52 protein-coding genes and 2 tRNA genes are annotated in these 56,841 nt (G+C 72.6%); 28 read left to right on the top strand and 26 right to left on the bottom strand.

Annotated elements, in window-relative coordinates; all coding sequences use genetic code 11:
- Positions 1-372 precede the first annotated feature (372 nt).
- Positions 373-2,079, bottom strand: a complete 1,707-nt coding sequence (locus tag ACIQTO_RS25220; protein ID WP_402392087.1) for an ABC transporter family substrate-binding protein — start codon at positions 2,077-2,079, stop codon at positions 373-375.
- 318 nt (positions 2,080-2,397) lie between these two features.
- Here ACIQTO_RS25220 and ACIQTO_RS25215 point away from each other — a divergent pair, with 318 nt between their 5' ends.
- The 5 genes from ACIQTO_RS25215 to ACIQTO_RS25195 all read left to right on the top strand — a co-directional run bounded on the left by ACIQTO_RS25215 (position 2,398) and on the right by ACIQTO_RS25195 (position 7,602).
- Entirely contained in the window at positions 2,398-3,378 is a 981-nt protein-coding gene (locus ACIQTO_RS25215; RefSeq protein ID WP_402392084.1) for an ABC transporter permease, read from the top strand.
- Positions 3,379-3,397: 19 nt separating this feature from the next.
- A complete protein-coding gene (locus ACIQTO_RS25210; protein ID WP_402392082.1) occupies positions 3,398-4,468 on the top strand; it encodes an ABC transporter permease in 1,071 nt (356 codons plus the stop codon).
- Entirely contained in the window at positions 4,465-6,573 is a 2,109-nt protein-coding gene (locus ACIQTO_RS25205) for a dipeptide ABC transporter ATP-binding protein (RefSeq protein ID WP_402392079.1), read from the top strand. The genes ACIQTO_RS25210 and ACIQTO_RS25205 overlap by 4 nt, the downstream gene beginning before the upstream one ends.
- 167 nt (positions 6,574-6,740) lie before the next feature.
- Positions 6,741-6,814, top strand: a tRNA-Lys gene (locus ACIQTO_RS25200).
- A 134-nt stretch (positions 6,815-6,948) separates the two neighbouring features.
- Positions 6,949-7,602 carry a GPP34 family phosphoprotein gene (locus ACIQTO_RS25195; protein ID WP_402392077.1) on the top strand — a complete coding sequence of 218 codons (654 nt, stop codon included), beginning with the start codon at positions 6,949-6,951 and terminating at the stop codon, positions 7,600-7,602.
- A gap of 63 nt (positions 7,603-7,665) precedes the next feature.
- Here the strand turns inward: ACIQTO_RS25195 and ACIQTO_RS25190 are convergent, their stop codons facing one another.
- Together ACIQTO_RS25190 and ACIQTO_RS25185 are read right to left on the bottom strand one after the other, a co-directional pair.
- Positions 7,666-8,511, bottom strand: a complete 846-nt coding sequence (locus tag ACIQTO_RS25190; protein ID WP_402392074.1) for an alpha/beta fold hydrolase — start codon at positions 8,509-8,511, stop codon at positions 7,666-7,668.
- Positions 8,512-8,606: 95 nt separating this feature from the next.
- On the bottom strand, positions 8,607-9,476 hold the full coding sequence (locus ACIQTO_RS25185) for a DUF998 domain-containing protein (RefSeq protein ID WP_402392071.1): 870 nt from the start codon (positions 9,474-9,476) through the stop codon (positions 8,607-8,609).
- A gap of 134 nt (positions 9,477-9,610) precedes the next feature.
- Here ACIQTO_RS25185 and ACIQTO_RS25180 point away from each other — a divergent pair.
- The 3 genes from ACIQTO_RS25180 to ACIQTO_RS25170 all read left to right on the top strand — a co-directional run bounded on the left by ACIQTO_RS25180 (position 9,611) and on the right by ACIQTO_RS25170 (position 13,680).
- Positions 9,611-9,684: transfer RNA gene (locus ACIQTO_RS25180), tRNA-Lys, on the top strand.
- A 277-nt stretch (positions 9,685-9,961) separates the two neighbouring features.
- Positions 9,962-12,442 (top strand): transglycosylase domain-containing protein, encoded by a 2,481-nt coding sequence (locus tag ACIQTO_RS25175; protein ID WP_402392068.1) that lies wholly within the window; start codon positions 9,962-9,964, stop codon positions 12,440-12,442.
- A 158-nt stretch (positions 12,443-12,600) separates the two neighbouring features.
- Positions 12,601-13,680 (top strand): EamA family transporter, encoded by a 1,080-nt coding sequence (locus ACIQTO_RS25170; RefSeq protein WP_402392065.1) that lies wholly within the window; start codon positions 12,601-12,603, stop codon positions 13,678-13,680.
- Positions 13,681-13,790: 110 nt separating this feature from the next.
- Here ACIQTO_RS25170 and lepB read toward each other — a convergent pair whose 3' ends face one another.
- Together lepB and ACIQTO_RS25160 are read right to left on the bottom strand one after the other, a co-directional pair.
- A complete protein-coding gene (gene lepB, locus ACIQTO_RS25165) occupies positions 13,791-14,399 on the bottom strand; it encodes a signal peptidase I (protein ID WP_402392062.1) in 609 nt (202 codons plus the stop codon).
- Between the two features lie 510 nt (positions 14,400-14,909).
- Positions 14,910-15,245: a chorismate mutase gene (locus tag ACIQTO_RS25160; protein WP_380575426.1), complete on the bottom strand. Its 336-nt coding sequence runs from the start codon at positions 15,243-15,245 to the stop codon at positions 14,910-14,912.
- 325 nt (positions 15,246-15,570) lie between these two features.
- On the opposite strand from ACIQTO_RS25160, the gene ACIQTO_RS25155 reads away from it, so the two are divergent.
- Both ACIQTO_RS25155 and ACIQTO_RS25150 read left to right on the top strand, forming a co-directional pair.
- Positions 15,571-15,996, top strand: a complete 426-nt coding sequence (locus ACIQTO_RS25155; protein ID WP_402392060.1) for an OsmC family peroxiredoxin — start codon at positions 15,571-15,573, stop codon at positions 15,994-15,996.
- A 596-nt stretch (positions 15,997-16,592) separates the two neighbouring features.
- Positions 16,593-18,704, top strand: coding sequence for a putative bifunctional diguanylate cyclase/phosphodiesterase (locus ACIQTO_RS25150; protein ID WP_402392057.1), 2,112 nt, complete (start codon positions 16,593-16,595; stop codon positions 18,702-18,704).
- A 295-nt stretch (positions 18,705-18,999) separates the two neighbouring features.
- Here ACIQTO_RS25150 and ACIQTO_RS25145 read toward each other — a convergent pair whose 3' ends face one another.
- On the bottom strand, positions 19,000-20,103 hold the full coding sequence (locus ACIQTO_RS25145; protein ID WP_402392054.1) for an LLM class flavin-dependent oxidoreductase: 1,104 nt from the start codon (positions 20,101-20,103) through the stop codon (positions 19,000-19,002).
- 493 nt (positions 20,104-20,596) lie between these two features.
- Between ACIQTO_RS25145 and ACIQTO_RS25140 the strand changes: the two genes are divergently transcribed.
- On the top strand, positions 20,597-21,193 hold the full coding sequence (locus ACIQTO_RS25140) for a DedA family protein (protein WP_402392052.1): 597 nt from the start codon (positions 20,597-20,599) through the stop codon (positions 21,191-21,193).
- 425 nt (positions 21,194-21,618) lie between these two features.
- On the top strand, positions 21,619-22,902 hold the full coding sequence (locus ACIQTO_RS25135) for a hypothetical protein (RefSeq protein ID WP_402392049.1): 1,284 nt from the start codon (positions 21,619-21,621) through the stop codon (positions 22,900-22,902).
- A gap of 67 nt (positions 22,903-22,969) precedes the next feature.
- On the opposite strand, the gene ACIQTO_RS25130 is transcribed toward ACIQTO_RS25135, so the two are convergent.
- From ACIQTO_RS25130 to ACIQTO_RS25120, 3 genes are read right to left on the bottom strand one after another with little or no spacing between them, the layout of a single operon-like run.
- Complete coding sequence (locus ACIQTO_RS25130) at positions 22,970-23,890, bottom strand: alpha/beta fold hydrolase (RefSeq protein WP_402392047.1); 921 nt, start codon at positions 23,888-23,890, stop codon at positions 22,970-22,972.
- Positions 23,887-24,981, bottom strand: a complete 1,095-nt coding sequence (locus ACIQTO_RS25125; protein WP_402392045.1) for a branched-chain amino acid ABC transporter permease — start codon at positions 24,979-24,981, stop codon at positions 23,887-23,889. Before ACIQTO_RS25125 ends, ACIQTO_RS25130 begins: the two co-directional genes overlap by 4 nt.
- A gap of 25 nt (positions 24,982-25,006) precedes the next feature.
- Positions 25,007-25,306: a hypothetical protein gene (locus ACIQTO_RS25120; protein ID WP_402392042.1), complete on the bottom strand. Its 300-nt coding sequence runs from the start codon at positions 25,304-25,306 to the stop codon at positions 25,007-25,009.
- Between the two features lie 367 nt (positions 25,307-25,673).
- On the opposite strand from ACIQTO_RS25120, the gene ACIQTO_RS25115 reads away from it, so the two are divergent.
- The 4 genes from ACIQTO_RS25115 to ACIQTO_RS25100 all read left to right on the top strand — a co-directional run bounded on the left by ACIQTO_RS25115 (position 25,674) and on the right by ACIQTO_RS25100 (position 31,845).
- Complete coding sequence (locus ACIQTO_RS25115) at positions 25,674-26,435, top strand: CoA transferase subunit A (protein ID WP_402392040.1); 762 nt, start codon at positions 25,674-25,676, stop codon at positions 26,433-26,435.
- 5 nt (positions 26,436-26,440) lie between these two features.
- Entirely contained in the window at positions 26,441-27,193 is a 753-nt protein-coding gene (locus ACIQTO_RS25110) for a 3-oxoacid CoA-transferase subunit B (protein WP_402392037.1), read from the top strand.
- 607 nt (positions 27,194-27,800) lie between these two features.
- Positions 27,801-29,828 carry a glycosyltransferase family 2 protein gene (locus tag ACIQTO_RS25105; RefSeq protein ID WP_402392034.1) on the top strand — a complete coding sequence of 676 codons (2,028 nt, stop codon included), beginning with the start codon at positions 27,801-27,803 and terminating at the stop codon, positions 29,826-29,828.
- An 85-nt stretch (positions 29,829-29,913) separates the two neighbouring features.
- Positions 29,914-31,845, top strand: a complete 1,932-nt coding sequence (locus ACIQTO_RS25100; RefSeq protein WP_402392031.1) for a galactose oxidase-like domain-containing protein — start codon at positions 29,914-29,916, stop codon at positions 31,843-31,845.
- A gap of 93 nt (positions 31,846-31,938) precedes the next feature.
- On the opposite strand, the gene ACIQTO_RS25095 is transcribed toward ACIQTO_RS25100, so the two are convergent.
- The 4 genes from ACIQTO_RS25095 to ACIQTO_RS25080 all read right to left on the bottom strand — a co-directional run bounded on the left by ACIQTO_RS25095 (position 31,939) and on the right by ACIQTO_RS25080 (position 36,105).
- Positions 31,939-32,856, bottom strand: coding sequence for a glycoside hydrolase family 6 protein (locus tag ACIQTO_RS25095; protein WP_402392027.1), 918 nt, complete (start codon positions 32,854-32,856; stop codon positions 31,939-31,941).
- 320 nt (positions 32,857-33,176) lie between these two features.
- Positions 33,177-33,854 (bottom strand): uracil-DNA glycosylase, encoded by a 678-nt coding sequence (locus ACIQTO_RS25090; RefSeq protein WP_402392166.1) that lies wholly within the window; start codon positions 33,852-33,854, stop codon positions 33,177-33,179.
- A gap of 196 nt (positions 33,855-34,050) precedes the next feature.
- Entirely contained in the window at positions 34,051-35,229 is a 1,179-nt protein-coding gene (locus tag ACIQTO_RS25085) for a low temperature requirement protein A (RefSeq protein WP_402392024.1), read from the bottom strand.
- A 96-nt stretch (positions 35,230-35,325) separates the two neighbouring features.
- Complete coding sequence (locus ACIQTO_RS25080; RefSeq protein ID WP_402392022.1) at positions 35,326-36,105, bottom strand: HAD-IIA family hydrolase; 780 nt, start codon at positions 36,103-36,105, stop codon at positions 35,326-35,328.
- Between the two features lie 418 nt (positions 36,106-36,523).
- On the opposite strand from ACIQTO_RS25080, the gene ACIQTO_RS25075 reads away from it, so the two are divergent.
- Both ACIQTO_RS25075 and ACIQTO_RS25070 read left to right on the top strand, forming a co-directional pair.
- Positions 36,524-37,543: a lytic polysaccharide monooxygenase gene (locus ACIQTO_RS25075; RefSeq protein WP_402392020.1), complete on the top strand. Its 1,020-nt coding sequence runs from the start codon at positions 36,524-36,526 to the stop codon at positions 37,541-37,543.
- A 138-nt stretch (positions 37,544-37,681) separates the two neighbouring features.
- Positions 37,682-38,785: a Gfo/Idh/MocA family oxidoreductase gene (locus tag ACIQTO_RS25070; protein WP_402392018.1), complete on the top strand. Its 1,104-nt coding sequence runs from the start codon at positions 37,682-37,684 to the stop codon at positions 38,783-38,785.
- A 103-nt stretch (positions 38,786-38,888) separates the two neighbouring features.
- Here the strand turns inward: ACIQTO_RS25070 and ACIQTO_RS25065 are convergent, their stop codons facing one another.
- Both ACIQTO_RS25065 and ACIQTO_RS25060 read right to left on the bottom strand, forming a co-directional pair.
- Positions 38,889-39,311 (bottom strand): type II toxin-antitoxin system VapC family toxin, encoded by a 423-nt coding sequence (locus ACIQTO_RS25065; protein ID WP_402392015.1) that lies wholly within the window; start codon positions 39,309-39,311, stop codon positions 38,889-38,891.
- Positions 39,304-39,588, bottom strand: coding sequence for a type II toxin-antitoxin system Phd/YefM family antitoxin (locus ACIQTO_RS25060; RefSeq protein ID WP_380575388.1), 285 nt, complete (start codon positions 39,586-39,588; stop codon positions 39,304-39,306). Before ACIQTO_RS25060 ends, ACIQTO_RS25065 begins: the two co-directional genes overlap by 8 nt.
- A 121-nt stretch (positions 39,589-39,709) precedes the next feature.
- On the opposite strand from ACIQTO_RS25060, the gene ACIQTO_RS25055 reads away from it, so the two are divergent.
- The 5 genes from ACIQTO_RS25055 to ACIQTO_RS25035 all read left to right on the top strand — a co-directional run bounded on the left by ACIQTO_RS25055 (position 39,710) and on the right by ACIQTO_RS25035 (position 43,281).
- Positions 39,710-40,129: a hypothetical protein gene (locus ACIQTO_RS25055; RefSeq protein ID WP_402392012.1), complete on the top strand. Its 420-nt coding sequence runs from the start codon at positions 39,710-39,712 to the stop codon at positions 40,127-40,129.
- 3 nt (positions 40,130-40,132) lie between these two features.
- Entirely contained in the window at positions 40,133-41,602 is a 1,470-nt protein-coding gene (locus ACIQTO_RS25050; protein ID WP_402392009.1) for a hypothetical protein, read from the top strand.
- 44 nt (positions 41,603-41,646) lie between these two features.
- Positions 41,647-42,120, top strand: coding sequence for a hypothetical protein (locus ACIQTO_RS25045; protein ID WP_402392007.1), 474 nt, complete (start codon positions 41,647-41,649; stop codon positions 42,118-42,120).
- Positions 42,121-42,199: 79 nt separating this feature from the next.
- A complete protein-coding gene (locus ACIQTO_RS25040) occupies positions 42,200-42,493 on the top strand; it encodes a DUF6412 domain-containing protein (RefSeq protein WP_402392004.1) in 294 nt (97 codons plus the stop codon).
- Between the two features lie 89 nt (positions 42,494-42,582).
- The gene (locus tag ACIQTO_RS25035) at positions 42,583-43,281 is read left to right on the top strand and encodes a YidC/Oxa1 family membrane protein insertase (protein ID WP_402392001.1); all 699 of its coding nucleotides are present in this window, start codon (positions 42,583-42,585) and stop codon (positions 43,279-43,281) included.
- Between the two features lie 56 nt (positions 43,282-43,337).
- Here the strand turns inward: ACIQTO_RS25035 and ACIQTO_RS25030 are convergent, their stop codons facing one another.
- The gene (locus ACIQTO_RS25030) at positions 43,338-43,892 is read right to left on the bottom strand and encodes a TetR/AcrR family transcriptional regulator (RefSeq protein WP_402391999.1); all 555 of its coding nucleotides are present in this window, start codon (positions 43,890-43,892) and stop codon (positions 43,338-43,340) included.
- 106 nt (positions 43,893-43,998) lie between these two features.
- Between ACIQTO_RS25030 and ACIQTO_RS25025 the strand changes: the two genes are divergently transcribed.
- From ACIQTO_RS25025 to ACIQTO_RS25015, 3 genes are all read left to right on the top strand, one after another.
- Positions 43,999-44,430, top strand: coding sequence for a DoxX family membrane protein (locus ACIQTO_RS25025; RefSeq protein WP_402391996.1), 432 nt, complete (start codon positions 43,999-44,001; stop codon positions 44,428-44,430).
- 161 nt (positions 44,431-44,591) lie between these two features.
- Positions 44,592-45,362, top strand: coding sequence for a CDP-alcohol phosphatidyltransferase family protein (locus tag ACIQTO_RS25020; protein WP_402391994.1), 771 nt, complete (start codon positions 44,592-44,594; stop codon positions 45,360-45,362).
- A 165-nt stretch (positions 45,363-45,527) separates the two neighbouring features.
- Positions 45,528-45,956 carry a hypothetical protein gene (locus tag ACIQTO_RS25015; RefSeq protein WP_402391991.1) on the top strand — a complete coding sequence of 143 codons (429 nt, stop codon included), beginning with the start codon at positions 45,528-45,530 and terminating at the stop codon, positions 45,954-45,956.
- Between the two features lie 57 nt (positions 45,957-46,013).
- Here ACIQTO_RS25015 and ACIQTO_RS25010 read toward each other — a convergent pair whose 3' ends face one another.
- Positions 46,014-46,202 carry a hypothetical protein gene (locus ACIQTO_RS25010; RefSeq protein ID WP_402391988.1) on the bottom strand — a complete coding sequence of 63 codons (189 nt, stop codon included), beginning with the start codon at positions 46,200-46,202 and terminating at the stop codon, positions 46,014-46,016.
- Positions 46,199-46,567 carry an ATP-binding protein gene (locus ACIQTO_RS25005; protein ID WP_402391985.1) on the bottom strand — a complete coding sequence of 123 codons (369 nt, stop codon included), beginning with the start codon at positions 46,565-46,567 and terminating at the stop codon, positions 46,199-46,201. The genes ACIQTO_RS25010 and ACIQTO_RS25005 overlap by 4 nt, the downstream gene beginning before the upstream one ends.
- A 314-nt stretch (positions 46,568-46,881) precedes the next feature.
- On the opposite strand from ACIQTO_RS25005, the gene ACIQTO_RS25000 reads away from it, so the two are divergent.
- Both ACIQTO_RS25000 and ACIQTO_RS24995 read left to right on the top strand, forming a co-directional pair.
- On the top strand, positions 46,882-47,694 hold the full coding sequence (locus tag ACIQTO_RS25000; protein ID WP_402391983.1) for a helix-turn-helix domain-containing protein: 813 nt from the start codon (positions 46,882-46,884) through the stop codon (positions 47,692-47,694).
- A 3-nt stretch (positions 47,695-47,697) separates the two neighbouring features.
- Positions 47,698-47,883 carry a DUF397 domain-containing protein gene (locus tag ACIQTO_RS24995; protein WP_402391981.1) on the top strand — a complete coding sequence of 62 codons (186 nt, stop codon included), beginning with the start codon at positions 47,698-47,700 and terminating at the stop codon, positions 47,881-47,883.
- 54 nt (positions 47,884-47,937) lie between these two features.
- On the opposite strand, the gene ACIQTO_RS24990 is transcribed toward ACIQTO_RS24995, so the two are convergent.
- The 8 genes from ACIQTO_RS24990 to ACIQTO_RS24955 all read right to left on the bottom strand — a co-directional run bounded on the left by ACIQTO_RS24990 (position 47,938) and on the right by ACIQTO_RS24955 (position 56,553).
- Complete coding sequence (locus ACIQTO_RS24990) at positions 47,938-48,711, bottom strand: ABC transporter permease (RefSeq protein WP_402391978.1); 774 nt, start codon at positions 48,709-48,711, stop codon at positions 47,938-47,940.
- A complete protein-coding gene (locus tag ACIQTO_RS24985; RefSeq protein WP_402391975.1) occupies positions 48,708-49,634 on the bottom strand; it encodes an ATP-binding cassette domain-containing protein in 927 nt (308 codons plus the stop codon). The genes ACIQTO_RS24990 and ACIQTO_RS24985 overlap by 4 nt, the downstream gene beginning before the upstream one ends.
- On the bottom strand, positions 49,634-50,473 hold the full coding sequence (locus ACIQTO_RS24980; protein WP_402391972.1) for a DUF4097 family beta strand repeat-containing protein: 840 nt from the start codon (positions 50,471-50,473) through the stop codon (positions 49,634-49,636). The genes ACIQTO_RS24985 and ACIQTO_RS24980 overlap by 1 nt, the downstream gene beginning before the upstream one ends.
- Before the next feature lie 119 nt (positions 50,474-50,592).
- Positions 50,593-51,165: a toxin-antitoxin system HicB family antitoxin gene (locus ACIQTO_RS24975; RefSeq protein ID WP_402391969.1), complete on the bottom strand. Its 573-nt coding sequence runs from the start codon at positions 51,163-51,165 to the stop codon at positions 50,593-50,595.
- Between the two features lie 212 nt (positions 51,166-51,377).
- Positions 51,378-52,397, bottom strand: coding sequence for an adenosine deaminase (locus ACIQTO_RS24970; protein WP_402392163.1), 1,020 nt, complete (start codon positions 52,395-52,397; stop codon positions 51,378-51,380).
- Positions 52,398-52,513: 116 nt separating this feature from the next.
- Positions 52,514-53,809, bottom strand: a complete 1,296-nt coding sequence (locus ACIQTO_RS24965) for a DUF445 domain-containing protein (RefSeq protein ID WP_402391967.1) — start codon at positions 53,807-53,809, stop codon at positions 52,514-52,516.
- A 135-nt stretch (positions 53,810-53,944) separates the two neighbouring features.
- The gene (locus tag ACIQTO_RS24960) at positions 53,945-55,249 is read right to left on the bottom strand and encodes a nucleotide sugar dehydrogenase (RefSeq protein WP_402391965.1); all 1,305 of its coding nucleotides are present in this window, start codon (positions 55,247-55,249) and stop codon (positions 53,945-53,947) included.
- Positions 55,246-56,553, bottom strand: coding sequence for a glycosyltransferase family 2 protein (locus ACIQTO_RS24955; protein ID WP_402391962.1), 1,308 nt, complete (start codon positions 56,551-56,553; stop codon positions 55,246-55,248). The genes ACIQTO_RS24960 and ACIQTO_RS24955 overlap by 4 nt, the downstream gene beginning before the upstream one ends.
- Positions 56,554-56,841 lie beyond the last annotated feature (288 nt).

Genomic DNA, 56,841 nt, shown 5'->3' with positions numbered 1-56,841 from the left:
GCGTCCGCGTGTCGCGCCGGCGCGTCACCTGGCCCGATGTTCCTTGCCGTCAGCGAGAGTTGACGGCCGGGTGCGCGAACCGGGTGACAGCACGACGGGTTTGCGGCGCGCCCGCGCCGGACGACCCGACCACCCGGACCGCCCCGCTAGATTCTTCCCCGGTTGGAAGCGCGTGGGTCCGGACGGACCCCACCGCACGGGTGGCCTGCGGGCATCGCGGAAGGTCAAGGCCGGTGGCGGGACAGCGGGGGCGGCAGAGCCGTTCCTCCCGTGTCCGCGCCACCGGCCTCGTGATCACCGCGCTGCTCGCCAGCGCCTGCCGTGCTGTCGACGCCCGCCGTGCCGCCGGCGCCACCACCGCCGCGGTGGCGGCTACTTCTCCCAGCCCACCGTGGCGTAGTCGACGCCCGCCAGGCCGAACGCGCCGTAGTTCGCCAGCCCCTTGCGGCTCGCGACCACGGTCGGCCGCTGGTACAGCTCGACGGTGTGGCCGAGCTCCCAGATCTTGGCGTCCGCCTGGTTGTAGAGCTTCGCGGCCTCCACCGGGTCGATCGTGCCGGCCGCCTTCTTGAGCAGCGCGTCGATCTCGGGCGTACCGAGCTTGGAGTAGTTGCCGAAGACGTTGTCGCCCTGCGGCAGGCGGAAGTTGCCGAGGCTGCTGGAGAGCGGGAACGAATCGGTGTTGCGCCAGCTGGCGACGTCGAACTTGCCCGTGTTGACGTACTTGGTGAAGAAGTCGTTGCTCGGGACCTTGTCGAGCTCGACCTTCACACCGGCGCCGAGCCACATCGCCTGGGCGGCGGTGGCGAGATCGAGCTGGGCCTGCGGGGTGGCGTCGTTGAGCACCCAGTGCAGGGTCAGCGGCTGACCGTCCTTGGTGCGCGGCTGCCCGCTGCCCGCCTCCTTCCAGCCCGCCTCGTCCAGCGCCTTCTTGGCGGCGGCCAGGTCGAACTTGGCCCAGTCGCCCGAGTTGTCCTGGTAGCCGGTCTGGTTGGGCATGAAGATGTGGTTGCCGAGCGGCTTGAACTCCACCGGGACGCCGTTGTTGGCGATCTTGATCAGCGAGGAGCGGTCCAGTGCCTTGCCGAGCGCCTGGCGCACCTTCTGGTCCGCCAGCGGACCGCCCCCGCCGAAGGAGATGTGCACCTCGTCCCACGGGCTGGCGGTCCGGATCACCGCGTCCTTGGCGTCCTTGAGCTGCCCGTACGCGGTGGCGGTGCCCGCCGTGGCAAAGTCGATCTCGTTGTTCAGGAACGCCTGGGTGGTCGCCGACTGCGACATCACCCGGAAGGTGATCTTCTCGGCCTTGGGCTTCGTGCCCCACCAGACCGGGTCCGGGACCAGGGTGATGGTCTGCGCGGTCTTGTCCGCCACACCGATCTTCAACGCGCCCGCGGTGATCGGGATCTTCTCGACCCAGCCCTTGTTGAAGTCGTCCGCGGTGCCGATCCCGGCTGCCGGGATCAGCGGGCGGAACAGGTTCTGCCAGTCCGCGTACGGCTCCGAGAAGGTCACCTTGACCTCGCTCGGGTCCGCGCCCTGCTCGACGCCGGAGATCAGCTCGTAGCCGGAGGAGTCGGCGATGTTGTAGCCGTCCTTCTTGCCGTTGGTGGCCTCCCAGTCGGCCTTGAAGTCCAGGTAACCGAGCGGCTTGCCGTCCGACCACTTGGCCTTCGGGTTGAGCTTGTAGGTGACCACCTGCGGGGAGGTCGAGGTGACCTTCGCCTCCAGCAGGTAGTCGGTGACCGGCTTGAAGGTGCCGGTCTCGTCCGTGGTGAAGAGCTCCGGCTCCAGGGCTCGCATGATCTCGACCGCGTCCCCGTAGCGGCCGTCCACCTGGAACGGGTTCCACTGGGTGATCCACTGGTAGAGCGGGAACCGGACCTCCCCGCCGTCGCGCAGCTGGTCCGGCGACTTGGCGTTGATGTCGATCGCGCCCTGTCTCGGCGGCTCGCTCTTGACCACGTTGTCGGCCGAGCCGCCGCCGCCCGAGCTGCACGCGGTGGCGGCGAGCGTGACGGCGAGTGCGAGCACGGCGGCCCGGCCGAAACGGCGTACGGGCGTGGTGGCAGCGTCCATGAGGGTTCCCCCCGGTGAAATCCGACAGGTTGGTGAGGGTTGAGCGTCGCGAGGTGTGGCGAAGCTTGAGCGTGGGCAGCCAAGTCGGTGCCGGCCGACCGAAAGTAACAGCCGATCAGTACGAGTACCAGGGGGCGGAGTTCACACCTGATCCAAACGCAACGGGCGGCAACACTGCCGCAACACCCCGGCCGCGCGCCGGTGGAACACTCTTGACCTGCACATTCCCTCACCGGCCTGACCAGGGCCACCGACCGAAGGCCACCCACCGATGCCCACCCGACGCGTCGGCCCCGCCCCCACCCCGGGCGGCCGTTGATGCTCCGCTACCTGGCGAAGCGGCTCAGCTACTACGCCGTGCTGCTGACCGCCGCGGTGTTCCTGGCGTACGCGCTGTCCGCCACCGCCCTCCAGCCGCGCGCCTACTTCGAGGCCAAGGTGCCGCGACCGGCCGCCGCCTCGGTCGAGCGCCAGCTCACCGACCTCAACCTGAACGACCGCACCCCCGTCGTCGAGCGGTTCGGCCGGTGGGCCGGTGACCTGCTCCACGGGGACCTCGGCCGCACCATCCACGACACGCCGGTACTGGACGACTTCAGCCGGCGGATCTGGGTCTCCCTGCGCCTGCTGCTGGTCGGCAGCCTGCTCGGCATGGTCCTCGGCGTCGCCGCCGGCGCCTGGAGCGCGGTGCGCCAGTACCGAATATCCGACCGGCTGCTCACCATCTTCTCCTTCGTCCTGCTCTCCACCCCGGTCTTCCTGGTCGCGCTCTTCCTCAAGAACGGCGCCATCGCCGCCAAGGACATCGCCGGCCACGAGGTGATCCCGTTCACCGGCTACGAGACCCCCGGACTGACCGGCGGGATCGGCACCCACCTCGGCGACTGGGCCCTGCACCTGCTGCTGCCCACCCTCTCGCTGGCCCTGGGCGGCCTCGCCACCTACAGCCGCTACCAGCGCGGCACCATGCTCGACGTACTCGGCTCCGACTACCTGCGCACCGCCGAGGCCAAGGGCCTCACCCGCGGCCGCGCCCTGGTCAAGCACGGACTGCGGACGGCGGTGATCCCGATGTCGACGATGTTCGCCTACAGCTTCCTGGGCATCTTCACCGGCGCCGCCTTCACCGAGACCATCTTCGGCTGGCACGGAATGGGCGAGTGGTTCATCCAGTCGATCAACGAACAGGACGTCAACTCGGTCGTGGCCGTCAACCTGTTCGCCGCGGTGGTGGTGCTCGCCTCCGGCTTCCTCGCCGACACCCTGCACGCCGCCCTCGATCCGCGTGTGCGGTCCTGACCGGAGGAGAGCCGCTGCCATGACCGCCGTCGCCACGGAACCCGCCGAGCCCGCCGAGCCTTCCGGCTCCGCCCACTCCGCCGTGCCCGTCCAACCGACCGTGCCCGCTGTCCCCGGGGCCGCGGCCGCGCTCGACGTTCCCGCCGTCACGGCCGCTCCGGGCGCCGCCCCGGTGCCCGTCCGCGTCCCCGGGCCGGCCGGCCGCGGCCGGCTCGTCCTCGGCCGGCTGCTCGCCGCCCGCTGGGCGGTGGCCGGTACGGTCGTCGTCCTGCTGCTGTTCGCGCTCGCCTTCGGCGGCCAGTACCTCACCCCCTGGGACTACGCCACTCCCGACTACACCGCGCTGCGCCAACCCCCCTCCGGCACCCACTGGTTCGGCACCAACGGAGTCGGTCAGGACGTCTTCGCGCAGACCGTCCGCGGCCTGCAGAAGTCGCTGGTGATCGGCCTGCTGGTGGCACTCTTCTCGACCGTGCTGGCCTCCCTGGTCGGCGCCTGCGCCGGGTACTTCGGCGGCTGGACCGACCGGCTGCTGATGTTCCTGGTCGACCTGATGCTGGTCTTCCCCAGCTTCCTGATCATCACCATCATCTCGCCCCGGCTGAAGGGCACCGGCTGGCTCGCCTTCGTGCTGCTGCTCGCCCTCTTCAACTGGATGATCACCGCCCGGGTGGTCCGCTCGATGACCATCTCGCTGCGCGAACGCGAATTCGTCCGCGCCGCCCGGTTCATGGGCGTCCGGCCGATGCGGATCATCACCCGGCACATCCTGCCGAACGTCGCGTCCTTCCTCATCATCGACGCCACCATCGCCGTCGGCGGCGCCGTAATGAGCGAGACCGCCCTCTCCTACTTCGGCTTCGGGGTGAAGGCCCCCGACGTCTCGCTCGGCACCCTGCTCGCCGCCGGGACCGGCGACGCCCCGGTCTTCCCCTGGCTGTTCTACTTCGCCGCCGGGCTGCTGGTGCTGTTCGTCCTGGCCGTCAACCTGATCGGGGACGGGCTGCGCGACGCACTCGACCCGACCGCCGAGGTGGCCCGTACCCCTCGGAGGACCCGTCGCACTCGTAGGAAGCGCGGAAGAACGTGACCACCACCGTCGAAACCCCGCTGCTGGCCGTCCGCGACCTGCGGGTCGACTTCACCGGACCGCGCGGCGCCACCGTCCCCGCCGTCCGGGGCGTCGACCTCAGCCTGCGGCGCGGCGAGACCCTGGGCATCGTCGGCGAGTCCGGCTCCGGCAAGTCCGTGACCGCGCTGGCCGTGCTCGGGCTACTGCCCGGCACCGCCCGGGTCCGGGGCTCGGTCGCCCTGGACGGCAAGGAGTTGGTCGGCCTGCCGGGCCGGGAACTCGCCGCCGTCCGCGGCCGCCGGATCGCCATGGTCTTCCAGGACCCGCTCTCCGCCTTCACCCCCGTCTACCGGATCGGCGACCAGATCGTCGAGGCGCTCCGCATCCACCAGCGCCTCGACAAGCCGTCCGCGCGCGAGCGGGCCGCCGAACTGCTCGACCTGGTCGGCATCCCCGCCCCCGAACGCGCGCTGGACAGCTTCCCGCACGAGTTCTCCGGCGGCATGCGCCAGCGCGCGATGATCGCGATGGCCATCGCCAACGACCCCGACATCCTGCTCGCCGACGAGCCCACCACCGCCCTGGACGTCACCATCCAGGCCCAGGTGCTCGACGTCCTGCGCACCGCCCAGCGCGAGACCGGCGCCGCGCTCGTCCTGGTCAGCCACGACCTCGGGGTGATCGCCGGAATGGCCGACCGGGTCGCCGTGATGTACGCGGGCCGGGTGGTCGAGACGGCCGGAGTGGACGAACTGTTCGCCGCGCCCCGCCACCCCTACACGCTGGGCCTGATCGGCGCGGTGCCGAGGCTGGACGGCCGGGGCGGGCCGCTGGTGCCGATCCCCGGCGTGCCCGCGCCGATGGCCGAGCTGCCGGCCGGGTGCCCGTTCGCCGCGCGCTGCCCACTGGTCGAGGAGCGGTGCCGGACGGCGGAACCGGGGCTCGGCGGGCTCGGTGGGGCCGCCTCGGCCCGCGCCGTCGCGGACGCGGGCGACCCGGGCGGGCACCTGGCCGCGTGCGTGCGCGCCGGCGAACTGGCCGAGCGCCGACCGGCGCCCGCCGAGGTCTACCCCGTACCGCCGGTCCCCCCGGCACCGACCACCGTGCCCGGGCCGCGCGAGGAGCGCCCGACGGTCCTGTCCGTCAGCGGCCTCACCAAGACGTTCCCGCTGCTCAAGGGCACCGTCTTCAAGCGCCGGATCGGCGAGGTCTACGCCGTGGACGGGGTCGAGCTGGACATCCGGCAGGGCGAGACGCTCGGCCTGGTCGGCGAGTCCGGCTCCGGCAAGTCCACCACCCTGTTCGAACTGCTGCGGCTCGCCCGGCCGGAGTCGGGCCGGATCGAGCTGCTCGGGCGGGACACCGCCGGGCTCTCCCGCCGCGACGCCCACCGGATGCGCTCGGACCTGCAGATCGTCTTCCAGGACCCGATGGCCAGCCTCGACCCCCGGATGCCGATCGGCGACATCGTCGCCGAACCGCTGCGGGCCCAGCGCACCGACCGGACGGAGATCGCCCACCGGGTGCCCGAGCTGCTGCGCCAGGTCGGGCTCGACCCCGCGCACGCCGTCCGCTACCCGCACCAGTTCTCCGGCGGGCAGCGCCAGCGGATCTCGATCGCCCGCGCGCTGGCCGTCCGGCCGAAGCTGCTGGTGCTGGACGAACCGGTCTCCGCACTGGACGTCTCCATCCAGGCCGGGGTGCTCAACCTGCTCCAGTCGCTCAAGGCCGAACTGGGCCTCTCCTACCTCTTCGTCTCGCACGACCTGTCGGTGATCCGGCACCTCGCCGACCGGGTCAGCGTGATGTACCTCGGGCGGACCGTCGAACAGGGCGAGGTCTCCGCCGTCTTCGAGCGCCCCCGGCACCCGTACACCCGCGCGCTGCTCTCCGCCGTCCCGCTCCCGGACCCGGCGGCCGAGCGGGCCCGCCACCGCATCCTGCTGGCCGGCGACCCGCCCTCCCCCACCGCGCGGCGCACCGGCTGCCCGTTCCGCACCCGCTGCCCCGTCTACGCCGGGCTCGACGCCGGGGCCCGCACCCGCTGTGAGGCCGAGGCCCCGCCGCTGACCGGCCCCGCGCCGGGCCTGGACCACCAGGCGGCCTGCCACTTCCCCGAGTAGCGGCTTCGGCGACGGGACTGCCGTGGCTACCAGGACTGTCGTGGCCACCGGGGCGCCCGGGTGGTTGGGCACCCCCCGACCGCCTCCGGAACCGTCACTGAACGTGGTCGGATCCCCCCGATTCGGCAGATCGGTCCGACTCCGTGTAATGTCTCCGGAGTCAGCAGGCGCCGCTAGCTCAGTTGGTTAGAGCAGCTGACTCTTAATCAGCGGGTCCGGGGTTCGAGTCCCTGGCGGCGCACATGGCAAGGTCTCAGGCCGTCCACTCCGGTGGGCGGCCTGAGGCGTTTGCGGGGCGGGTACCCTCCCGGCGGGCGGCTTCTCCGGCACGGCCCGTCCCGTCGTCTCGCGACCACCCATCGGGGGTTCCTGTCCATGGCGCCGATCGACCTCCGCCCGATTCCGGAGGAGCTGTTGCTGCTCTGCGCCGAACCGGCGGGAGGGCGCCTGCGGATCCCGTACTCCGCGCTCTACCGGGCGGTCGCCGGCGGAGTGGTGGCCGAGCTGCTGGTCAGCGGCGCGATCACCGTCGAGGGCCGGTGGATCACCGAGGTCCGGCCGCCGGGCGGGCAGGACGAGATCGCGGCCGGGTTGCTCGCCCGGCTGGAGAAGGCGGGCCGGCGCAACCGCCGGGTCGGGCTCGACACGGCCCTCCGCCGGATCCCGCGCCGGTCCACCCTGCGACTGCTCCTCGACCGGCTGGCCGCCGACGGCGTGATCACCGTCGAGACGCGCCGCTTCCTCGGCCTGCCGTACCGGCGCCGCACGGCGACCCGACCCGGCATCGGACAGGAGATCGCCGGCCGGGTGGCCGCCACGCTCGCGCGCGGGGGCGACCGCTCACCGGCCGCCGAGCGGGACCGGCAGCTGGCGGGCCTGGTGGGAGCCGCGGGCCTGCACTACCGGCTCTACCCCGGCGCGAAGGGCGCTCCGACCCGGCGCGCCGTACGGCGACTGGTCACCGAGCTGCCGATCGCCCGGGCGGTCCGGCGGGCGCGTTCGGCGGACTCGGCGGCGAGCTCTTCCTGAGGGCCGGCCCGGCGTCCGGAGGCCCGAGGGCCGGCGGGGGCGGGGCCGGCGGGGGTCAGCGGCTCAGCGGGTGTCCAGGATCGCCGAGGCCACCGCGTCCGGGCGGTCGAACATCACCAGGTGCCCGGCCGGGGCCGTGCTGCGGAAGTCGCCCCCGAGCAGCGCGGCGAGCCCCCGCTGAGTGGCCAGCCAGTCCCGGGTACGGCTGCCGCCGCACCCGTCGTCGGCGGCGAGCACGGTGACCGGCAGCCCGCTCGGCAGCGGCGCGACCCGCCGCAGTTCGTCCAGCTCGGCGGCCATGTCCAGGTACTGCGCGTTCTCCCGGAGCAGGGCGCGCAGGGCCCGTCCCGTCCGGTAGCAGTGCCGGACCAGCGGCGCCGGGGCAAGGTCCTCGCGACGGACCGTGGACGCCCGGGCGACCAGCCGGCGCGCGGTGGGCCCGAGCAGGTACGGGACCGCGACGGCCGTCGCCGCGCCCGCGACCGCGCGGGCCGCCAGGTCGCGCAGCCCGGGCGCCGGCAGCGGCCGCGGGGCCGACTCGACGCTGCCGTCCAGCAGGACCAGCCCGGCCGCCCGGCCCGGCTGGAGCCGCGCGAAGGCCTCGACATGGAACCCCGCCAGTGAGTGGCCCGCCACCGTGCACGGCGTGCGCAGTCCGAGCGCGTCCAGCACGCCCCGGATGCGCGCCGCCTCCCCCGCCGCCGTCGGGACCGGTCGGGTGGCCGGCTCGGGCGCGCTCAGCCCGTATCCGGGCCGGTCGAAGCGGACCACCGTGCGGTAGGGGGTGAGGAAGGGGACGACGAGGTCCCAGTCGAACCAGCTGCTGCCGAGCCCGCCGGCGAGCAGGCAGACCGGGCCGCTGCCCTCGACGCGCACGTGCAGGGGCGTCCCGTCGATCCGCAGGAACATCGCCGCGCCGCGCGCGCCCCGACCCGGCCGCGGCCCCGCCGTCGGTCCCGTGCCGGGGTCCGGCCCCGGCCCTGATCCCGTCGTTCCCGGTCCGGTCATCGCGGTTCCGCCCCTTCGGCTCCGGTCCGGGCACGCCCCGGAACCCCCTCCATCGCGGCCGGGCCGCCACCTCGGGCGAGGCTCCCGGCCAGGACGGCCAGCCAGAGCGCGACCAGGAGGACCTGCAGGCGCTGCCCCGCGCCGAGCGACCAGGTGCCGTGGCCGGCCTCGAAGGCGGCGATCGCGGCCAGGCTCCAGCCGGTGGCCAGCAGCTCAGCGGCCAGCAGCCACGGCCCGTACCGGCCGACGGGCGGCCACCAGCCGTAGCGGCGGGCCGCGACGGTGAGCGCGACCAGCCCGCCGAGCGCGCCGAGCATGGCGAGGCTGCTGGTCACGGCGTGCGCGGTGTGGGTGGCCGGCACCAGGCCGGCCGTCTCGCGGGCGGCGCACATCTCGTCACTGGTCGGTGCGCAGCTCAGCGGTAGCCGGGAGTCGGCCGCGGTCGAGGCCCCGAACAGGGCGAGGGCCGCCCAGCCGGTCACCGCCCAGGGCCGGCGGGCGGCGGTGCGACGGGTAGCGGCGCGACGGGCGACCGGCCGTCCGGCGGCGCTGCCGCGTCCGGCGGGGTTGCGTCCGGCGGGTTCGTGGTCGAGCGGGGCGCTGTCGGGCGCGCCGTAGGAGCCGGTGAGCACCGCGGTGCCGGCCGCCGCGAGAACGGCGAGACCGGCGACCAGGTCGGTGGCCCGGAACAGACCACCCAGTGGCTGGTCCTCGGCGGCGAGTTCGCTGATGTACGCCTGGACCGGGTCGAGGCCGGTGCTCAGCACCACCTCCAGCACCCAGGCGGTGTACGCCACCGCGCTGAGCAGCAGCAGGGCGGCGACGGCGAGCCGTGCTGTCCGGCGGCCGGGGTGGGAGCTGGGCACGTTCCCACCCTAACCGGGGGGAAACTCCGCCCCAACCGGGCGGAAACGGGCACCGCCGTCGAGGCCGGCCCGGCCGCCGCCCGAACCGGTTCGAGGCACCCCTCCGGACCGTGTATTGTTCTCCAGGTCAGCAGGCGCCGCTAGCTCAGTTGGTTAGAGCAGCTGACTCTTAATCAGCGGGTCCGGGGTTCGAGTCCCTGGCGGCGCACAGACATTTGGGGAGCCTCTCGCAGCAGCGAGGGGCTCCCTGATTTTTTGCCCTTCGACGTCCCTTTTGTGTGTGATGTCGGTCTCGCTTGCCATCCCTACGGAGCCAATCGGCCCGTTCGGCACGTCCTGGGCTGTACACCGGAAACGGGACAAAGGTCCCCAACCGTCGACATTCCCGTTGTGCAGGCTGGCACGGTTCGCCCGCAGGAAAGGCCGCCGCTTTGTCCCGAAACCCCCAGAGCGGCCGTCGCACGCCGTCCCTCGGCCTCCGCCCGGTGAAGCGCCTGAAGCGCTCCCCTGAGCGTCCGGCCGGCGGCGGCAGGCCCCGCCGCCCGAAGCGCACCGGCTGGCGTCGGCTGATCCCGACCTGGCGGATGAGCCTGCTCGGCCTCGTGGCCGCGCTGCTGCTCGGCGTCGGCCTGTTCGCCCTGGGGATCGCCCTGGTGAAGGTGCCGGACGCGCACGCCGCCGCGACCGCCCAGAGCAACACCTGGCTCTACCAGGACGGCTCGGTGATCGCCCGGACCGGCCAGACCAACCGGCAGAACGTCGGCCTGGACAAGGTCTCCCCCGCCGCCCAGCACGCCGCGCTGGCCGCCGAGGACCGGAACTTCTACCACGAGGGCGCCGTCAACGTGTCCGGACTGGTCCGCGCCGCCGTCAACACGGCCAGGGGCGAGGGCACCCAGGGCGGGTCCACGATCACCCAGCAGTACGTGAAGAACACCTACCTGAGCCAGAAGCAGTCCGTCACCCGCAAGGTGAAGGAGCTGTTCATAGCGATCAAGGTGGATGCCACCGAGACCAAGGACAACGTCCTCTCCGGGTACCTCAACACCTCGTACTACGGTCGCGGCGCCTACGGCATCCAGGCCGCCGCCCAGCAGTACTTCGGGGTGGACGCCTCCGCGCTCGACGCCGCCCAGGGCGCCTACCTGGCCACCCTGCTGAACGCCCCGAGCGCCTACGACGTGGCCACCGCCACCCCGGCGGGCAAGCAGAACGCGGTCAACCGCTGGAACTACGTCCTGGACGGCATGGTGAAGGAGGGCTGGCTCTCCGCCGAGGAGCGGACCGCCACCACCTTCCCCGAGGTCAAGGACCCGCAGACGCAGCTCGGCCTCTCCGGCCAGGCCGGCTACCTGGTCAACGCGGCGACCGAGTACCTCACCGCCAACCAGACCATCACCGAGTCCGAGCTGGCCAGGGGCGGCTACACCATCAAGCTGAGCATCGACCCGGCGCGCCAGCAGGCGCTCCAGGACTCGGTCCAGGCGCAGCTGCACGACACCCTGAACCCGGACAAGCGGAAGAAGGACGCGGCCGCCCAGGCCGGTGCCGTCTCGGTCGACCCGAAGACCGGTGCCGTGGTCGCCCTCTACGGCGGGGTCGACTACACCAAGCACTACGTCGACAACGCCACCCGGCGCGACTACCAGGCCGGATCCACCTTCAAGGCGATCGCCCTGGCGGCAGCGCTGGAGAACGACGCCAAGACGCAGTCCGGCCAGACCGTCACCCCGCGCACCGTCTACGACGGCACCAGCGGGCGCAAGGTCCGCGGCGGCAAGGGCACCCCGTACGCGCCGCCGAACGAGGGCGACAAGAGCTACGGCCAGATCAGCCTGCAGCAGGCCACCGACTGGTCGGTGAACTCGGCGTTCGCCCAGCTCGCGCAGGACACCGGCCTGCAGAAGGTCCGCGACACCGCCATCGCCCTCGGCCTGCCCGGCAACACCCCCGGGCTCGACCCGCTCCCGTCCATCCCGCTCGGCACCGCCACCCCGAGCGTGCTCGACATGGCCGGCGTGTACGCCACGCTGGACAACGGCGGCAAGCAGATCACCCCGTGGCTGGTGCAGTCGGTGGACCGCGAGGGCGAGGCGCTCCAGCTGCCGGCCCACAAGACCACCCAGGCGGTCAGCGAGGAGACCGCGCGCCAGGTGACGTCGATGCTGCAGGGCGTCGTCAGCGACCCGGGCGGCACCGGCTGGCGGGCCAAGTCGCTGGGCCGCCCGGTGGCCGGCAAGACCGGGACGACCGACGACCAGAAGTCGGTCTGGTTCGTCGGGTACACCCCCGAGCTGGTGACCTCCGTGGCGCTGTTCGGCCAGGACCCGGGCAGCGGTGCCCAGGTCAGCCTGAGCGGCACCGGCGGGATCGACGGCGCGGCCGGCGGCCAGTACCCCGCGCAGATCTGGACCAGCTACATGAAGGCCGCGCTCAAGGGCTCGCCCGTCACCGCCTTCCCCTCGCCCTCGGGCACGGACTGGTCGGGCGACAGCGGCACCTCCCAGGGCGGCCCGGACAGCTCGTCGACGCCGTCCGGGGCGGCCTCGCCGTCGGCCACGCCGGGCAGCGGCGCGACGGGCGGCACCACGGGCGGCTCCGGCAACGGCTCCACCAACGGTTCGGGCGGGGCGACCAGTGCGCCCGGCGACTCGTCCGGGTCCACCGGCTCGGGCTCCGCCGGGACCTCCGGTTCGACCGGCGGCGGTGCCTCGGGCGGCTCCCAGCCCGGCGGCGGCGCGACCACCGCGCCGACGCAGCAGCCGACCTCCCAGCCGACCGGCCGGCCCACCCGGACACCGCAGCCCACCACCGCCCCCACCACCGCCCCGACCACCGGGCCGACCACCGGGCCGACCACCGCTCCCCAGCCTTCGGGCGGCACGGGCGGTTCGGGTTCGGGCGGTTCGGGTTCGGGCTCCGGTTCCGGGGCGCTGGCGGGGGCCGGCGCGGGCACGGGGCAGTAGGGCCGGGTCTGTTTCCGCTTCTCCGCCACCCGGGTGTCCGGGTGGCGGAGAGCAGAAACAGACCCTCCGTGGACCCGCCATTGCGCACAGTTCGGCGCAGGACCAAATGACGGAATGGCACCTTACCGAATCTGCGATATGACTGTCACAATGCCTCGGTGCACAGCTCAAAGCCCCTGTCCGGCCGTTCCCCGGGCAGAACCCTCGGCCTCACCCTCGCCCTCGTCTCGGCGTTCGCCTTCGGCGGCTCCGGCACTGCCGCCAAGCCCCTGATCGAGGCCGGCCTCTCCCCCCTGCACGTGGTCTGGCTCCGGGTCACCGGTGCCGCCGTGGTCCTGCTCCCGCTGGCCTACCGCCACCGTGCCGCGGTGCTCCGGCGCCCCGGCCTGCTGATCGGCTTCGGCCTGCTCGCCGTCGCCGGTGTCCAGGCCTGCTACTTCGCGGCGATCTCCCGGATCCCGGTCGGCGTCGCCCTGCTGATCGAGTACCTCGGACCACCCCTGCTGATCGGCTACGTGAAGTTCGTCCAGCGCAAGCCGATCAGCCGGGGCGCGGCGGTGGGCGCCGGGGTGGCCGTGGCCGGTCTGGCCTGTGTGGTGGAGGTCTGGAACGGTCTGAGCTTCGACGCGCTGGGCGTGCTGTTCGCCCTCGGCGCGGCCTGCTGCCAGGTCGGCTACTTCGTCCTGGCCGACGCCGGCAGCCAGGGCGACCGCCCGGTCGACCCGATCGCCGTCAGCGCGTACGGGCTCCTGATCGGCGCGGTCGTGCTCACCGCCTTCACCCGCCCCTGGGAGGCCGACTGGGGGCTGCTCGGCGGCGACGTCGTGATGAACGGGCACTCGCTGCCCGCACTGATCCCGGCCGCCTGGATGATCCTGATCGCGACCGTGCTCGCCTATCTGACCGGGGTGATCGCCGTCCGCCACCTGTCACCCCCGATCGCCGGGGTGGTGGCCAACCTGGAGGCCGTCGTCGCCACCGTCCTGGCCTGGATCCTGCTCGGCGAACACCTGGGGCTGCCGCAGATGGCGGGTGGGCTGCTCGTCCTGGCCGGCGCCTTCGCGGCCCAGGCGAGCAAGCCGGCACCGGTGACGCTGCCGGCGGATGCGGTGACGGCGGATGCGGTGGGTGCCGGCGCGGTGGGTGCGACGGCTCTCGGCGAGCGTCTGGCGCGGGCTGCCGAGGGGGCGGAGATCGAGGACCGGGCGCAGGTGGACCGCGAGCTCCGGGGCCGCTAGGTCAGGGGCCGCCGGGTCCGGACCTAGCGTCCGGGGCCGCCGGGTCCGGGGGCTCGGGAGCTCGGGGGCTCCTCCGGGCCGGGTGGCCACCGAACGTGGGACCACCCGGGTCAGCGGCCGACCCAGCCGAACCAGTCGAGGTGATTGAGCGGCCACACGACGGCCGACACCGGTCCGACCACGTTGTCCACCGGCACGGCGCCGCCGCCGGGGCCCCGCTGGTGGTAGCGCGAGTCGGCGGAGTCGCTCCGGTGGTCACCCTCCACCCAGACATACCCCTGGGGCACCGTCACCGGACCGAAGTCCAACCCCGCGCAGGAGTCGTCCCCGGGGTGGAGGTACGGCTCGTCCACCTTCGCCCCGTTGACGGTCAGCGTGGTGCCGGAGCACTGCACGGTCTGGCCGCCCGTCGCGATGACCCGCTTGACCAGGTAATTGTCGTCCTTCGGCGGGACCAGGCCGACGAAACTGAGCACCGAACCCACGGCCCTGGAGACCGGGTTCCCGTCGATCGGCTGAGGCGGCAGCCAGTCGCCCGGGTCCTTGAAGACCACGGGCTGGCCGGGCTCGGGCTCCCAGCCGGTGAGCGGTGCGAGCTTGTTCACGCCGACCCGGTCGCCGATCCGCAGCGTGTTCTCCATCGACCCGGACGGGATCGTGAACACCTGGAACAGGCAGGTCTTGATCAGCAGCGCGACCACCAGCCCGATCGCCGCCATCACCGGAATCTCGATCCACCAGGGCCGCGGACGTCGCCCTGCCCTGCGGTCCTTCGATCCCTCGGAGCCCTTGGGCCGGTTGGAACCCCTGGCACCCCTGGACGCCTTCCGCGACCGCGCCCGGCGCGCCTCGGCACGACCACCGCCGGGAGCACCGTGTCCGGCGGCGCCGGCCGGGGTCCGACCGGTCCCGGCATCGCTCTGCGTTTCGGGCAGGTTCACCGCCATCGTCGCTGCTCCACCTCTCCGGCTGGGGGAACCTGCACGCTACGCCAACCCGGAAGCCACGCGAAATCGGGCATTTACCCGCGCCAGACATCACCACCCCGTCCCACCGGGCCCGTCCGGGCACCGGAACACCACGCGAGCGCGATCCGGGGGTGGGACAAGAGGACCGGTGGGTTGCGAGGCCCCGGGTGGGACACGAGGACCGGTCGCGGGGACGGGATGCGTCCTGACGGGCCGGGTCGGCGCGGGCCGGTGCGTTCAGCGCAGCGGGAACCGGTGCGTTCAGGCGCGGGCGATCGCCTCGTGGTGGCGGATGACCTCGGCGATGATGAAGTTGAGGAACTTCTCCGCGAACACCGGGTCCAGATGGGCCCCGGCAGCCAGCTCCCGCAGGCGCCGGATCTGGTCGCGCTCCCGCGCCGGGTCGGCCGGGGGCAGCTTGTGCGCGGCCTTGAGCCGCCCGACCCGCTGGGTCGCCTTGAACCGCTCCGCCAACATGTGGACCACCGCGGCATCGATGTTGTCGATGCTCTCGCGCAGGCTGGTCAGCTCGGCCCGCACGGCGTCGTCGATCCCGTCGGACAGTCCGGTCTCGGGGGTCGTGGGGTGATCCGTCATCGGGGCGGCTCCGCGGCTCTGTGGTGGTGGGCACCCGACCGTCCGTCGACCGGGACTCGGGCCCGGGCAAATCTAACAGGGAGCCCGGCGCGGGCCCGCACCATTTGGCGCATCCGTCCACGATCCGGACGGCGCGTGAACCGGGGGCCGACCGGGGGACCAGGCGCACGACCAGGGAGATCGCCGGACGGCGGGAGCCCCGTCACCTTCGGGCACGGCGCCCTGCGGCGTTACCGGTGATCGGCCCCCGGCCTGCCCGTAGGCTGGTGCGCGGCATGACCGGAAGTGACGGGACAGCAGTCCCTCAGTAATGGAGGTACCGATCGTGGCAACCACCCGTACCGCACGCACCGCCTGGGAAGGCAACCTGATCGACGGCAAGGGTCAGGTGACCTTCGCTTCGTCCGGCATCGGCGAGTACCCGGTCTCCTGGCCGGCCCGCTCCGAGGAGCCGAACGGCAAGACCAGCCCGGAGGAACTCATCGCGGCCGCGCACTCCGCGTGCTTCTCGATGGCCCTTTCGCACGGCCTGGCCGGCGCCGGCACCCCGCCCACCAAGCTGGACACCCAGGCCGATGTCACCTTCCAGCCCGGCACCGGCATCACCGGCATCCACCTGACCGTCACCGGCGAGGTGCCCGGCCTCGACGAGGCCGCCTTCGCGAAGGCCGCCGAGGACGCCAAGGCGAACTGCCCGGTGAGCCAGGCCCTGACCGGTACGACCATCACGCTCACGGCCACGCTGGCCTGACGCGGCAACGCCTGACGTGGCAATGCCTGCCGCGTCACGTCGGGCGGGTCACGTCGGACGGATCGCCGTTCCGACCATGGTCGTCGGCCCTTCCGGCGGCTGAGGCCCGGTGCCCGACACCCGACACCCGGTGTCCGGTGTCCGGCACCGGGGCGTTCTGACGACCTGCCGCCCTGCGCACTTCGCCCGGGCGTCCCGCGCTCGGGCGAAGTGCGCGGCGCGTTCCCAGCGCTCAGCAAGCGCCCAGGGGCGCACTTTTGGAGCACACGCCCCTGGCGCACATCATGTGATGTGTACCGGGGGCGTCTGCATGTACCACCACACATGCCGCCAAAGCGGGCAAATCACCCTGGCGGCGGTCACCGCGTGTTGCCGTCGCGTCCTATGATCGGCCGCAGCGCCCTGTTCTTCACGCGGATCCCCACGCGAGCGCTCCACCGCGAGCGTCACGCCTCGGACCGCGAGGACCTCGACAGAGCGCGGGAGTCGGCCGTCGCAGTTCCGGGCGACCGGCCTGACCAGCGTCAAGCGTCAGCAGCGGACGGGAGCATGCCGTGCCGGGCCAGAACGAGGGGGCCGACGCACACCACCCAGGCGTGCGGCACGAACAACCGCAACACCACCGGCACCTCATCTTTCCGATCCTCCGCCCGGCCAACGGCTCCGCCGCCGCCGCCCTCGACGACTCCCCCGACGCCGCGGCCGGCACCGGCACGGGCGCCGATGCGACTCCCGGCACCCCACCCGCTCCCGGATCCGGGTCCGACGGTGCGGTCGGCGCGGGCGTCGTCCTCTGTCCCACCTGCTCGACACCGCTCGCGGACGGGACGCACCGGCCCTCCGACGGGACCGACCCCGCCCCCGGGAACACCGACCGCCTGCTGGCGGCGCTGAGCGCCAGCGAATCGCGCTTCCGGGCCGCCTTCTGCGACGCCGGTATCGGCATGGCCCTGATCGACCCCGACGACCGGATCATCGAGGTCAACCCGGCCTTCGCCACCCTGGTCGGCTGCGGGGTCGGCGACCTGATCCACGCCCACATCCGCGACATCATCGACTCGGAGGGCATGCCGGACCGGCTCTTCCCCGAGCTGGTCCGCAACGACCGCGAGCGGCTCCGGGTGGAGAAGCAGCTCAAACACCGCGAAGGCCGCACGGTGTGGAGCAAGGTGACCATCTCCCTGATCCGGGACGGCGCCGGCCGCCCGCTGTACACGCTCGCCATGGTCGAGGACATCACCGAACAGCGGAGGCTCGGCGACCGCCTGGAGTACCAGGCACTGCACGACCCGCTGACCCGGCTGCCCAACCGGACCTTCTTCTTCGAACGGCTCGACGCCGCCTGCCTGACGGCCGGTGGTACGACCGCCGCCGAGCTCGCCGAGTCCACCGGGACCGCTCCGGGCGCGACGGGGACGGGAGCGGAGCGGCCGGACGGCCGTCGGGTGGGCGTCTGCTATCTGGACCTCGACGGTTTCGCCGCGATCAACGAGACCCTCGGCCACCACATCGGCGACCAGTTGCTGATCGCCGTCGCCTCCCGGCTCCGGCGGGGCGTCTCCGATCACAGCTCCCACCTGGTCGCCCGGATGGGCGGCGACGAGTTCGCCGTCCTGGTGGCCGACAGCCGGGGCAGCGACCAGCTGACCGAACTGGCCGCCCGGATCCTCGAAGCACTGGAGCACCCCTTCGACGTGGCCGGGCACCGGCTGGTCGTCACCGCCAGCGTGGGCGTCGTCGAGCGATCGGTGCACGAGACCACGCCCGCCGACCTGGTCAAGGACGCCGACTCCACCCTGTACTGGTCGAAGGCCGACGGCCGGGCCCGCTGGACCCTCTACGACCCGGACCGGGGCGCCCACCAGCTGACCCGCCAGCTCCTCGCCACCGCGCTCCGGCCGGCCCTGGAACGCGGCGAGTTCACCATCGAGTACCAACCGCTCGTCGGGCTCGCCGACGGCGCGGTGCACGGCGCGGAGGCCCTGGTCCGCTGGCGCCACCCCTGCTACGGAACCCTCTCGCCGGACCGCTTCATCCCCCTCGCCGAGGAGTCCGGCGCGATCGTGCCGCTCGGCAAGTGGGTGCTGGAGGAGTCCTGCCGCCAGGCGCAACGCTGGCTCACCGAATTCCCCGACACCGAGACCTTCGTGAGCGTCAACCTGGCCGCTCGCCAGATCTGGGACTCCGACGTGGTCGCCGACGTGGCCCAGGCCCTCGACAGCACCGGCCTGCCGGCCCGGCTCCTGCAGCTGGAGATCACCGAGAGCGCGCTGCTGGGCCCCGGCGGACGACCGCTCCAGGCCCTGCAGGCCCTCGCCGACATGGGCGTCCGGATCGCGATCGACGACTTCGGCACCGGCTACTCCAACCTGGCCTACCTCTCCCGGCTGCCCGTGCACGTGTTGAAGCTGGACGGCACCTTCATCGAGGGCTTCCGCGACCCGAGCCCGGCCGGCCGTGCCGACCTGCCCGGGGCCGGCTTCCGCCGGAGCGACGCCGACGAGCAGATCGTCGGCGCGATGGTGCAGTTGGCCCACACGCTCGGCCTGACCGTCACCGCCGAGGGCATCGAGAGCGCGGCGCAGGCCGAGCGCCTGCGGCTCACCGGCTGCGACACGGCCCAGGGCTGGTACTTCGCCAAGCCCGGTGAGGCGGAGCACGTCGCGGCGATACTCCGCGAGAGCCGCCCCGCACCGGACAAGCGGTAGCGGCGGTCCGCGGTTCGAGCTGCCTGCGGGGCCGTAGGCCTGCCGGCCCGTAGGGCACCAGGTCCGTAGGGCGGCAGGTCGGCGGGCGGCAGGTCGGCGGGCTCGGCGTTCGGCGGGCTCGGCGTTCGGCGGGGTGAGCGCCGGAGACGGCAACGGGCGGCGACCGCCTTGCCGGCCCGGCGCGTTTCGCGGAGGGGCCGGCCGGCCGCGGGCCCGCAGGGTGGACCCGGGCACCGAACTCGTCGGCGGGCCGAGCGGCTCCGCCTCGCACCGACGAGTTCGGGTGCCGCGGAACTCAGACGGCGTCGGCCGCCTGGCCGGTGAGCCCGTAGGCCCGGGCGATCAGCCCGTAGGAGCGGTGCCTGGCCTCATGGCCGTGGATGTGCGAGGTGACCATCAGCTCGTCCGCCCCCGTCCGCTTGCGCAGTGCTTCCAGCCCGTCGCCGACCTCACCGGGCGAGCCCAGGACGACATTGCCCAGCCAGTCGTCGACGAAGTCGGCCTCCACCGGGCTGTACGGGTAGCTCTCGGCCTCCTCGGGGGTGGGGATCGGGCCCGGGTTGCCCCGGCGAAGCCGGAGCATGCCGAGCGCCGAGGAGCGTGCGAGCCTCCGGGCGGACTCCCGGTCGTCGGCTGCGACCGCGTTCACCCCGATCAGCGCGTACGGCTCGTCGAGGACGGACGAGGGGCGGAACGACGAGCGGTAGAGGTCGAGGGCCGGGATGGTGTTGGTGCTGCTGAAGTGGTGCGCGAACGCGAACGGCAGGCCGAGCCGGCCGGCCAGCTGGGCGCTGAAGCCGGAGGATCCGAGCAACCAGATCGGCGGCCGCCCCTCCCCCCTGGGAACGGCCGTGAGCCGGGCGTAGGGGTGGCCGTCCGGGAAGTCGCCGTCGAGGAAGTGGGTCAGCTCGGCGAGTTGCTGCGGGAAGTCGTCGGCCCCCTCGGCGAGGCCCCGCCGCAGCGCCCGGGCGGTCGCCTGGTCGGTGCCGGGAGCGCGGCCGAGCCCGAGGTCGATCCGGCCGGGGTGCAGCGCCTCCAGGAGGCCGAACTGCTCCGCGATCCCCAGCGGCGCGTGGTTGGGCAGCATCACTCCACCGGATCCGAGCCGCAGCGTCGTGGTGTGGGCCCCGAGGTGGGCGAGCAGGACGGCGGGGGTGGAGCTGGCCACGCCCGGCATGCCGTGGTGCTCGGCGACCCAGAACCGGTGGTAGCCCCACTCCTCGGCACTGCGGGCCAGGGCCGTGGTCGAGGCCAACGCCTCGGCCGGGGTGTAGCCGACGCCCACGGTGGCCAGGTCGAGGATGGAGAGCGGCGCGGGCGCCGTGCCCCGGACGGTGCCCCGGATCGCCGCGTGGCTCTGCGGTTCGGGCCCGCGCTCCTGCTGGTCGTCGGTGGTCATGCCGTCCGCCCTCCTGGCCGTCCTGGTGCTGTCCGTGTGGCGCTCCGAGCGACCGCGCACCTGGTCGCGGTCGCCACTGCCAACGGGGGTCAACCACACCGCGGGTCCCGGTGTTCCCGTTGCCCGGTGCCACTGTGCGACGGATCGCCTACCGACCGTTCGGCTGACTCAGAGCCAGCAAGCGGACACGCGTGGCGACTTCACGCCAGAGCGGGAAGTCGCCAGCCGCAGGGCTCGCGATCGGCGGGCGACGTCCGGCAGGCTGGGAACCAGAGCGGATCACCCAACCGGATCCGCCTCCACCTGCAAGGTCATCGGGCTGGACCAGCGCCGATCGATCCCCGTGAGCCCCTGGAACGGCACCCCGCTCCAGGGGCTCCCGTCTTGTGACGCCGAGCACAGCCGGGGTGCTTCATGGCATGAAAAGTCGAGGCGCTAGCGTTGTCCCCTGCAGCCATCTGCTCCCCCGGGCAGCCTGGAGGGAGTACCTGCTTTGGACATCGCGACGGTGATCGGATCCTCATGGATCTGCGCCCTGGCACTCTGCGCCGTACTCGGCGACGCCTTCCTCCCCTTCATCCCCAGCGGCACGCTGGTGATCCTGGCCGTGCTCAAGACGGCGCAGATAGACGGCGCACCGGTGGTCCTGGGGCTCGGCGTGGCGGTGGCCTCGTTCCTCGGCGACCTCCTCCTGCTCCGCCTGGCGCGCCGGGGCGCCCCCTCCGTCCAGCGGCGGCTCGAACACCGCCCGCAGCTGGCGGCCAGCGTGGCCCGGGTCCAGCAGGCGCTGGACGGGCGGACCACCGGCGCGGCGGCCGCGATGGTGGTGGTCGCCCGGTTCGTACCGGCCGGCCGGACCATCCTCGACCTGGCCATTGGCCACTCCCCCGCCCACCCGTACCGCTTCCTTCGCTGGTCGGCCCTGGCCGCCCTGGTCTGGGCCGCCTACATCGTCACGCTGGGCTGGCTCAACAGCCACTGGTTCGACACCGCCTGGCTGAGCCTCGCGGTCTCCTGCACCGCCGCCACCGTGATCAGCACCGCCATCGCCCGGATCGTGCGGCGCAACCGCCGGCTCGTCATCAACTGACACCGAGGACCGGCGACACCGGGGGCCGGAAACCGGACCGGACCCGGCACTGCGACACTGCGGCACTGCGGCACTGCGACACTGCGGCACCACGAGCTTGCGGGGTCGCGACGCACCGGGACACCCCTGAACGCAACGGCAAGGCGGCCGGTCGCCTCGATCTGCCGACCGCCGACCGCCGACCGCCGACCGCCGACCGCCGACCGCCGCAGGGTGTGCGAAGCGTCACAGGACGGCAACAGAAGGCTGGTCGTTGCAGCCCATCCATGCCGGGTAGGCGTGTTGATTGTCGATGGACCCAGGCACCTTGGCGACCTCTGCGTCCACATGGCATGCTAACGACGGATTACACATCAATTGCCCGATTTGACCGGTACGGCCCACTGACGCCAAATCCACCCGGCCAGCGGCACCCAGGGGAGACCATGACCAGCATCTCGCGCAGGACCGTGCTCAGTGCCACCGCCGCGACCGTGGCGCTCGGGGCGGTGGCGGCGTGTTCCAGCGGCGGATCGGGTTCAGGGTCGAGTTCGTCCGCCCCGAGTCCCGTCGGCTCCGGCAGCGGAAGCGGCGGGCCGACGGGGAGCGGCACTCCGACCAAGGGCGCGTCCAAGGGGACTCCGATCGGCGACGGCTCCACCTCCGACACCGGCCCCCAGCCGAATCAGCCCAAGGCGGAGAAGCTCAAGCCCGGTGAGCGGCCGCCGCAGTTCGTGGTGTTCTCCTGGGACGGCGCCGGCGGTACCGACGACGGCCAGTTCCCCCGTTTCCTCAAGCTGGCCGAGGAACACAAGGCCGCCATGACCTTCTTCCTCTCCGGGATCTACGCCCTCCCCAAGGGCAAGGCCGATCTGTACCACCCGCCGAAGCACGCGGTCGGCGCGTCCGACATCCCCTACCTCTCGGACGGGGCGGTCAAGAGCACGCTCAAACTGATCAGCCAGGCCTGGCAGTCCGGCCACGAGATCGGCACCCACTTCAACGGGCACTTCTGCTCGACCCGTTCGGACGGCAACGGCGTCAACAAGTGGACCCCGGAGGACTGGCAGAGCGAGATCGACCAGGCGGTCTCGTTCGTCACCCAGTGGCGCACCAACACCGGCTTCACCGATGTCGACCCGCTCCCCTTCGACTACAAGAAGGAACTGATCGGCGGGCGCACCCCCTGCCTGGAGGGACAGAAGGCGCTGCTGCCGACCGCGGCCGCCCTGGGGTGGAAGTACGACGCCAGCTCCTCGGGCGGTCAGCAAATATGGCCGCAGAAGGTGCAGGACGGCAAGATATGGGACTTCCCGCTGCAGAGCATCCCGTTCCCCGGGCACACCTTCCAGGTGCTCTCGATGGACTACAACATCCTCGCCAACCAGTCGTCCGGCAGCACCAAGGGTGACCCGTCCAAGTACAACGACTGGCGCACCCAGGCCCGGGACGCCTATCTGGCAGGGTTCGACCGTGCCTACAACGGCAACCGCGCGCCGCTCTTCATCGGCAACCACTTCGAGCAGTGGAACGGCGGCATCTACATGGACGCCGTCGAGGAGACGCTCAAGACCGTCGCGGCCAAGCCGGAGGTCCGGCTGGTCTCGTTCCGCCAGCTGGTCGAGTGGCTGGAGGTCCAGGACCAGTCCACCCTCCGCAAGCTGCGTTCGCTGAACGTCGGACAGGCGCCGGCCGGTGGGTGGGAGACCTTCCTCGGCGCCGCCGGGTGAGCGACCCTCGGCGCCGAGGTGCCGAGGAGAGGGCCGGCGGGGTGGCGGCGCCCCGCCGGCCGATCCGCTACCGGGGCCGCTGCTCGGCGGCGGGTCCGGTGCCGAGCAGACCTCGCACCACGGCCTCGGCACCGGCCCGGCTCCAGAGGATCGAGTAGTGATTGGTGTCCGGCACGAGGCTCGCGGCCGCCACCGCTGCCGGGCCCAGCCCGGCAGCGGCAAGCCGCTTGGTGTCGTAGAGGCCCTGCGGCTCGTCGAGCAGTCCGCGCTCCGCCCACAGCAGCTCACCGGGGCAGGGCAGCCGGTGCACGGCGGCGGCCGCGTCCTGGTCCAACAGGACCTGCTCGCCATCGACCTGAACGGCCTCCAGCACACAGGCGGAGCGCAGTTCGGGCTCGGTGCCGATGAGATCGCGCTGGGTGTACGCGTCGATGCCGTCGGACCAGCCGGTGCTGAAGGCCGGGTGCCGCCGCCAGAACGCGCGGTAGGCCGCGCGGTCCGGGAAGCTCATCGACAGCCGCGCCAGCGCCGGTCCGAGAACCGCGGCCAGCGCGTCCTCGGACCGGACGCCGTCCGGGATCGGGAAGCTGACCGCTCCGTCGACCAGCAGCACCCGGCTGACGAGCTCCGGGTGCCGTACCGCGGTCAGCGCCGTGATCCAGGCGCCCATGGAATGGCCGACGACGACGGTCGGCCCCAGGCCGAGGGCGCCGATCAGGGCCGCCGCGTCGTCCGCGTGCCGGGCCAGGCCGTACGGCCCGCCGACCGTACGGCTGGCGCCGCGCCCGCGCAGGTCCGGCGCGAGCAGAGTGGCCCGTCCGGCGAGCACCCGGGCGACCTCGAACCAGGCGAGGCCGTTGGCGGTGATGCCGTGCAGCGCCACCACGGTCGGGGCTCCGGGCACGGTGGCGGGCCAGCGAAGCACCGCCAAGTCCCCACCGGGCACGGGGACCGTCAGCTCTTCGGGGTGCTGCAGTGGTTGGTTCACGCGGGGCTACCTCCTGAGGGGCGGGCGGCGCCGCCGGCACCGGCCCGGCTCCTGGCCCGGGCCGACCGGACGGAACGGGCGGCGCGGATGCGGGCGGGCAGTCTGGCCAGGCCGCCGGGCAGCAGATAGACCACCGCGACGAAGAGACCGCCCAGCAGAAACAGCGGCTGGGAGAGCGGGACACGGAGGACCGCGGGCAGGTCCGCGATCGTCTCCGAGTTGGCGAGGTCGCCGAGCCGGTGGCCGGCCCAGGTGTAGATGACGCCCCCCACCAGCGGGCCCCAGCGCGTGCCGGACCCGCCGAGGACGACCATGACCAGGAGCGAGAGCGTCGCGTCGGAGGTGGCGGCCTGCGGGGTGGCACCCCCGGTCAGCAGCAGGTAGACCACCCCGCCCACCCCGGCGAGGCCTCCGGCAAGGACGAAGGCGATCAACTTGTAGCCGTAGGGCCGGAGTCCGAGGACCTCGACCCGGCGCTCGTTCTCCTTGACACCCTCCCAGACCCTTCCGACCGGCGAGCCGACGGCCCAGTGGACGGCGGCCAGCGTGAGGACCAGGTAGGCGACCGCGATCCAGTAGAGGTTGGCGGTGTTCTCGATGCCGAGGAAGACGGAGGGCAGCCGCTCCGCCGGGGCGGACCGGCCCTCCTCGCCGCCGGTCATGCCACCCGGGTTGCGCTGGACGAGGATCGAACCGGCCTGCGCGAAGGCCAGGGTGACCATGGAGAAGCCGATGCCGGTGACGCGGAGGCTGACCGAGCCGAGCAGCAGGGCCAGCGCGACGGCACAGGCGACGCCGAAGAGAGCCGCTGCGGCGAACGGCAGTCGGAGCTCCAGCATGCCGAGGTTGGTGGCGTAGAGGCCGGTCGCGAAGTAGAGGGCGTGACCGAAGGAGAGCAGTCCGGTACGGCCGAGCAGGAGGTCGTAGCCGGTGGCGAGCGCCCCGTAGAGCAGGCACAGGGCGAGGAGTTGGAGGCTTCCCGGGCTGCCGAGCGGGCCGTCGAGCAGTCCCGGGACGGGAAGCGCACTGTAGGGGGCGACAAGGAGCAGGATCAGCAGAGCGATCGGGCACCAGCGTAGCGCTCGGTGCACCGCTGTCGAGCGCTCGGTGATTGATTCACCTGTTCGAGGGATGGCGCGGCTCGCCTCCGTCCGTCCCGGCCTTGAAGCCTTCCAGATACTGCTTGCCGTACGCGGCCAGCGGCCCGGTCCTGGAGTACACCAGGCCTACCTTGACCGGGCTCTTGGAGCCGCCCCCGTCCGCCGTCGTGGTGCCCGCGGTACCGGCCTCGGCGCAGCCGGCCGCGAGCAGCACGCAGGCCGCGGCGGCGGCGAGCCTGCGCCCCGGCCCGCCCGGGGCGGCCGAGCCCGCGACGGCGTCGGAGGCGGTCCTGGTGGGGGCTGTCGAGCTGCGCATGGTGACCGACTCCTGAGGGTGCGGCGGGGATGGATGCCGGAACCGTAGGTGTGGTGTGAAGGCTGCGACATGTGCCCGGGCGCCGTACCGGTGCGCCCGGCTGTGGCCCTGTCCGCCATACCGTCGGGCCCGAGCCCTCCCGCCGGGCCCTGGATGTGGGCGCCGGCCATGTGTCCGTACACCTCCGTGGAGCCGGTCGCCATGGCCGAGGTGCCCCACGCACGGTGACGGTGGTGGAGCGCGGGTCGGCGCATGCCGGGCCGCCCCGCGCTCGTCGCCCTCACTTCCTCACTTCCTCAACCGCATCCCGCCCGTCCCTCCACCCCGGCCGCTCCTTCCGCCCCTTCCCCCCTCACGAGGTGACCCTTTGGACAAGGTCCTGGACTCCGCCGCCGACGCGGTCGGCGACATCCCCGACGGAGCCGTGCTGGCCGTCGGCGGCTTCGGCCTCTGCGGCATCCCGAGCACCCTGATCGGCGCCCTGGCCGCCACCCGCGCCACCGGCCTGCACGTCGTCTCCAACAACTGCGGGGTGGACGACTGGGGGTTGGGCCTCCTGCTGCGGGCCGGCCGGATCGCCCGGACGACCTCCTCCTACGTCGGGGAGAACAAGGAGTTCGCCCGGCAGTACCTCTCCGGCGAGTTGGAGGTGGAACTGACGCCGCAGGGCACTCTCGCCGAGCGACTGCGGGCCGGGGGCGCGGGCATCCCCGCGTTCTACACCCCGGCCGGGGTCGGTACCCAGGTCGAGGAGGGCGGGCTGCCCCGGCGCTACGGCGCGGACGGGTCGGTGGCGCTGGCCTCGCCGCCGAAGGAGGTCCGGGAGTTCGGCGGCCGTCGTTACCTGCTGGAGGAGGCCATCGCCGCCGACTTCGCGCTGGTCCGCGCCGAGGTGGCGGACCGGCACGGGAACTGCGTGTTCCACGCCGCCGCCCGCAACTTCAATCCGCTCTGTGCCACGGCCGGCCGGATCACCCTGGTCGAGGCGGACCGGATCGTCGAACCCGGCGTGCTGGAGCCGGACGCCGTCCACCTGCCCGGGGTGTATGTCGACCGCGTGGTCCTCGCCGACCCCACCGACCGCCGTATCGAGCGCCGAACCGTGCTCGCCGCACTCCAGGAGGCCTGATCACGATGACCACCGAGACGTTCACCGCGGCGTCCGCCGCCGCCACCACCTCACCGTCCGCCGCACCCACCGCGGGCCGGGCGCTCGACGCCCGGAACGCACTCGCCGCTCGGGCCGCCCGGGAGCTCCGGAACGGGCAGTACGTCAATCTGGGCATCGGACTGCCGACTCTGATCCCCCAGCACCTCCCGCCGGGCGTCCAGGTGGTGCTGCACTCGGAGAACGGCATCCTCGGCGTCGGCCCGTACCCGGTGGAGGGGACCGAGGACCCTGACCTGATCAATGCGGGCAAGGAGACCGTGACCGTCGCCCCCGGTGCCTCGTACTTCGACTCGGCCTTCTCCTTCGGCATGATCCGGGCCGGTCGGATCGACGTCTCGGTGCTCGGCGCGATGCAGGTGTCGGCCACCGGCGATCTCGCCAACTGGATGATCCCGGGGAAGATGGTCAAGGGCATGGGTGGCGCCATGGACCTCGTGCACGGCGCCCGTCGACTGATCGTGGTCATGGAGCACACGGCCAGGGACGGCTCACCGAAGATCGTCGAGGAACTGTCGCTTCCGGCGACCGGCCGGGGAGTCGTGGACCGCATCGTCACCGACCTGGCCGTCATCGACGTCACCTCCGACGGGCTGCGTCTGGTCGAGACGGCCCGGGGTGTGTCGTTCGACGACGTCCGGGCGGCGACGGGGCCCACCCTGCTGCCACCGCTCTCCGGCACTCTCCCCCTACCGGCCGCCGGCGCGCCCGGGGCCTGACGCAGGGGCAGGCCCGAAGGGCCACGGCAAGGCCCTTGAACCCGTGGGCCACCCGAAAGGCCGCCCGGTGACCGCCCGAAGGCCGCTCGAAGGCCCCGCAAAGGCCCCGCGAAGGCCGAACCGCCCGGATGGCGGTCCGGCCTTCGTGCGGCCATTCGATCCACCCGAAGCACCGGCCGCGCGAATCATCCCTCAATAACACCAATGCGGCTTACATGGCCGGGAATCGTCATATCTTCACTCTCGCGCAATGATCATCTCTCAGATCGGTTGCGATCACCCCCATGCTCCGGGAGAGTTGGGGCAGCCGAGGATCCCGCACACCCCGAAGGGGAGTCCGGAGAGCGTGCCGGGATCTCGCGTTCGAAGTGACCGGGTAGCTGCGCGAAATTATCGATCGTACACGTTTCACCGATTGGCGACCCGGAGCTGCCTGGAAACGGCGCAGTTGACCGGGCGGCGCCCCGCTTCGAAAGCCAGGCTCCGGGGGAGCGATCGTTCACGGCGCCGCGCCCAGGCCTCAGCACAGGGCACTGGGTCGCACACCTCCGGTCGGAGCACGCACGAACGGGCCGGCCCGAGCGGCCCGCCACAGGGGGAGCCACACATGGTCAAACTGTTCTCGCGGCGCCTGGGCGCGGAGAGCCCACCCGGTCGTTCCGCCGACGATGCCCTGGTCTCCCTGCCCGTCCCCGAAGCCCCTTACGACTATGCCCACTTCAGCCGCCTCGCCGGACCGGCCACCACCCCCGGCCCGCCCGCCACGACAGGCACCGCCACCACGAGCACCGCCACCACGAGCACCGCCACCACGAGCACCGGGGCCGCCGACCCGCAGGACGCCCCCGCTCCCTACCGCGTCCAGTACCGCAGCCTGCTGCGCCGGGAGCCGCACCGGATCCGGGCGGCACTCCTCCTGCTGGCCGCCCCGGCGGTCGAGTCGGTCCTCCTGGTCTGGCTGCTGCTCCCCGACCACTGGCCGGTCCGCCCCGGCGAGACGCACGCCTGGCTGCTGATCGCCGACAAGGTGATGATCACGATCATCACGGTCGTCGAGGTGTTCCGCCTGGTCAACGTCGTCTCCAACACACACGCCACGCTGGTCGCCCGCGATCCCGTCCCGGTCACGCCCGAGTCGGGCACCCGCGTCGCGTTCCTCACCACCTTCGTGCCGGGCAAGGAGCCGCCGGAGATGGTGCGTACGACGCTGACCGCCGCGCTCGCCGTCCGGCACGACGGCCCGTACGACGTCTGGCTGCTCGACGAGGGAAACGATCCTGCCATGCGCGCCCTCTGTGCCCATCTGGGTGCGCGGTACTTCAGCCGGCGCGGGGTCGAGTGCTGGAACCAGCCCAAGGGCCGGTTCCGCGCCAGGACCAAGCACGGCAACTACAACAGCTGGCTCCAGGCCCACGGCGCCGACTACGACTTCTGGCTGTCGGTGGACACCGACCACGTCCCGCTGCCCGAGTTCGGCGAGCGGATGCTGGGGTACTTCCGGGACCCGGACGTGGCGTTCGTGGTCGGCCCTCAGGTGTACGGGAACTACCGCAGCTCGGGTTCGGCGGTCACCAAGTTCTCGGAGAGCCAGCAGTTCCTCTTCCACGCACTGATCCAGCGGGCGGGGAACCGCTACGGCGCACCGATGTTCGTCGGCACCAACAACGCGGTGCGGATCAGCGCCCTGCAGTCGATCGGCGGGCTCTACGACTCGATCACCGAGGACATGGCGACCGGACTGGAGTTCCACCGCCGCCGCAACCCGGCCACCGACGCGCGCTGGAAATCGGTCTACACCCCGGACGTCCTGGCGGTCGGCGAAGGACCATCCTCCTGGACCGACTTCTTCTCCCAGCAACTCCGCTGGAGCCGGGGCACCTACGAGACGCTCCTGACCCAGTACTGGCGCGCGGCCCGGCAGTTGTCGCCCGGCCGGCTGCTCAACTACTCGCTGATGGTCTGCTTCTACCCGATGGCCGCGCTGACCTGGCTGCTCGGCGGAGTGTCGAGCGTGCTCTACCTGGGCTTCGGGGCATCGGGGGTCCACGTCTCCTCGGAGATCTGGATGATGTTGTACAGCGACGCCGCCGCTCTGCAGGTACTGCTCTACACCTGGAACCGCAAGCACAATGTGAGCCCGCACGAGCCGGCCGGGTCGTCCGGTGTGGCGGGCATGGTGATGTCGGCGCTCTGCGGGCCGATCTACGCGGCATCGTTCCTGCAAGCGCTGCTTCGTCTCCGCAGCCGCTTCGTGGTGACCCCCAAGGGCCAGTCGGCCAGCCCCGACCGGGTGGCGACCTTCCGGATCCACCTGTTCTGGACGCTGGTGTTCGGTGGCGCGATCACGGCCTCCTTCTTCACCGGCCACGACCACGTCGCCATGCGCACCTGGGCCTGCGTGGCGCTCCTGCTCAGCCTGCTGCCGATGCTGGTGCTGGCCGCCGACGCGGTCCGCCGCAGGCGCGCCCGACCCACCTCGACCCTCTCGATCACCGGCGCCGCGACCACGACACCGGCCGGCTCCACGATCACCGGCGGCAGCGCGCCCGACGCCGTCCCGAGGGTTCCGCAGCAGAACCGCGCCCAGGCACCAACCCCGGAAACCACCACCGCGCCGCCCGCCCGCGCCCATTGACCACGCGCCCGCTGAAGACGTACCCACTGAACCCGCCCCGTTGAACCCACGCCGTTGAACCCGCAGCAGGAGGGGACCGACCACCGTGAAGATCCGCAACGCCGGCCGCGCCAAGCGCTTCGCCCTCGGCAGCACGGTCGCCCTGACCGTGGCCGGTATGAACGCGCCGGCCGTGCTCGGCTTCGCCAACGCGCAGTACCACCAGTACGTGATCAACCGCCCGGAGTACAAGGCCGAGTACGGCCACTGGCAGACCGTCGTCCTCCCGGCCGAGTTCCGGATCAACGCCGTCCACGCCAGCCTGTTGCGCACCGGCAAGGTCCTGATCATCGCCGGTTCCGGGAACAGCGAACGGAGCTTCGCCGCGGGCTCCTTCAAGAGCCTGCTCTGGGACCCTGCCACCAACACCTACAAGCGCGTACCGACCCCGGCCGACATGTTCTGCGGCGGTCACACCGCCCTGGCCGACGGCCGGCTGCTGGTGGCCGGCGGCACACTGCGCTACGAGGCACTGGACGGCGCGGTGAAGAAGGCGGCCGGCACCATGCGGGTGCGCAACGAGAGCCCGGAGGCGGCCCACACCTTCCCCAAGGGCACGGTGTTCACCTCCCCCGGGGGTCACGCGTACGTGTCCACCGCCGAGGTGACCGTCCCGGCCGCGGTGAAGACCGGCTCCGGCGACCGGACCGTGGTGAAGGCCGGCGAGCAGCACGTGTTCGTGGAGGCGGTGGCACCGGGCGGCGGGTCCGTGGAGAACTCCCCCGCCCAGTACACGATCAAGGGCCTGACCGGCGCCGACGCCCGCAACCTCTACGGCATGGCCGACCGGATGACCCTGGAGAAGCAGGACTTCCAGGGCATCCGCTCCGCCTTCGAGTTCAACCCGGACACCGAGCTGTACGAGCAGGTCACCGACATGGCGTACGCCCGCTGGTACCCGACGCTCACCGGACTGGGTGACGGGCGGGTGGTCACCGTCTCCGGGCTGGACGACACCGGGCAGATCCTCAGCGGCAACGACAACGAGATCTACGACCCGGTGCGCAAGACCTGGTCCAAAGCGCCCGACCGCTACTTCCCGACCTACCCGTCGATCTTCCTCACCGCATCCGGCAAGCTCTTCTACTCCGGCTCCAACGCGGGCTACGGCCCGGCGGACAAGGGCCGCGACCCCGGGCTCTGGGATCTGCGGGACAACAGCTTCCAACCGGTCCCGGGTCTGCGCGACCCGAGCCTCACCGAGACCTCGTCCTCGGTGCTGCTGCCGCCCGCCCAGGCGCAGAAGGTGATGGTCCTCGGCGGCGGGGGCGTCGGCGAGTCACCGCTCTCCACCGCCCGCACCGATATCGCCGATCTCTCCGCCCCGAAGCCCGCCTTCACCCCGGGACCGGACCTGCCCGCCGGCGGCACCCGCTACCTCAACAGCGTCATCCTGCCGGACGACACCGTGTTCACCACCGGCGGCTCCCGCGACTACCGCGGCAAGCACCGGAGCGACCTGCTCGCGTCGCAGATCTACCACCCGGACACCAACACCTTCGGCACCGCCGCCGAGCCGACCGTCGGACGGAACTACCACGCGGAGGCACTGCTGCTGCCGGACGGCCGGGTGGTGGTCCTCGGCTCCGACCCGCTCTTCGCCGACAAGGCCGACACCGAACCGGGCACCTTCGAGCAGCGGATCGAGATCTACACCCCGCCGTACCTGTTCCACGGCGAACGCCCCCGGCTGACCGACGCGCCCGCCACCGCGAAACTCGGTGGCACCGTCACCGTGAACTCGCCGAAGCCGGAGAGCATCGCCACCGCCAAGCTGATCCGGCCGAGTTCGGTCACCCACGCGACGGACGTCGAGCAGCGCTCGGTGGCCCTGGGTCTCGGCCCGCGCACCGGCGACGGTGTCGCGCTCACCCTGCCCGGCAACCCCGATCTGCTGCCGCCCGGCTGGTACATGCTGTTCGTGACGGACGCGGCCGGCACCCCGTCGGTCGCCCGCTGGATCCAGGTGACCGCCTGACCCCGCCTCCCGACGCCGTCCGGGCCGCCCGACGCCCGGATTGGCCGGCCTCGGTCGACGGCGTCGGTCATGCGCGTGACCCCGCTGTCGCGGTCACGCGCCGCCGCGTGCCAGGCCCAGCGCGTACGGCAGCCAGAACTCGCCGGCCCGGGGCTCGCCCCGGCCGCACTCGCCGTCGGACTCGCCGGGGTTCTTGATCCACAGGTAGGCGTCGACGCCGGGCCGGCCGGTGTCGACCGTGGGCGGCTCGCCCAGCGCGCGGCCGGGCGGATTGCACCAGGCTTCGCTGCTCAAGGGGCCGTTGCCGTTGCGGCTGGTGTCGATGACGAAGTGCTTCCCGCCCAGCGCGGCGGAGAGCTCCGTGCCGTACGCCGCGTTCCGGTCGGTGCCGTAGAAGTTGGAGACGTTCACGGCGAAGCCGTCCGCCACGGCGGCACCGGACTTGCTGAGCGCCTCGGCCATCGCCGACGGGTCCTGGGCCCAACCGGGGTTGCCCGCGTCCAGGTAGACCCGGACCTGCGGACGCTTCTTCAACTCCTGTACGGCGAAGGCCAACAGACCGTACCGCTCGGCGGCGGCCGCGCCCTTCACCCCGCAGCCGTCCAGGGTGTGCGCGACGGCGTCCGGCTCCAGCACCACCCAGGCCTTGCGGTCGCCGAGCGCCTCCGCCACCCCCGTGATCCAGGAACGGTAGGAGGCGGCGTCGGGCGAGCCGCCGGCCGAGTACTGGCCGCAGTCGCGGTGCGGGATGTTGTAGGCGACGAAGACCGGGGTGCGGTCCACCTCGGCGGCCCGGCGGCCCACCTGCTCGACGATGCCCTGGGCCGCCTGGTCCCCGAGCCACTGCGAGGAGGGCCGGGAGGCGATCTTGTCGAGGGTCTCGGCCTCGGCCGTCCGGCCCTGACCGCGCAGGGTGACGAGCTGCTGGGCGGCGGACGTCCGGTCGGAGACGTAGAACGTCTGGCCGGGCAGTTGGGCGGGCCCGGTGCCGGACGGACCGCGACTCGGCACACCGGCCCCACTCGGTGCGGGTGCCGCCCCCGATCCCACCCCCGATCCGCGCCCCGGACCAGCGGCCGTACTCCCGCCCGCGCAGCCCGCCACACTTGCCGTCAGCCCCAGCACCGCCGCCCCCGCGGCCAGCCGGAACCCCGCCCCTCGCCATACCCGGCGCACGTACCGCCCCTCCCAGAACCGGTCCGACGACCGGGTCGGCACCCAGCTTCGCACACCGGGTACCGACCGACGGCCGAGGCCGGTGAACAGCGGGCGGCGGTGAGTGGACCGGGTGTCGGCCCCCTCGCGCGGGTCGGTGCCGCCCCGGGTGCCGGTCAGCCCTGCTTCAGGTTCGGCACCTGCCAGTCGATCGGGTCGACACCGAAACCGTCGAGCGCCTCGTTGATCTGCGAGAACGGGCGGCTGCCGAGGAACAGCTTGGCGGAGAGGGGCGACGGGTGGGCGCCCTGGACCACCACGTGCTTCGTGGTGTCGATCAGCGGCAGCTTCTTCTTGGCGTAGTTGCCCCAGAGCACGAAGACCACCGGCTCGTCGCGCGCGCTCACGGCCTTGATCACCGCGTCGGTGAACTTCTCCCAGCCCTTGGCCTTGTGCGAGTTGGCCTCGTGCGCCCGCACCGTGAGCACCGCGTTGAGCAGCAGGACGCCCTGCTCGGCCCAGTGCATCAGGTAGCCGTTGTCCGGGGCGGGGATGCCCAGGTCGGCGTCCAGCTCCTTGAAGATGTTGCGCAGCGACGGCGGCGTCCTGGTGCCCGGCAGCACGGAGAAGCTCATGCCGTGCGCCTGGCCGTCGTCGTGGTACGGGTCCTGACCGAGGACGAGCACCCGGACCTTCTCGTACGGCGTGGCCTCCAGCGCCGAGAACTCCTGCCCGCTCGGCGGGAAGACCTGGTGCTCCGCGCGCTGACCCGCCACGAAGGCCGCCAGCTCGGCGAAGTACGGCTTCTCCGTCTCGGCGCCCAGCACCTCGCGCCAGGACTCCGGCAGCTCCAGCCCGCCGCCGGCTCCAGCTCCGACCGTCTCGACCTCGCCCGTCTCGACCACGCCTGCCTCGACCGTGTCCGTCACGACATCAACCTCCCACCGGACGGCCGCTCACCGCCGCACCGCCCCGACCTCCGGCGTACGGCAACCCTCGCGCCACACGCCCCTCTTTGCACACCGAACGCTACACAGCCCCACCGACAACTCACTCCGCCGAAGCCACCGGTACCTCCGTCGGGGCCACCGAAGCCCCCGCGGCCGTCGACGCCGCGGCCCGCCCCACCCGGACGTGCTCGACCACGTTCAGCGTCACCACCGACACCGCCAGCACCACCAGCACCACGATCGCCGGCAGCCGCACCATCACCGGCGCCAGGCCCAGCACCACCACCGCCGCCACGATCCGGGTGGTCGACACCGCGCGGAACATCATCCACCGGGTGTAGCCGAAGGTCAGCAGATAGAGCCCGCAGCCCCCGTACAGCAGCGCCACCGAGCCCGCGCCGAGCGCCTGCCGCGGGTCGGCCACGGTCTCGCCGAAGCCGACCGCGACCGCGATCACCCCGGCCACCAGTGCCAGGTGGCCGTACTGGAACACCCGTCGGATGACGTCCCGGCGCGAGTCGGCGACGGTCACGGCGTGCCGCATGGCGTCCGCCGCGTAGACGAAGTACTGCCACCAGAGCCCGCAGGAGATGGTGAACGCCGCCGCCACCGCGAGCAGTTCGGCCGCGTCGAGGCGGACGCCGGCAGCCGTGGCGCCGATCCCGACGATCGACTCGCCGAGCGCCACCAGCAGGAACAGCGCGAACCGCTCCGGCATGTGCGACGGGTGGTACGCCACGGCGGCCAGTCGGTTGCGGAACACCACCGGACCGGACAGGTCGCAGAGCGCGCCCAGCGCCCACAGCACCAGCCGCGGACCCTCCGGCAGCAGCCCGCCCACGAACAGCAGCGGCCCGCTGACCAGCACGCCCACCCCGTAGGGCCCGCGCCAGACCCCCGGGACGCGGATCAGCAGCACCAGCAGCAGCACCCGGGCCGCCCAGTACCCGGCGCCGAGCAGCACGCCCCGGCCCTCGTAGGCGCCGGGCACGGCCAGCGCCATGAAGAGGCCGGCCAGCCCGACGGCGAGGATGCCGAGCCGGTCCCTCGGGGTGTCCACGTCGCGGATGTTGGCCTGCACGGTGGTGCCCACCCAGCACCAGTACACCGGGACGAACACCACCAGCGCCCGGGCGACCCCGCCCCAGTCGTGGTGGTGGTGCAGCAGACCGGAGACCTGGGTGATCGCGAAGACGAAGACCAGGTCGAAGTAGAGCTCCGCCCAGGTCACCCGCTTCTCGTCGGTGGACTCCCGCACCGGCTCCCCCGCCGAACTCATCCCGCCCCCTCCTCCGCATACGCAACAGGCGCACACAACGGAAGGGCCCTGCCCCGGCCGTCGGCCGGGGCAGGGCCCGAATCATCAGAGCAGAGGCTAGACCAGGTCGACCAGGTCCGCGATCGACTGGACGACCCGGGTCGGCCGGTACGGGAACCGCTCCACGTCGGCGGCCGCGGTGAGGCCGGTGAGCACCAGGATGGTCTCCATGCCGGCCTCCATGCCCGCCACGATGTCGGTGTCCATCCGGTCGCCGATCATCACGGCGGTCTCCGAGTGGGCGCCCGCCGAGTTCAGCGCCTCGCGCATCATCAGCGGGTTGGGCTTGCCGACGAAGTACGGCTCGACACCGGTCGCCTTGGTGATCAGCGCCGCGACCGAGCCGGTGGCCGGCAGCACGCCCTCGGTGGAGGGGCCGGTCTCGTCCGGATTGGTGCAGATGAAGCGGGAGCCCTGGTTGATCAGGCGGATCGCCTTGGTGAGCGCCTCGAAGCTGTAGGTGCGGGTCTCGCCGAGGACGACGTAGTCCGGGTTGTTGTCGGTCAGCACGTAGCCCGCCTGGTACAGCGCGGTGGTGAGGCCAGCCTCGCCGATCACGTACGCGGTGCCGCCCGGGCGCTGGCCCTTGAGGAACTTCGCGGTGGCCAGGGCCGAGGTCCAGATGCACTCCTCCGGCACCTCCAGGCCCATGCCGGCCAGGCGGGCGCTGAGGTCGCGCGGGGTGTAGATCGAGTTGTTGGTCAGCACCAGGAAGGGCTTGCCGGACTCCCGCAGCCGGCGCAGGAACTCCTCCGCGCCGGGGATCGGCGTGCCCTCGTGGATGAGGACCCCGTCCATGTCGGTCAGCCAGGACTCGATGGGCTTGCGGTCTGCCACGTGCGTGTCTCCCGAAGTCTTGCAACGTCTTGCGATGGTCGTACGAAATCTGCGGCGCACCGCCGTCACCGTTGCGCCTCCCACCGGCCGGACCCACCTCGGGACACCGGACCGCCGGGGGTACTGCTGGCTGCCCCAACGGGGCACAGCCTAATCCGCACACCAGCCCGACGGCAGTACGTCCCGCCCACCGGAACGTCCGACGGGCCCCGGCGGGCCCTCGCGCGGGCCGTCCGGAGCGCGCGCCGGCCACCCCCGCGCTGCCGGTCGGCCGCGCGACCGCGCTCCGAGCACCCACGCCTCAACGGCTCCTTAAGCCGCCCCTAACCGCTCTGATCGCCCCTCAGCACGGCCGCGCCACCGGGCTAGCGTGAACGCCACCACCCTCACCCCGCTCCCTCGAAGGAGTCCCCTCACCATGCGCGTGCGCCGCCGCCTCCCCGCCGCCGTCCTCACGCTCGCCGCCGCGGGCCTCACCGTCGGACTCGGTGGCGGCCCCGCCGTCGCACACGGCTCGATGCAGAACCCGCTCAGCCGGATCGAGGGCTGCTACCTGGAGGGCGCCGAGCACCCGGAGTCGGCGGCCTGCCGGGCGGCCGTGGCCGCCGGGGGCACGGCCGCCCTGTACGACTGGATGAGCCTGCGGATCGGTGACGCCGCCGGGCGCCACCGCGAGCTCATCCCGGACGGCCGGCTGTGCGGCGCGGGGTCGGACACCTACAAGGGCCTGGACCTGCCGCGCGCCGACTGGCCCGCCACGAACCTCACCGCCGGGTCGGCGTTCACCTTCCGCTACCGCGCCACCGCGCCGCACAAGGGCACCTTCCAACTCTTCGTCACCAACAGCAGCTACTCCCCGACCAAGCCGCTGACCTGGGCGAACCTGGAGCCTCAGCCCTTCCTCACGGTCACCGACCCGCAGCTGACGGACGGCTCGTACGTGCTGCCCGGCAAGGTGCCGGCGGGGAAGACCGGACGCCAGCTGATCTACGCGATCTGGCAGCGCTCGGACAGCCCGGAGGCGTTCTACTCCTGCTCGGATGTGGTCTTCGACGGCTCCGGCACCGCACCCGCGACGGCACCGGGCGGTGTGACCCCGGCGTCCGGGCACCCCGCCGGGCACGACCACACCACAGCCCCGGCGGCGGCCACCCCCGCGCCCGCCGCCGCCACCGCTCCCGGCTCGACACCGCCCGCCGGAGCCGCCCCCGCGCCGGCGTCGCCCACCACGCCTGCCACGCCCGCCCCCCAGGCCGGCGCGCAGGCCGCCGCACAAGCCCCCACCCAGGCCGACCCGCCCGAGCACCTCGCCCGGACCGGCTCCGACCGCTCCCTCGGCACCCTCGCCTCGATCGGCTCGGCCTTCCTTCTCGCCGGTGCCACCGTCACCGTCGTCCACCGCCAGCGCCGCCGCACCCCCGGCGCACACGCCCGCTGACCCCGGGCCCGCTCGACCCGGACCCGCCCGCCCCGCCCCGGGCCGGGCCGCCGAAGCCAGGTCCCGCCCTCCGACGGCCGGTCACGAGGCCGCCGCGAAACCGGGGCCAATCGGGCACAGCGTGATTGAGTAAGGCGCATGAGCCCCTCCTCACGCCCTCCCCGCCAGCACGACGGCCCCTTCCGGGTCGGCCTGATCGGCTACGGTCTGGCCGGCTCCGCCTTCCACGCCCCGCTGATCGCCGGCACCCCCGGGCTCCGGCTGGACGCGGTGGTCACCGCCAACCCCGACCGCCGCGCCCAGCTGCACCAGGAACACCCCGGCGCCCGCGCCGTCGACACCCCGGAGCAGTTGCTCGCCGACCCGGACGCGCTCGACCTGATCGTGATCGCCTCCCCCAACCGCACCCACGTCCCGCTGGCACGGGCCGCGCTGCGGGCCGGGCTGGCCACCGTCGTGGACAAGCCGCTGGCCGCCACCGCCGCCGACGCCCTGGGACTCTGCACGCTGGCAGAGTCCCAGGGCGTCCTGCTCTCCGTCTTCCAGAACCGGCGCTGGGACGGCGACTTCCTCACCGCCGCCCGCCTCGTCCGTGAGGGCACGCTCGGCCGGGTGCACCGCTTCGAGTCCAGGTTCGAGCGGTTCCGGCCGAAGCCCAAGGCGGGCTGGCGCGAGCTGGCCGACCCGGCCGAGGTCGGCGGCACGCTGTACGACCTGGGCAGTCACCTGGTCGACCAGGCGCTCGCCCTGTTCGGCCCGGTCGAGACGGTCTACGCCGAGATCGACGTCCGCCGGGACGGCGCGGTGGTCGACGACGACGCCTTCCTCGCCCTCACCCACGCCTCCGGCACCCGCTCGCACCTGTGGACCAGCGCCATCACCCCGCTGGCCGGCCCCCGGCTGCGGGTGCTGGGCGACACCGCCGGATACGTGAAGTCGGGCATGGACCCGCAGGAGGCGGACCTCCGCGCCGGCCACCGCCCGGACGGGACCGGCCGCGCCGGTGCCCCGTGGGGTGCCGACCAGCCCTCCCAGTACGGCACCCTCGGCACGGACGGGTCCGCGACCACCCTCCCCACCGACCCGGGCGACTACCCCGCCTTCTACGCGGGCATCGCGGCCGCCCTGGCCTCCCCGGGCACCCCGCCACCGGTCGACCCGCACGACGCCGTCGCCACCCTCTCCGTCCTGGAGGCCGCCCGCACCTCGGCCGCCACCGGCACGACCGTCCGGCTCGACTGAGCCACGCCGGCCCCCTCCCGCGCGAGGACCGCTCCTCCCCCGCCCGGCCCCGGCCGGAATCGCGTGGGAGCGCGGTCCCGAGCGGGGACATCCGCCCGACCGGTCAGATCCCGACGATCTCCACGGCCGCGCCCAGCCCCCGGAAGTCCGCCACGTTGCGCGTGTACAGCGGCAGCCCGTGCGCGGAGGCGATGGCCGCGATCATCAGGTCGATCCGGCGCGGGCGCGGCTGGCGCCCGGCGGCGATGGTCAGCGTGACCAGCGTCCCGTACCGGGCCGCGGCGGCCGCGTCGAAGGGCAGCGGGTCGAAGTCGGCCATCGCCGCGCCCAGCACCTCCAGCCGCGCCGCCCTGCTCACCGCGTCCCGGGCCATCGAGACGCCCTGCTGCAGCTCGGCGAAGGTGATCGCGGTCAGCTCCGGGACGGCCGGCAGTTCGGCCGGATTGAGCAGCGCCAGATCGATGTAGACACAGGTGTCCAGCACCCCGGCCGGCCGCCGCCGGGACGCCCTTCGCCGCTCAGCCACGCCGCCGCTCGAACGGGTCGTCGCCCTCGTCCCCCACCAGCTCCTCGGGACCGAAGTACTCCTCGGCCTCCTTGCGCATCTGCTGGTAGTCCACCCGCGGCAGCTTCACGTGCCGCGCCACCAGCTCCTCCGCCGTGAGCCGCCGCCGCTCCGCGACCGGCCGCAGCTCCGCGACCTCGACCCCGTTCCTGGTGATGTGGAAGGTCTCGCCCGCCTCCACCGCGTCCATCACCGCGGCGGAGTTGTTCCGGAACTCCCGCTGGGTAATCGTCTTCATCCTTCCAAGGTAGCCCCGTGTAGCACCGCTGGCTACGGCGCGCGAATCGGCAATCCCCCACGCGCGGAAGGACGGTGCGTTAACGTCCGACCATCGACTCATCGGACCGAGGGGGCTCTGGATGACCGACACCACCGAGGCGCGGCAGAATCCCTGGCTCTACGGCCAGGACAGGCCGCCGTCGGCCGACGTCCCGGGCACGGCCGGCGGCACCGGCCCGTGGTCCGGCACGGCGGCGGCCGACACCGCGGTGCACGTGGAACCGGCCGCGCTCCGGCAGGCCGCCGGCGTTGCCCGGCACCTCCAGGGCGAGCTCAGGTACTCCATCGGCCACGTCGAGGCGGACACCGCCGCGGCCGTGCGGGCCCTCGCCGACGGCTGGGGCTCGGGAGCCGCGCTGGCGCAGGTCCTCGCCTGGTGGAAGGCCCGCTGGACCAGCATGGACAACCGTCTCGGCCTGACCGCCGACCGCCTGGAGGCCACGGCCGCCGGCTACCGGGCCGCCGACAGCGCCGCCGCCGCCCCGTTCAAGGCGCCGTGAGCCGTGGTCACCTTCGCGCAGCTGCGCCACGCCGCCTTCGAGCCACTGGACCGGGCCGGCGACACCTGGAACAGCGTCTCCGGCCACGTCGAACAGGTCGGCGCCCAGGTGCGGTCCGGAATCCTCCAGCCCCTCACCGGCGCCGGACCGTACGCGTTCTCCCCCGCCGGCCACCGCCCCTGGAGCGGTGCGGCCGCCGACGAGGCCGCCCGGGAGATCGGGCTCCTGGCCGAGGAACTGAGCGCCTTCCACTACGAGGCGCTCGCCGTCACCGCCGCGCTGCGCCGCGCCAAGTCCTCCTTCGCCGAAGCCGGACAGCACCTGCTCCGGGCGATCGCGGACGCCGAGGCACTGGGCGCGACCGTGGCCGAGGACGGCACGGTCACGCTCCCCGCCCTCCCGGCGGAGGAACGCAACGACCCCGACGCGATCGCCTACCGGCAGCGACGGTGGACCGAGCTGAACGGCTGCGTCGACGCGATGCGCAAGGCGGTCGCGGCGGCCACCGAGGCCGACGCGACGGCAGCCGCGGCATTGCGCGCGGTCAACCCCGACGAGGTCAACCCGGCGACGCGCTCGAATGCCGTGGCCGGCGCCCGGGCCGACGTCATGGGTGCGGTAGGCATGCCGAAGGGCCGCGAGGACGTACCGGCCTGGTGGGCGACGGTCGACCCCGCCGTCCGGGCAGAGCTCATGAGGATGGACCCGACGGGGCTGGTCGACGCGGGGGTGCTGGATCCGACCTACCGGTGGAGCGCGCCGAACGACGGGGCAGGACCGTTCAAGGTCCGGGAGCCCGGCATGGAGGAGCTTCGCATCGCGGCGATGGCCCAGGGCCTGGCCGCCGGCGGTACGTTCTCCGGCCAGGAGGACGCGGCCCGTCATATGCAGCACTACCTCGACGGCAGCGGTCGACCGCTGACCGTGGACGTGGACCGCATGTTGCGGGACGACCCGAGCTTTCGGACGCACATCGAGGGAATGCTCGCCAGGAATGACGCCACCTGGCGGAACACCGCCCTGGACGCCTACCGGAAGGCAGGTGGCGCACCGGTCGCGGTCCCGGTGGAAACCGACCGCAACAGGACCAACGACTACACGTTCGACCAGAGCACGCAATCGAACTGGTTCACGGCCGTGGGGAGCCAGGCCTGTGTCGTCTCCGGCCTGGTCACCGTGGCCCCCGGACCGGACGGGAACCCCACCGTCTCCATGCAGTACCAAGTCAACGTCTGGGACCGGTACAACTGGGACAAGGACAAGTCGACCGACATCGCGGGCATGAACATCACCGACCAGGACATGGCCAAGCTGCACCAGAGCGGCTTGGCCCAGGAGTACGACATCAGGGGTCGGAGCGCCACGTCGACCCGGACCGTGGGTGACGGGGCTCCTCTCGTACCCGCCGGTGCCGGTACCCGACCTGCCGGCCAGGACGGCACCCTCGCCGACCCGGGAAGGCAGCCTCGGTGAGCACCTTCCCCGACCGGAAGCGACGGCGCCCTGGCGTCCTCGTCGTGCTCGTGCTCATCGGAGCGGCGCTGGCAGCAGCTCTCCTCGGGCTTTCCCTGTGGACGTCCTCCGCGTCGGAGAGGAGCTCCGGCTGGGACACGCGTGTCGCGTCTTCACAGGTCACCGACTTCGCCCGGCTCACCGTTCCCGCCTCGGCCGTCGACGTCCGATGGGGGTACCAGAACGGCCTTCAGGACGACTTGGCCGTTCTCTCCTTCCGGCTGCCGCAGGACGGGGTGGACGGATTCACCGCAGGGCTCGGCGTCGGACAGTGGACCGAGGGCAGTTCTCCGGCCGGCCCCGCTCTCACCGGGTTCCGTCGTGCGGGCGCACCCGATCCCACGGGATCGCTCCCGCTGCGGGAGGGGACCTTCGAGTCCCTCCCTCCCGCGCACGAGGCCGTCGCCACCACCGTCTGGCTCGCCACCGGGGGCGACGGGTTCACCCAGGTCTGGGTCTACGCCGCGAACATCCCCTGACCCGGGAACTCCGGAGGCCGTACCATCGTCCTCAACGTCTGAACGTCGGTAGGTCCGGAGCGCGGGAGAGGAGCATGCCGTGGGATTGGTCGCGATGCTGCTCGGGCTGCTCCGGGTGCTGACCGGGGAGGTGCTCACCGACGGTGGGACGCTGACCTCGGTGGCCGCCACCGCGGCCGTGGTGCTGCTGGCCGGAGCGGTCGCGGGGACGCTGGTCACCGCACGGCTGCTCGGCGCACGGGCCCCGGCCGCCGTACGGGACGGGACGCTGCGGCGACGCGCGTTCCGCACGGCCTTCCTCTCGCAACGTGATCCCGACGCCCGGGGCCGGCGACGCCCCAGGGCCCCGGGCGCGGCCCCGGCGGCCGCGTAACACCGACCTCTCCACCGCCGTCGACGCGGCCGTCCTCCGTAGATCACTCATGTCCTGAGACGTTGAGACCCCGGAGGGCTCGCTCCACCATGTCCGTTTTCGCAGTGCTCGACCCGGCCGTCGGCCTGGCCCACGATGTCGTCGCCACCCTTGCTCAGCTGGTGCCGACGGCGCTGGCGATCGTCCTGTTCACCGTCTGTGTCCGGCTCGCCCTGCACCCGCTGGCGCGGGCGGCGGCGCGCGGGGAGAAGTCGCGGGCTCGGCTCGCGCCGAAGATCTCCGAGCTGAACCGCAAGCACAAGGGCAAGCCGGAGAAGCTCCAGGCCGCGCTCGCCGAGCTGTACCGGGAGGAGAAGGCGTCGCCGTTCGCGGGGTGCCTGCCGATGCTGGTGCAGATCCCGTTCTTCTCGGTGATGTACCGGCTGTTCACCACCCCGAACGATCTGCTCGGCCACACGCTGTTCGGTGTCCCGCTCGGTCTGCACGTGGGCACCGCGCAGGACGCCGCGCAGTGGGTGGTGTTCGGCCTGCTGTACGCGGGGCTGGCCGCCGTGGCCTACAGCAACTTCCGCCGGGCCCGTCGGGCGCAGGCGGCCGCTCCCCAGCAGGCCGCGCAGCCCGGGATGTCGTTCCTGCCGTACCTGTCGTTCGGCACCGTGCTGTTCGCGGCGCTAGTGCCGCTGGCCGCCGCGGTCTACCTGCTGACCACGTCCGCCTGGTCGGCCGCCGAGCGTGCCTGGCTGCACCGGGGCGGGACCGCTCCGGTGTCGGCGGTGGCCCTGATCTGACCCGCGCGCGCCGCACGGGTCGGCGGCGGGTGGGTGACCGCCCGCCGCCGGGCGGGTCAGGCGCGCAGCAGGTTGCCGATCACCGCGCGGGCGATCGTCGCCGGGTCCTCCCCGGCGCGGTCGGCCAGGCTCCCGCTGTTCCACAGCTGGGCGAAGCCGTGGACGATCGACCAGGCCGCCAGTTTGAGCTCGTGTTCCCGCGCGGGCTGGGGGGCGGACGCCGCGAGCGCGGCGGAGAGGGCCTCGTCGGCGCGGGCCCGGGCGGCGGACAGGTGCGGGTCGTCCGGGTGGTAGAGGCCGGGCTCGAACATGACCGTGAAGTGGGCGCGGTGCCCGACCGCGAACCGGACGTAGGCGATCCCCGCCTCGGCCAGGTCCGGCCCGGCGGCCCGCACCGCGGCGGCGAGGAGCTCGTACCCCTGGGCGGCGAGCTCGGTGAGCAGTCCCGCCTTGTCGCCGAAGTGGTGGGCGGGGGCGGCGTGGGAGACGCCGGCCCGGCGGGCCAGCTCGCGCAGGCTCAGTGCGGCGGGCCCGCTCTGTTCGATGGCCTCGGCGGCCGCGGCGAGCAGGGCATTCCTCAGGTCACCGTGGTGATAGGGCTGGGCAGACATGCTCCGATCATAACTTGTCATTGACAAGATTGCTCGGCCGCACCTAACTTGATGGTGTCAAGATGCCCTGTGCGCAGGGCACCACCCCGCACCCTCGGAGGCCGAGATGGCACCCCTGATCGCTCTTGTCGCCGGATTCCTGGCAGCCCGCCTGGCCGGACTGGCGGGTGTGGACATGCTCGACGGCTGGCACCCCGCCCTGCGGGTCGGACTGGCCGCGATGTTCCTGCTCACCGCGTTCGCGCACTTCTTCCCGCGCCTGCGGACCGGACTCGTCGCCATGGTCCCGCCCGGCCTGCCCCAGCCGGAGCTGCTGATCACGCTGACCGGCCTGCTGGAACTGGCCGGTGCCGTCCTGGTCCTCGTCCCGGCGACGACCCGGTGGGCGTCCGCCGGTCTGATCCTCATGATGATCGCGATGTTCCCGGCGAACGTCTCGGCCGCCCGGCGCCGACTGCCCGGCGTCACCCCCATCGGCCCCCGCACCGCCCTGCAGGTGCTGTTCGTCGCGGCCGCCGCACTGACCTTCGCGGGCTGACCTTCGCGGGCCGACCTTCGCGGGCCGACCGCGCACCGCCGCACCGCCGCACCTCCGCGCCGGCGGGACATCGCGACATCGGAGCCCCGCCCCGGACCATCGTCACGGCAGGCCGTAGCCTTTGATCGTTTCTGAGTCCGGCCGGACAGGTGGAGGAATTCGTGAAGGTCGCTGCCCCGGGGTTGGCCGAACTGCGGGAGGTCTGCCAGCCGCAGGCCAAACTGCAGAGCCGCAACGGCGAACACTGGGCGGGGCGCCTCTACATGCGGGACATCTCGCTGCGGACGACACGGCAGCTGGTCCGCACCCCGGTCTCGCCGAACACCCTGACCTGGGTGATGGTGGTCTGCGGCGTCGGCGCCGGAGCCGCCCTGCTGATCCCCGGGCTGACGGGCGCGATCCTGGCGGCCCTGCTGTTCCAGGGCTTCCTCCTCTTCGACTGCGTCGACGGCGAGGTGGCCCGCTGGAAGCGGCAGTTCAGCACGGCGGGCGTCTACGTCGACCGGCTCGGCGCGTACCTGGCCGACGCGGCGCTGATGATCGGCGCGGGCGTCCGGGTGGCCCGCGGCGGGTCCGACCTGTGGATCTCGGTCGGGCTGGCCACCGCACTGGGCGTGGTCCTGCTGAAGGCTTCGACAGACCTGGTGGACGTGGCCCGGGCCCGCAGCGGCCTCCTGCCGGCCGACGAGGAGTCGACCCAGCCGCGCTCGCAGGGCATCGCGACAGCCCGCCGGCTCGCCTCGATCTTCAAGATCCACCGGGTGACCAACGGCATCGAGGCCTCGCTGGTCCTGCTGGCCACCGCGGTCGCGGACGCGGCGGTCGGGAACATCGGACCGACCCGCATCGCGCTCGCCGCGCTCGCGGTGATCACCTGGGGCATGGTGGTCGCCCACCTCGCGTCGATCCTCTCCTCCTCCAGGCTGCGCTGAGCAGCGGAGCCGTTCGATCCGCCGATGACCGGGCGGCCGAAGGCGGACGGTCGGCCGGCCCCTTGACCCCGAACGCTCGGCCGACGGGCCGCAACCGTGAGCACCAAGTCCGGCGTGGCTGACTGCGAGCGGCACCCCGGCCGCTCGCAACCGGGGGGACGAACCTTGGAGACGTCAGAGCATCCGGACCAGGAAACCACCGCCGCCCGCGGCAGCTGCGGCCGGTACCTCCTCGCACCCGCGCTGGCCGCCGCCGGCGTGGTCGTCGGCACGTGGCTGACGATTCAGGCCTGGAACGACTGCCCACTCGGGAACAACTTCAGCAACAACATCGGCTTGAACTTCGGCACGGTGCCGGCGGTCTGGCTGGCGATGACCGTCACCCTCGCTCTTCTCCAAGCCGTCCTGCAGACGCACCCGCTCCCGGGCGGCCGGACCGTCAACCGGCTTGCGCCGGTGCTCGCCGCCGTCGCCCTCACGGCGATCTACCGGGTGGGGATGGAGTGGCCCTACTTCCAGCCCGACGGACGGTGCTTCGAGGGCTATCCGCTCTTCCCCTTCACCGGGAAGCCCGGCCCGCACACGAGTCTGTAGTCGCGGGCCCGTCCCCCGAGCGGTCGCGCCCCGTGCGACGGGGCGCGACCCGCTGGTTCACCGCTCGGAGGACAGCGCCCAGCGGGGTATGGCGACCGGCTCGACCGGGAGGCGGTCGGCACGGTCGATCTCACGATCATGCTCGCGGCCGGGGCCGTTGACCTCTTCGCTGCGCAGTCGGCAGACGGCGCCGACGACGGCCGCGAGGATGATCAGCACCAGGAACCCGAGCCCCTCGATGGTCACGCGGCCGCGTCCAGCTCGAACCAGACGGACTTGCCGTGCTTGCGGGGTTCGGTCCCCCAGCGGTGGGTGAGGCCCTGGACGAGCCGGAGACCGCGCCCGGACTCCGCGAACTCGCAGGGCTCGCGCTGCTCGGGGAACTCGGTGCTGTCATCGCTGACCGAGACCCGGAGCGTACGGCCGAGGATCAGGACCAGGACGACCGGCGAGGACGTCCGGCCGTGCCGCCACGCATTCACGACGAGCTCGGCGAGCGCGAGTTCGGCGTCGGCGATGGTTTCGAAGTCCCACCCGGCGCGCGCCATGGCGGCGCGCAGGGACTCACGGGCGAGGGCGATGGTCGAGGAGTTGAGGATGCAGTTACACACGGGGATTCTCCCTGCGGTGTAGGTGGGGCACACCGGTGAGGGTGTCGCCGTGAGCAAGCCCGTCGCGGAGCAGGCGACGCCGCGTTACGAGTGCTCTTCGGTGCCTGGGCAGCCGGTACCAACTGCCCGAGGGGCTGGCGTTACTGACAACCCGTTCGGTGAGCGGTGCATCACAGACTGTAGAGCACAGAAGCTCACACGTGCCACGCGATCGAGAAAACACGTGCCACCAAAAGCAGCTGGACTGATTGACCGTCCGCAGAGATGCTTGACCCATGCCACCACGCGCCACCCCAACAGCCAGGCAGGAACGGTTGGGCATCGAGCTGCGCAAGATGCGAGACTGCGCCGGCCGCACAACCGCCCAGGCAGCTGCCCTCTTTGGCCTCGACAGAACGAAGATCACGCAGATCGAGAAGGGCTACTACCCGGTCACCCCTGACCGGGTGCGTGCCCTCGCCGCCGACTACGAGGAAAGCGACACCGAGTACACCGAGGCACTCGCGCGCATGGCAGGTGAGCGGCACAAGGGCTGGTGGGAGGAGTACCGCGGCTCAGTTCCCACCGGCTTCCTCGACATGTCCGAGCTTGAGTACTTCGCCGAAGGCATGATGACCTACCAGGTGTGCCATCCTCCGGGCTCCATGCAGACCGAGGAGTACAGCCGCGCGATCTTCCAGGATGCCTACCCGCCCTTGAGGCCCCGCCTCCTCGAATCTCGCGTAGAGAACCGTGTTTACCGGTCCGAACTCCTCATGGCCAAAGACGCCCACCCCTATACCGCGGTAGTTCATGAGGCAGCGCTCAGGATGCGCTTCGGGGGACGTGAGGTCGCACGGAAGCAGCTGGACAGGATCCTGGAACTCTCGCATCTTTCACACGTCACGGTCCATGTGGTCAGCTTCGACGCCGATGGTTTCAAGGGCGCCGGTCAAGCCATTGTTCACACGAAGGGTCCAGTTCCCCGCCTGGACACCGTGCAGCTCGACGCAGTTGGCGGGCCCGTGTTCCTCCACGAGAAGAACCAGGTCGACAACTACTCCCAGATCATAGAGCGGATGATCGAGCGATCGCTTTCCGCAGAAAAGTCACGCGACCTGATCACGCGCATCAAGAAGGAAATCTAAGCTATGGAAATCCTGTCTTGGGCTCGGCCGTCCTTCTGCGCCGATTCCAACAACTGCCCCGAGGTAGCCATAACCCCCGACGCCGTCTACCTCCGCAGCAGCCTCCACCCCTCCTCCATCGCCCAACTCACCACCGACGAATGGCGCGACCTCGTCGCCGGCATCCGCAACGGCGAGTTCGACGTGTAGAACAGCTCGGCCCTCCGCGCGTGCGCGGAGGGCCGAGCCTGTGCGTCGGGCGGCCTACCGTCGCGCCGTCCGGTAGAACGTGCGCCGGGCCCAGAGGTAGCCGACCCCCGTCAGGGCCACGCACCAGCCCAGGGCGGCCACCGCGCTCCCGCCGATCTCCGTGCCCATCAGCAACCCCCGCAGCGTCTCGATGATCGGGGTGAAGGGCTGGTACTCCGCGAACCACCGCAGTGCCGTGGGCATCGAATCCGGCGGGACGATCGCGCTGCCGATGAACGGCATGAACTGGAGCGGCATCGGGATGTTGCTCGCGCTCTCCGGTGTCTTCGCCACCAGGCCGATGCCGGCCGACAGCCAGGTCAGCGCCAGCGTGACGAAGACGAGCAGGCCTGCGGCGGCGAGCCACTCCACCGGGCTGGCGTTCGGCCGGAAGCCCATCGCGAGGGCGGCGGCGAGCACGAGCACCAGGCCGATCGCCGTCTGGAGCACGCTACCGACCACGTGCCCGGTCAGGAACGCCGAGCGCGATATCGCCATCGTCCGGAAGCGGTTGACGATGCCTTCGGTCATGTCGACGCAGACGCCGATCGCCGTCACCAACGCCCCGGACGTCGCCGCCATCAGCAGGATGCCGGGCGTCACGTAGTCGATGTAGTCGCCGCCTCCGATTCCGGTGCCAAGTGCGTCGCCGTACGCGTAGTTGAACAGCAGCAGCATCATCACGGGCATCATCACGACCGCGAAGGTCAGCGACGGGTACCGCTGGGCGTGCTTGAGGTTGCGCCGCAGCATCGTCAGCGAGTCACCGACCACGTACGTCCCGCTCATCGGGCCCCCTCCCCGGTCAGGGCGAGGAAGACGTCGTCAAGGTCGACCGTTTCCACGACCAGCCTTTCCGCTCGCACCGAGGCGTTGTCGAGCGCGTCGAGCACCGCCTTCACGGTGACCACCGAGTTGTCGCCGGGGATGTCCAGCCGCAGGGCCTCGACCTCCGCCGTCGCGTAGTCGAACAGCGCGGCGGCCGCGCCCAGTTGCGCGCCGTCCGAGAAGTGGAGCCGGATCCACCCGCCGGGGACGATCCGCTTCAGCTCCTCGGCCGTGCCCTCGGCGACGATCCGGCCGCCGTCCAGGACGGCGATCCGGTCGGCGAGCCGGTCGGCCTCCTCCAGGTACTGGGTGGTGAGGAAGATCGTCACCCCGTGGTCGCCGACCAGCCGCTCGATGGTCTCCCACATCGTCCGCCGGCTCCGCGGGTCCAGCCCGGTGGTCGGCTCGTCCAGGAAGATCACCTTCGGGTCGCCGACCAGTGTCATCGCCAGGTCGAGCTTGCGCCGCATGCCTCCGGAGAGGGTCGTGGCGGGCTTGCGGGCGACCTCGGTGAGATCGAACCGCGCCAGCAGGTCCTCGGCCCGCCTCCGCCCCTCCCGACGGCGGAGGTGGTTGAGGTCAGCCATCAGCATGAGGTTCTCCTCGGCGGTGAGCAGGTTGTCCACCGCCGAGAACTGCCCGGTCACCCCGATCGCCGCACGCACGCCGTCGGCCTCGCGAACCAGGTCGCACCCGGCCACCCGGGCCACCCCGCCGTCGGCCGGGATCAGCGTGGAGAGGATCTCCACGGTGGTGGTCTTCCCGGCCCCGTTCGGCCCGAGCAGAGCGAACACCGTGCCTGCCGGGATCTCCAGGTCGACGCCCTTCAGCACCTGCTTGTCCCCGTAGGACTTGGTGAGTCCGATCGCCGAGATCGCGGCCATCAGGCCCTCCGGACGATCACGTTGCCGACCTGGGTACGACCGAGGACCTCGACGGTCTCCCGGGCGTCGCCCGGGCCCTGCGCCTCGCCGAGGGTGTTGCGGACGCCGCCGAACTTGCTGTGCACGTCGAGCCAGGCGGCCGTACCCTCCGCGATGCCGACCTCCACGTCCCCGACGCCGGTCTGCAGGCTGATCCTGCCGCGGACCACCCGGCCGACCCGGAGGTGGCCGTTCGCCGTCTTGGCGTCCACGCCCGACCCGGCACGGCCGACGTGGATCCGGCCGTTGGAGGCGTTGCCGGTCAGCTCGCCGGTCACCTCCTCGATCTCGGTGTCGCCGTTGCTGTTCTTGACCGTCAGCGCTCCGCCGACGGTGCCGATCTCGATCCGGCCGGAGCCCGACACCTCGGCGTCCCCGGCGACGTGGCCCAAGCGGATGTCGCCGTGGTCGGTCTTGAGCCGGACGCTCTCGGCCCAGTCCACCTGGACCCGGCCCATGGAGGTCTTCAGCCGGCAGTCCCCGAGCGGGCCCTCGGCCACGAAGTCCGCCATCGGGGAATCGGCGTGCACCTGCGAACCGGCCGGCAGCTCGACCAGGACCTCGATCGCGCCCTTCTTGTTGGAGAACACGGTGCGCTGCTTGGGGCCCTTGAGGGTGAGCCGACCGCTGGAGAAGTCGACCTGGGTCAGTTCGGCGGCCTTGACGTCCGCCTCCCTGGCCGCGTTGGCGGGCCGGACCTCGACCACGGCGTCGGTGCGCTTGCCGGCGGTGATCCACACCGCGCCGATCTCGAACTCGAAGGAGGCGGAGATCGGTCCGTCGGTCTCGAACGTAGGCATGGCTGTCCCGTCCTCTTGACTCGTGTGGGTGTTCCCGCTGGTCGGAGCGGGGGTGACGTGGAAGGTGCGAGGGTCTGGAAGGTGCGAACGGCCCGGACGGCGCGAGAGCCGCGGAGGTGTCAGTGAACCCAGCCGGTGAAGCTCTGGCCGCCGCTGCCGCGCGGGGCGCGGGTACCGGAGTCGGCTGCCGGGCGGACGCCCGGCTGACCACCCTCCACCGCGCCGGCGACCGCACGGACCAGCCAGGCGTTGAGGGACAGGCCCTCCTGTCCGGCGGCCTCCTCCGCCCGGGCCTTGAGGTGCGCGGGCAGCCGAAGGTTGATCCGGGCGGTGCCTGTCTCGTCCGGTTCCGGTGCCCCCGGGGGCACCGACGGCACCATGGGCGGCACCGCCGATGGTGCCATGGATGGCACCATCGACGGCACCTCACGGTGGAAGCCACCGGAGCCGGGCGGCACGGTCACCACGAACTCCGGATCGAGCCCGCGCAGCCGCACGTCCACCGAGCCCGGGGCGAGGTCGCGGGTGACCTCGCCCATGGCGGCCGACAGCGCGTTGAGCAGGGTGAGCCGCACGGCCGAGTCCAACGGGAGCGTCAGCCGCTCGGCCAGCGCGCGGGCTTCGTCCCCGCCGGCGGCGGCAGCCACCGCGAGTTCGTTCCGGAGGTTATCCACGTACGGCGTGAGGTCCATGGCCTCAGCATGGCACAGCGATGGCGCCACGTCGAGGCATTAATGGCGCCACTTTGGCACCACCCCTGACCGCGAGCGGCGCGCCCGGCGCCGGCCGTGGCACCGCCCCGGGGAGGGACCGCCGCCCCGAAACGGCGCCGCCCCGCCGGCCGAGGCCGACGGGGCGGTGCAGGGCGGTGCAGTGCAGTGCAGTGCGGTGCCCGCGAAGGAGCTCAGCCCTTGTCCCACCCGGCCAGGTAGGAGTCGATCTCGCCGACGATCCGGGCCTTGCCGGTCGCGTCCAGGAAGGAGGCCTCCACGGCGTTGCGCGCCAGCCCGGCGACGCCCGCCTCGTCCAGGTCCAGCAGCCGGGCCGCCACCGCGTACTCGGTGTTGAGGTCGGTGCCGAACATCGGCGGGTCGTCGCTGTTGACGGTGACCAGCAGGCCGGCGTCGACCATCTGCCGGATCGGGTGCTCCTCGATCCGCTCGACCGCACGGGTCGCGATGTTCGAGGTCGGGCAGACCTCCAGGGCGATCCGGTGCTCGCCGAGGAAGTCCAGCAGGGCCGGGTCCTTCACGGCCTGGGTGCCGTGGCCGATGCGCTCGGCGCCGAGCACCCGCAGGGCGTCCCAGACCGTCTCGGGGCCGGTGGTCTCGCCGGCGTGCGGGACGCTGCGCAGACCGGCCGCCCGGGCCCGGTCGAAGTACGGCTTGAACTGCGGGCGCGGCACGCCGATCTCCGGGCCGCCGAGGCCGAAGCTGACCAGGCCCTCGGGGGCGAGGTCGACGGCGAGCCGGGCGGTCTCCTCGGCGGCGGCCAGACCGGCCTCACCGGGGATGTCGAAGCACCAGCGGAGCACGACGCCGAGCTCCTTCTCGGCCCGCACCCGGGCGTCCTCGATGGCCTCCATGAAGGCGACGTCGGGGATGCCCCGGCTGACCGAGGAGTACGGCGTGACGGTCAGCTCCGCGTACCGGATGTTCTGCCGGGCCATGTCCTCGGCGACGCCGTAGGTCAGCGCGCGGACGTCCTCGGCGTCACGGATCAGGTCGACGACGCTGAGGTAGACCTCGATGAAGTGGGCGAAGTCGGTGAAGGTGAAGTACTCGGCGAGGGCGGCCGGGTCGACCGGCACCTTGGACTGGCCGCGGTGGCGGGCCGCCAGCTCGGCGACCACCCGGGGCGAGGCCGAGCCGACGTGGTGGACGTGCAGTTCTGCTTTGGGCATGCCGGCGATGAACGCCTCGATGCCCCGGTTCTGAACGGGGTTTCCGATCCGACTTCCGTCCGGCTGGACCACGGTGGTGCCCTACTTCCTCTACGCGCGTATCGGTGGTGTCCGCAAGAATAGGCACACCCGGGGGCTCACCCCCCGAGGGCGACCGCCACGGTGTGGATCAGCAGCCCCGCCAGGGCGCCGACCACGGTGCCGTTGATCCGGATGAACTGCAGGTCGCGGCCGACGTTCGCCTCGATCTTGCGGGAGGCGTCGTCCGCGTCCCAGCCTGCCACGGTCTCGGAGATCAGCGAGGTGATCTCGGTCCGGTAGGTGTCGACCAGGTACTGGGCGGCGTCCTGGAGCCAGCCGTCCACCTTGGCCTGGAGCTTGGGATCGGTCGCCAGGCGCGCACCGAAGTCACGCACGCCGTCGCGGATGCGCCGGCGTAGCTCGCTGTCCTCGTCCTCGGCCGCGTTCAGCACCAGGCCGCGGACGGCGGCCCAGGTGGAGGCGATCAGGTCCTGCACCTCGGGGCGGACCAGCAGGTCGGCCTTGGCCCGCTCGACCCGGGCGATGGTGGCCGGATCGGTCTGCAACTCGGTGGCGAAGTCGGCGAGGAAGTTGTCGATGGCACCGCGCGCGGCGTGGTTCGGGTCGTCCCGGATGTCGGTGACGAACCGCATCAGCTCCTTGTAGACCCGCTCGCCGACCTGGTGGTCGAGGAACTTCGGCGTCCAGCCCGGGGTCTTCTGGGTGACCCGCTGGACGACCTCCTCGTGGTTCTCGGTCAGCCAGTCGTGCACCCGGACGGCGACCAGGTCGACCACACCGTGGTGACCGCCGTCGGAGACCACCTTGCCGAGCATCCGGCCCATCGGCTCGGCGACCGAGGTGGCGGCGGCCCGCCTGGTCACCGCCTCGCCGACGACCGCCTGCACGTCGTCGTCGCGCAGCACCGCGAGGATGCCGCGCAGCGCCGCCGACGCCTCCTTGGTGACCCGCTCGGCGCTGCCGGGTGCGGCCAGCCACTCCCCCAGCCGCCGGGCGATGCCGAGCGCGGCGAGCCGGCCGCGCACCACCTGGCCGGAGAGGAAGTTGTCGCCGACGAAGTCGCCGAGCGACTTGCCGAAGGCGTCCTTCTTGGTCGGGATGATCGCGGTGTGCGGGATCGGCAGGCCGAACGGGCGGCGGAAGAGCGCGGTCACGGCGAACCAGTCGGCGAGCGCGCCGACCATGCCCGCCTCGGCGGCGGCGGCCAGATAGCCCGCCCAGGCGCCGGCACCGGCCGCCTTCGCCCAGGTGGCCAGGGCGAAGACCAGGCTCGCGAAGGCCAGCAGGCCGGTCGCGATGGTCTTCATCCGGCGGACGCCGCGTCTCTTCTCCTCGTCGGCCGCGGTGAACCGGACTCCGGGCCCGGTCCCGCTGAAGGCATCGTCACTCACCCCGCCAGTCTGCCCGTTGCCCGGCGCGGGCGGAGGGCGCGGCCCACCTGTACGCGCCGGGCACGTGCGACCGCGCGCCCCCGGAGCAGCGCGAACCCGCCACAGCACCCACCCACACACCGCGCCCACCCGCCGCTACGCGCCCCCGAGGACGATCCGCCGCACCCCCGCCACGTCCCAGCGCCCCGGGTCGGTGCAGCGACGGCCGTCCAACAGGACCCGGACGCCCGGCAGGTCGGCCGGTGCCAGCTCGCGGTACTCGGGGTGGTCCGCCTGCAGCACCGCGGCCGCCAACGGCTCGCCTCCGTACGGCGGCAGACCGAGCGCCACCAGCTCGTCGGACCGGTACAGCGGGTCGGCGACATAGGGGCGCGCACCGGCCGCGTGCAGCGCCTCCACCAGGGGGAAGACGCCGGAGTACGCCGTCTCCTTCACCCCGCCCCGGTAGGACGCGCCCAGCACCAGCACGCCCTGCCCGTCGACACCGCCCTCCAGCGCGCCGTCCAGCACCCCGACCGCGTAGCCGGGCATCGCCAGATTGGCCTCGCGGGCGGCCCGGACCACCGTCGCCGAGGGGTCGTTCCACAGGTAGAGCCGCGGATAGACCGGGATGCAGTGGCCACCGACCGCGACACCCGGCCGGTGCAGATGGCTGAACGGCTGGGAGTTGCAGGCGTCGGCGACGGCCGCGAAGTCCACCCCGACCCGGTCGGCGTAGCGGGCGAACTGATTGGCGAGCGCGATGTTGACGTCCCGGTAGGTGGTCTCGGCGAGCTTGGCGAACTCGGCGGCCTCGGCGGACTCCAACTCCCAGACCCCGTTGGGCCGGGGCAGGTCGGGGCGCGGGTCGAAGTCGAGCACCTCGCGGTAGAACTCGACGCCGCGCCGCCCGGCCGCCCGGTCGATGCCGCCGACCAGCTTGGGGTAGCGACGCAGGTCGGCGAAGACCCGGCCGGTCCGGACCCGCTCCGGGCTGAAGACCAGCGCGAAGTCCCGCCCGGGGGTCAGCCCGGAGCCGGCCGCCAGTCGCGGCGCCCAGCGGCCGCGGGTGACCCCGACCGGCAGGGTGGTCTCGTAGCTGACCAGGGTGCCGCGGCGCAGCCCGGCGGCGACGGCGTCGGTGGCGGCGTCGAGCAGGGTGAAGTCCGGGGTGCCGTCGGCGGTGGTGACCAGCGGGACCACCAGGACGACGGCCTCCGCCCCGGCGACCGCCGCCGAGGTGTCGGTGGTGGCGCGCAGCCGGCCCTCCGCCACCACCCGCTTGAGCGCCTCGTCCAGGCCGGCCTCCCGGGGGAACGGCGGCCGGCCCTCGTTCACCGAGCGGACGACCTCGGGCGAGATGTCGGCGCCGGCCACCCGGTGGCCCTTGGCGGCGAACTGGACGGCGAGCGGCAGGCCGAGCTTGCCGAGGCCGACCACGCAGATGTCGAGCCCGCTCACCGTCGGTCTCCGTTCGCGCCGCCGGCGAGGACGGCGTCGGTCAGCCGCCGCCAGGCCGGGTAACGGCGCAGCCGGCGACGCACCTGGACCGGCACGGCGCCGCGCCAGACCTGCTGCACCAGCGTGACCGGCGGCGGACCGGGCGGCGCGCCCGGCGGGGACCCTTCACCGTCCCGTGCGGGCGCCTCCCCGGCCCCCGCGCCCTCGTCCGGCGCGGGCGCCTCGGCGAGCAGGAACAGCTCGTCGGGCAACCCGAGCCCGGCCGCCCGGAACGCCGGGTAGCCGGCGTAGTGCCGGCGCCCGTCGACGACCACCGGCGGATCCCCGTGCGCCGCCTCGTAGCGGATCAGGTCGCGCAGCGCGTCCAGCCGCCCGGCGACGGCGAGTTCGAGCCGCAGCCGGTCGCCCACCGCCAGCCGGTCGTACACCTCGCGGGCGCCGAACCGCTCCACCAGGGCCGCCACCCCGGCGCGGATCTCCTCCTGCAGCTCCTCGGGGTGGAGCAGGAAGCCGGCCTGGAGCAGCTGCGGCACCTCCCAGCCGAAGTGCCGGGCCCGGATGGCGTCCAACTGCCCTCCCTCGGTCGCGAGTTCGGCGGCGACCCACTGCACGGCGGCGACCCCGCGCAGCCGGTCCGGCGCGCCGGCCCGCTGGGTGACGTTGCCCCGGTCCTCGCGCAGCACCAGGTGGTAGTAGTCGTAGTCGGCGAGCACCGAGATCCGGCGGGCCCGCAGACAGGCCGCCAGCGTGAAGGGCTGGTCCGAGTAGACCTTCAAGTCCTCGTTCCGTGCCAGATTGTGACGTCTGATCAGGTCCAGCCGGAACAGCTTGGTGTCGGCGAGCGCCCAGGCCAGCGCGGAGTCCTCGAAACCGACCGAGGCGGCCGTGGCACCGAAGATGCCCTGCGGCACCAGCCGCCCGTTCACCCCGATCTGCCGGGGGATCAGGATGTCCGACTCCCAGGTGTCGGCGGCCGCCACCATCCGGTCCAGCGCCTCGGTGCCGAGCCAGTCGTCGGCGCCGAGGAAGAGCACGTACCGGCCGCGGGCCAGCGCCAGCCCCCGGTTGGTCGGCGCGGCCGGGCCACCGGAGTTGGCCTGGTGCAGCACGGTGAAGAGGCCCGGATTCCGGGCGGCGTACTCGTCCAGGAGCGCGCCGCCGCCGTCCGTCGAACCGTCGTCGACCGCGACCACCTCCATGCGTGCCGGCCCGATGGTCTGCGCGACGAGCGAGTCCAGGCAGGCCGTCAGGTACGGCATGGTGTTGTAGACCGCGATCACCACGGTCACGTCGGGTACGGTCATCGGTCGCTGCCCCTCCGGTTGCACAGGTCGCCGGGCGTTCGCCGAGCGGTACGAGGTCGCCGGGCGTTCGCCGAGCGCTTCGCGGGTCACCGGGCGCTTCGCGGGTCGCCGAGCGATGACAAGGTCAACTCGGTGACACGCCAAGGAGTCACGTCCGCCACCCGCACAGGTGACGCCAGGGGAACGTACGGACGACCGGCCGCCCGTACGCGCGGACTACGCGCGGACGTCGCCTCCGCCGCCGAGCCCCGGGGGTGTGCGGCCGGCCCGGCGCCGGGCCGGCCGCAC

Source organism: Kitasatospora sp. NPDC091207, assembly GCF_044768625.1.
Lineage (GTDB): Bacteria > Actinomycetota > Actinomycetes > Streptomycetales > Streptomycetaceae > Kitasatospora.
The sequence above is the reverse complement of the archived record's forward strand: the minus strand, read 5'-3'. Positions and strand labels throughout refer to the sequence as shown.

Coding starts and splice junctions, on each gene's coding strand:
- ACIQTO_RS25220 (WP_402392087.1), bottom strand. CDS start 2,079: ATGGACGCTGCCACCACGCCCGTACGCCGTTTCGGCCGGGCCGCCGTG.
- lepB (WP_402392062.1), bottom strand. CDS start 14,399: ATGGCGGCGATCGGGCTGGTGGTCGCGCTGCTGATCAAGACCTGCCTG.
- ACIQTO_RS25210 (WP_402392082.1), top strand. CDS start 3,398: ATGACCGCCGTCGCCACGGAACCCGCCGAGCCCGCCGAGCCTTCCGGC.
- ACIQTO_RS24975 (WP_402391969.1), bottom strand. CDS start 51,165: ATGGACCTCACGCCGTACGTGGATAACCTCCGGAACGAACTCGCGGTG.
- ACIQTO_RS25085 (WP_402392024.1), bottom strand. CDS start 35,229: ATGAGTTCGGCGGGGGAGCCGGTGCGGGAGTCCACCGACGAGAAGCGG.
- ACIQTO_RS25060 (WP_380575388.1), bottom strand. CDS start 39,588: ATGAAGACGATTACCCAGCGGGAGTTCCGGAACAACTCCGCCGCGGTG.
- ACIQTO_RS25110 (WP_402392037.1), top strand. CDS start 26,441: ATGACCACCGAGACGTTCACCGCGGCGTCCGCCGCCGCCACCACCTCA.
- ACIQTO_RS24995 (WP_402391981.1), top strand. CDS start 47,698: ATGGAAATCCTGTCTTGGGCTCGGCCGTCCTTCTGCGCCGATTCCAAC.
- ACIQTO_RS24985 (WP_402391975.1), bottom strand. CDS start 49,634: ATGGCCGCGATCTCGGCGATCGGACTCACCAAGTCCTACGGGGACAAG.
- ACIQTO_RS25195 (WP_402392077.1), top strand. CDS start 6,949: ATGGCGCCGATCGACCTCCGCCCGATTCCGGAGGAGCTGTTGCTGCTC.
- ACIQTO_RS25215 (WP_402392084.1), top strand. CDS start 2,398: ATGCTCCGCTACCTGGCGAAGCGGCTCAGCTACTACGCCGTGCTGCTG.
- ACIQTO_RS25025 (WP_402391996.1), top strand. CDS start 43,999: ATGGCACCCCTGATCGCTCTTGTCGCCGGATTCCTGGCAGCCCGCCTG.
- ACIQTO_RS24980 (WP_402391972.1), bottom strand. CDS start 50,473: ATGCCTACGTTCGAGACCGACGGACCGATCTCCGCCTCCTTCGAGTTC.
- ACIQTO_RS25105 (WP_402392034.1), top strand. CDS start 27,801: ATGGTCAAACTGTTCTCGCGGCGCCTGGGCGCGGAGAGCCCACCCGGT.
- ACIQTO_RS25120 (WP_402392042.1), bottom strand. CDS start 25,306: ATGCGCAGCTCGACAGCCCCCACCAGGACCGCCTCCGACGCCGTCGCG.
- ACIQTO_RS25035 (WP_402392001.1), top strand. CDS start 42,583: ATGTCCGTTTTCGCAGTGCTCGACCCGGCCGTCGGCCTGGCCCACGAT.
- ACIQTO_RS24955 (WP_402391962.1), bottom strand. CDS start 56,553: ATGACCGTACCCGACGTGACCGTGGTGATCGCGGTCTACAACACCATG.
- ACIQTO_RS25030 (WP_402391999.1), bottom strand. CDS start 43,892: ATGTCTGCCCAGCCCTATCACCACGGTGACCTGAGGAATGCCCTGCTC.
- ACIQTO_RS25160 (WP_380575426.1), bottom strand. CDS start 15,245: ATGACGGATCACCCCACGACCCCCGAGACCGGACTGTCCGACGGGATC.
- ACIQTO_RS25145 (WP_402392054.1), bottom strand. CDS start 20,103: ATGACCACCGACGACCAGCAGGAGCGCGGGCCCGAACCGCAGAGCCAC.
- ACIQTO_RS25190 (WP_402392074.1), bottom strand. CDS start 8,511: ATGTTCCTGCGGATCGACGGGACGCCCCTGCACGTGCGCGTCGAGGGC.
- ACIQTO_RS25135 (WP_402392049.1), top strand. CDS start 21,619: ATGACCAGCATCTCGCGCAGGACCGTGCTCAGTGCCACCGCCGCGACC.
- ACIQTO_RS25055 (WP_402392012.1), top strand. CDS start 39,710: ATGACCGACACCACCGAGGCGCGGCAGAATCCCTGGCTCTACGGCCAG.
- ACIQTO_RS25070 (WP_402392018.1), top strand. CDS start 37,682: ATGAGCCCCTCCTCACGCCCTCCCCGCCAGCACGACGGCCCCTTCCGG.
- ACIQTO_RS25075 (WP_402392020.1), top strand. CDS start 36,524: ATGCGCGTGCGCCGCCGCCTCCCCGCCGCCGTCCTCACGCTCGCCGCC.
- ACIQTO_RS24990 (WP_402391978.1), bottom strand. CDS start 48,711: ATGAGCGGGACGTACGTGGTCGGTGACTCGCTGACGATGCTGCGGCGC.